At 38.3% G+C, this 57,671-nt stretch carries 56 protein-coding genes, 1 tRNA gene and 1 pseudogene (1 of these 58 running past the window's edge); 30 read left to right on the forward strand and 28 right to left on the reverse strand.

The window, feature by feature from the left end; genetic code table 11:
* Nucleotides 1-862: 862 nt before the first annotated feature.
* From GQR54_RS12320 to GQR54_RS12330, 3 genes are read left to right on the forward strand one after another with little or no spacing between them, the layout of a single operon-like run.
* Entirely contained in the window at nt 863-1,618 is a 756-nt protein-coding gene (locus tag GQR54_RS12320) for a TIGR04255 family protein (RefSeq protein ID WP_166377951.1), read from the forward strand.
* Nucleotides 1,619-1,630: 12 nt separating this feature from the next.
* On the forward strand, nt 1,631-2,281 hold the full coding sequence (locus GQR54_RS12325; RefSeq protein WP_166377954.1) for a hypothetical protein: 651 nt from the start codon (nt 1,631-1,633) through the stop codon (nt 2,279-2,281).
* A 3-nt stretch (nt 2,282-2,284) separates the two neighbouring features.
* Nucleotides 2,285-3,157, forward strand: a complete 873-nt coding sequence (locus GQR54_RS12330) for a hypothetical protein (RefSeq protein ID WP_166377956.1) — start codon at nt 2,285-2,287, stop codon at nt 3,155-3,157.
* 393 nt (nt 3,158-3,550) lie between these two features.
* Here the strand turns inward: GQR54_RS12330 and GQR54_RS12335 are convergent, their stop codons facing one another.
* Nucleotides 3,551-3,697, reverse strand: coding sequence for a hypothetical protein (locus GQR54_RS12335; protein ID WP_166377958.1), 147 nt, complete (start codon nt 3,695-3,697; stop codon nt 3,551-3,553).
* Nucleotides 3,698-3,786: 89 nt separating this feature from the next.
* On the opposite strand from GQR54_RS12335, the gene GQR54_RS12340 reads away from it, so the two are divergent.
* A complete protein-coding gene (locus tag GQR54_RS12340; protein ID WP_166377961.1) occupies nt 3,787-4,761 on the forward strand; it encodes a transposase in 975 nt (324 codons plus the stop codon).
* A 245-nt stretch (nt 4,762-5,006) separates the two neighbouring features.
* Here the strand turns inward: GQR54_RS12340 and GQR54_RS12345 are convergent, their stop codons facing one another.
* The 6 genes from GQR54_RS12345 to GQR54_RS12370 form a co-directional block, all read right to left on the reverse strand.
* The gene (locus GQR54_RS12345; protein WP_166377963.1) at nt 5,007-6,851 is read right to left on the reverse strand and encodes a tetratricopeptide repeat protein; all 1,845 of its coding nucleotides are present in this window, start codon (nt 6,849-6,851) and stop codon (nt 5,007-5,009) included.
* Between the two features lie 292 nt (nt 6,852-7,143).
* Nucleotides 7,144-8,292 carry a hypothetical protein gene (locus tag GQR54_RS12350; RefSeq protein WP_166377965.1) on the reverse strand — a complete coding sequence of 383 codons (1,149 nt, stop codon included), beginning with the start codon at nt 8,290-8,292 and terminating at the stop codon, nt 7,144-7,146.
* A gap of 305 nt (nt 8,293-8,597) precedes the next feature.
* Nucleotides 8,598-8,906 carry a hypothetical protein gene (locus GQR54_RS12355; protein WP_166377967.1) on the reverse strand — a complete coding sequence of 103 codons (309 nt, stop codon included), beginning with the start codon at nt 8,904-8,906 and terminating at the stop codon, nt 8,598-8,600.
* A 14-nt stretch (nt 8,907-8,920) separates the two neighbouring features.
* On the reverse strand, nt 8,921-9,121 hold the full coding sequence (locus tag GQR54_RS12360; RefSeq protein ID WP_166377969.1) for a hypothetical protein: 201 nt from the start codon (nt 9,119-9,121) through the stop codon (nt 8,921-8,923).
* A gap of 173 nt (nt 9,122-9,294) precedes the next feature.
* Nucleotides 9,295-9,540 (reverse strand): DUF4235 domain-containing protein, encoded by a 246-nt coding sequence (locus tag GQR54_RS12365; RefSeq protein WP_024593336.1) that lies wholly within the window; start codon nt 9,538-9,540, stop codon nt 9,295-9,297.
* Between the two features lie 241 nt (nt 9,541-9,781).
* Entirely contained in the window at nt 9,782-10,165 is a 384-nt protein-coding gene (locus GQR54_RS12370; RefSeq protein ID WP_166377971.1) for a hypothetical protein, read from the reverse strand.
* Between the two features lie 409 nt (nt 10,166-10,574).
* On the opposite strand from GQR54_RS12370, the gene GQR54_RS12375 reads away from it, so the two are divergent.
* From GQR54_RS12375 to GQR54_RS12400, 6 genes are all read left to right on the forward strand, one after another.
* Nucleotides 10,575-10,880: a helix-turn-helix domain-containing protein gene (locus GQR54_RS12375; protein WP_166377973.1), complete on the forward strand. Its 306-nt coding sequence runs from the start codon at nt 10,575-10,577 to the stop codon at nt 10,878-10,880.
* Nucleotides 10,870-12,180 carry a HipA domain-containing protein gene (locus GQR54_RS12380; protein ID WP_166377975.1) on the forward strand — a complete coding sequence of 437 codons (1,311 nt, stop codon included), beginning with the start codon at nt 10,870-10,872 and terminating at the stop codon, nt 12,178-12,180. Before GQR54_RS12375 ends, GQR54_RS12380 begins: the two co-directional genes overlap by 11 nt.
* A 254-nt stretch (nt 12,181-12,434) precedes the next feature.
* Nucleotides 12,435-12,929: a hypothetical protein gene (locus tag GQR54_RS12385; RefSeq protein ID WP_166377977.1), complete on the forward strand. Its 495-nt coding sequence runs from the start codon at nt 12,435-12,437 to the stop codon at nt 12,927-12,929.
* 153 nt (nt 12,930-13,082) lie between these two features.
* Nucleotides 13,083-13,697: an acyl carrier protein phosphodiesterase gene (locus GQR54_RS12390; RefSeq protein WP_166377979.1), complete on the forward strand. Its 615-nt coding sequence runs from the start codon at nt 13,083-13,085 to the stop codon at nt 13,695-13,697.
* 85 nt (nt 13,698-13,782) lie between these two features.
* Entirely contained in the window at nt 13,783-14,715 is a 933-nt protein-coding gene (locus GQR54_RS12395; protein ID WP_166377981.1) for a hypothetical protein, read from the forward strand.
* 37 nt (nt 14,716-14,752) lie between these two features.
* Nucleotides 14,753-15,094, forward strand: a complete 342-nt coding sequence (locus GQR54_RS12400; protein WP_166377983.1) for a YajD family HNH nuclease — start codon at nt 14,753-14,755, stop codon at nt 15,092-15,094.
* 110 nt (nt 15,095-15,204) lie between these two features.
* Here the strand turns inward: GQR54_RS12400 and GQR54_RS12405 are convergent, their stop codons facing one another.
* The gene (locus GQR54_RS12405; RefSeq protein ID WP_008165251.1) at nt 15,205-15,675 is read right to left on the reverse strand and encodes a YHS domain-containing (seleno)protein; all 471 of its coding nucleotides are present in this window, start codon (nt 15,673-15,675) and stop codon (nt 15,205-15,207) included.
* A gap of 126 nt (nt 15,676-15,801) precedes the next feature.
* Here GQR54_RS12405 and GQR54_RS12410 point away from each other — a divergent pair, with 126 nt between their 5' ends.
* Nucleotides 15,802-16,623, forward strand: a complete 822-nt coding sequence (locus GQR54_RS12410) for an AraC family transcriptional regulator (RefSeq protein WP_166377985.1) — start codon at nt 15,802-15,804, stop codon at nt 16,621-16,623.
* A 164-nt stretch (nt 16,624-16,787) separates the two neighbouring features.
* On the opposite strand, the gene GQR54_RS12415 is transcribed toward GQR54_RS12410, so the two are convergent.
* Entirely contained in the window at nt 16,788-18,146 is a 1,359-nt protein-coding gene (locus GQR54_RS12415; RefSeq protein WP_166377987.1) for a serine hydrolase domain-containing protein, read from the reverse strand.
* Between the two features lie 182 nt (nt 18,147-18,328).
* Between GQR54_RS12415 and GQR54_RS12420 the strand changes: the two genes are divergently transcribed.
* Nucleotides 18,329-18,637, forward strand: coding sequence for a hypothetical protein (locus GQR54_RS12420; protein ID WP_166377989.1), 309 nt, complete (start codon nt 18,329-18,331; stop codon nt 18,635-18,637).
* A 136-nt stretch (nt 18,638-18,773) separates the two neighbouring features.
* Here GQR54_RS12420 and GQR54_RS12425 read toward each other — a convergent pair whose 3' ends face one another.
* From GQR54_RS12425 to GQR54_RS12440, 4 genes are all read right to left on the reverse strand, one after another.
* On the reverse strand, nt 18,774-19,451 hold the full coding sequence (locus GQR54_RS12425) for a DUF799 domain-containing protein (RefSeq protein WP_166377991.1): 678 nt from the start codon (nt 19,449-19,451) through the stop codon (nt 18,774-18,776).
* A 1-nt stretch (nt 19,452) separates the two neighbouring features.
* Nucleotides 19,453-19,800, reverse strand: coding sequence for a DUF4810 domain-containing protein (locus GQR54_RS12430; protein WP_166377993.1), 348 nt, complete (start codon nt 19,798-19,800; stop codon nt 19,453-19,455).
* Nucleotides 19,800-20,480, reverse strand: a complete 681-nt coding sequence (locus GQR54_RS12435; RefSeq protein ID WP_166377995.1) for a CsgG/HfaB family protein — start codon at nt 20,478-20,480, stop codon at nt 19,800-19,802. The genes GQR54_RS12430 and GQR54_RS12435 overlap by 1 nt, the downstream gene beginning before the upstream one ends.
* Before the next feature lie 306 nt (nt 20,481-20,786).
* A complete protein-coding gene (locus GQR54_RS12440) occupies nt 20,787-21,557 on the reverse strand; it encodes a DUF1223 domain-containing protein (protein ID WP_166377997.1) in 771 nt (256 codons plus the stop codon).
* A gap of 177 nt (nt 21,558-21,734) precedes the next feature.
* On the opposite strand from GQR54_RS12440, the gene GQR54_RS12445 reads away from it, so the two are divergent.
* Nucleotides 21,735-22,412, forward strand: coding sequence for a glutathione S-transferase family protein (locus GQR54_RS12445; RefSeq protein WP_166377999.1), 678 nt, complete (start codon nt 21,735-21,737; stop codon nt 22,410-22,412).
* Between the two features lie 52 nt (nt 22,413-22,464).
* On the opposite strand, the gene GQR54_RS12450 is transcribed toward GQR54_RS12445, so the two are convergent.
* The 6 genes from GQR54_RS12450 to GQR54_RS12475 form a co-directional block, all read right to left on the reverse strand.
* Entirely contained in the window at nt 22,465-24,204 is a 1,740-nt protein-coding gene (locus GQR54_RS12450) for a SulP family inorganic anion transporter (protein WP_166378087.1), read from the reverse strand.
* A 156-nt stretch (nt 24,205-24,360) separates the two neighbouring features.
* Nucleotides 24,361-27,300, reverse strand: coding sequence for a TonB-dependent receptor (locus GQR54_RS12455; protein ID WP_166378001.1), 2,940 nt, complete (start codon nt 27,298-27,300; stop codon nt 24,361-24,363).
* A gap of 624 nt (nt 27,301-27,924) precedes the next feature.
* Nucleotides 27,925-28,449, reverse strand: coding sequence for a DNA starvation/stationary phase protection protein Dps (dps, locus tag GQR54_RS12460; RefSeq protein WP_166378003.1), 525 nt, complete (start codon nt 28,447-28,449; stop codon nt 27,925-27,927).
* Nucleotides 28,450-28,685: 236 nt separating this feature from the next.
* The gene (locus tag GQR54_RS12465) at nt 28,686-29,054 is read right to left on the reverse strand and encodes a DUF2237 domain-containing protein (RefSeq protein WP_166378005.1); all 369 of its coding nucleotides are present in this window, start codon (nt 29,052-29,054) and stop codon (nt 28,686-28,688) included.
* A 136-nt stretch (nt 29,055-29,190) separates the two neighbouring features.
* Entirely contained in the window at nt 29,191-31,059 is a 1,869-nt protein-coding gene (gene gss, locus GQR54_RS12470) for a bifunctional glutathionylspermidine amidase/synthase (protein WP_166378007.1), read from the reverse strand.
* Nucleotides 31,060-31,390: 331 nt separating this feature from the next.
* Nucleotides 31,391-31,777, reverse strand: coding sequence for a hypothetical protein (locus GQR54_RS12475; RefSeq protein WP_007581468.1), 387 nt, complete (start codon nt 31,775-31,777; stop codon nt 31,391-31,393).
* Between the two features lie 370 nt (nt 31,778-32,147).
* On the opposite strand from GQR54_RS12475, the gene GQR54_RS12480 reads away from it, so the two are divergent.
* The 4 genes and pseudogenes from GQR54_RS12480 to GQR54_RS12495 all read left to right on the forward strand — a co-directional run bounded on the left by GQR54_RS12480 (nt 32,148) and on the right by GQR54_RS12495 (nt 36,442).
* Nucleotides 32,148-32,981, forward strand: a complete 834-nt coding sequence (locus GQR54_RS12480; protein ID WP_010553100.1) for a mechanosensitive ion channel domain-containing protein — start codon at nt 32,148-32,150, stop codon at nt 32,979-32,981.
* 242 nt (nt 32,982-33,223) lie between these two features.
* The gene (locus GQR54_RS12485) at nt 33,224-35,296 is read left to right on the forward strand and encodes a catalase (protein ID WP_166378009.1); all 2,073 of its coding nucleotides are present in this window, start codon (nt 33,224-33,226) and stop codon (nt 35,294-35,296) included.
* 102 nt (nt 35,297-35,398) lie between these two features.
* Nucleotides 35,399-35,868: pseudogene (locus GQR54_RS12490) on the forward strand (GFA family protein).
* 100 nt (nt 35,869-35,968) lie between these two features.
* Complete coding sequence (locus tag GQR54_RS12495; protein WP_166378012.1) at nt 35,969-36,442, forward strand: VOC family protein; 474 nt, start codon at nt 35,969-35,971, stop codon at nt 36,440-36,442.
* A gap of 217 nt (nt 36,443-36,659) precedes the next feature.
* Here GQR54_RS12495 and GQR54_RS12500 read toward each other — a convergent pair.
* Nucleotides 36,660-36,744, reverse strand: a tRNA-Leu gene (locus tag GQR54_RS12500).
* Nucleotides 36,745-37,135: 391 nt separating this feature from the next.
* Here GQR54_RS12500 and GQR54_RS12505 point away from each other — a divergent pair.
* From GQR54_RS12505 to GQR54_RS12515, 3 genes are all read left to right on the forward strand, one after another.
* Nucleotides 37,136-38,125: a fatty acid desaturase gene (locus tag GQR54_RS12505; RefSeq protein WP_166378014.1), complete on the forward strand. Its 990-nt coding sequence runs from the start codon at nt 37,136-37,138 to the stop codon at nt 38,123-38,125.
* A 305-nt stretch (nt 38,126-38,430) separates the two neighbouring features.
* Entirely contained in the window at nt 38,431-38,844 is a 414-nt protein-coding gene (locus tag GQR54_RS12510; RefSeq protein WP_166378016.1) for a GFA family protein, read from the forward strand.
* A gap of 111 nt (nt 38,845-38,955) precedes the next feature.
* On the forward strand, nt 38,956-39,177 hold the full coding sequence (locus GQR54_RS12515; RefSeq protein ID WP_007581505.1) for a hypothetical protein: 222 nt from the start codon (nt 38,956-38,958) through the stop codon (nt 39,175-39,177).
* Here GQR54_RS12515 and GQR54_RS12520 read toward each other — a convergent pair.
* Entirely contained in the window at nt 39,166-40,362 is a 1,197-nt protein-coding gene (locus tag GQR54_RS12520) for an MFS transporter (RefSeq protein WP_166378018.1), read from the reverse strand. The genes GQR54_RS12515 and GQR54_RS12520 overlap by 12 nt on opposite strands.
* 106 nt (nt 40,363-40,468) lie before the next feature.
* Between GQR54_RS12520 and GQR54_RS12525 the strand changes: the two genes are divergently transcribed.
* Entirely contained in the window at nt 40,469-41,260 is a 792-nt protein-coding gene (locus GQR54_RS12525) for a helix-turn-helix transcriptional regulator (RefSeq protein ID WP_024605835.1), read from the forward strand.
* A 36-nt stretch (nt 41,261-41,296) separates the two neighbouring features.
* On the opposite strand, the gene GQR54_RS12530 is transcribed toward GQR54_RS12525, so the two are convergent.
* The 3 genes from GQR54_RS12530 to GQR54_RS12540 form a co-directional block, all read right to left on the reverse strand.
* Nucleotides 41,297-43,363: a TonB-dependent receptor gene (locus GQR54_RS12530; RefSeq protein ID WP_166378020.1), complete on the reverse strand. Its 2,067-nt coding sequence runs from the start codon at nt 43,361-43,363 to the stop codon at nt 41,297-41,299.
* Nucleotides 43,364-43,437: 74 nt separating this feature from the next.
* Complete coding sequence (locus GQR54_RS12535) at nt 43,438-44,094, reverse strand: YoaK family protein (protein WP_165727634.1); 657 nt, start codon at nt 44,092-44,094, stop codon at nt 43,438-43,440.
* A gap of 29 nt (nt 44,095-44,123) precedes the next feature.
* Complete coding sequence (locus tag GQR54_RS12540) at nt 44,124-44,813, reverse strand: transporter substrate-binding domain-containing protein (protein WP_165740948.1); 690 nt, start codon at nt 44,811-44,813, stop codon at nt 44,124-44,126.
* A gap of 123 nt (nt 44,814-44,936) precedes the next feature.
* On the opposite strand from GQR54_RS12540, the gene GQR54_RS12545 reads away from it, so the two are divergent.
* From GQR54_RS12545 to GQR54_RS12555, 3 genes are all read left to right on the forward strand, one after another.
* Complete coding sequence (locus GQR54_RS12545) at nt 44,937-45,185, forward strand: TIGR03643 family protein (RefSeq protein ID WP_166378022.1); 249 nt, start codon at nt 44,937-44,939, stop codon at nt 45,183-45,185.
* Nucleotides 45,186-45,261: 76 nt separating this feature from the next.
* A complete protein-coding gene (locus GQR54_RS12550) occupies nt 45,262-45,624 on the forward strand; it encodes a hypothetical protein (protein ID WP_165727633.1) in 363 nt (120 codons plus the stop codon).
* A gap of 23 nt (nt 45,625-45,647) precedes the next feature.
* Nucleotides 45,648-46,727, forward strand: a complete 1,080-nt coding sequence (locus GQR54_RS12555; protein WP_166378024.1) for an endonuclease/exonuclease/phosphatase family protein — start codon at nt 45,648-45,650, stop codon at nt 46,725-46,727.
* Nucleotides 46,728-47,080: 353 nt separating this feature from the next.
* Here the strand turns inward: GQR54_RS12555 and GQR54_RS12560 are convergent, their stop codons facing one another.
* The 3 genes from GQR54_RS12560 to GQR54_RS12570 all read right to left on the reverse strand — a co-directional run bounded on the left by GQR54_RS12560 (nt 47,081) and on the right by GQR54_RS12570 (nt 50,859).
* Complete coding sequence (locus tag GQR54_RS12560; protein WP_166378026.1) at nt 47,081-47,962, reverse strand: hypothetical protein; 882 nt, start codon at nt 47,960-47,962, stop codon at nt 47,081-47,083.
* A gap of 786 nt (nt 47,963-48,748) precedes the next feature.
* Entirely contained in the window at nt 48,749-50,125 is a 1,377-nt protein-coding gene (locus tag GQR54_RS12565) for an NAD-dependent succinate-semialdehyde dehydrogenase (protein ID WP_166378028.1), read from the reverse strand.
* A gap of 218 nt (nt 50,126-50,343) precedes the next feature.
* Nucleotides 50,344-50,859 (reverse strand): NUDIX hydrolase, encoded by a 516-nt coding sequence (locus GQR54_RS12570; protein ID WP_166378029.1) that lies wholly within the window; start codon nt 50,857-50,859, stop codon nt 50,344-50,346.
* Between the two features lie 225 nt (nt 50,860-51,084).
* Between GQR54_RS12570 and GQR54_RS12575 the strand changes: the two genes are divergently transcribed.
* From GQR54_RS12575 to GQR54_RS12600, 6 genes are all read left to right on the forward strand, one after another.
* Complete coding sequence (locus tag GQR54_RS12575; protein ID WP_165727625.1) at nt 51,085-52,425, forward strand: sigma-54 dependent transcriptional regulator; 1,341 nt, start codon at nt 51,085-51,087, stop codon at nt 52,423-52,425.
* Nucleotides 52,426-52,439: 14 nt separating this feature from the next.
* Nucleotides 52,440-52,649: a histidine kinase gene (locus tag GQR54_RS12580; protein ID WP_039485081.1), complete on the forward strand. Its 210-nt coding sequence runs from the start codon at nt 52,440-52,442 to the stop codon at nt 52,647-52,649.
* Nucleotides 52,650-52,684: 35 nt separating this feature from the next.
* Complete coding sequence (locus GQR54_RS12585; protein WP_165739604.1) at nt 52,685-54,169, forward strand: sensor histidine kinase; 1,485 nt, start codon at nt 52,685-52,687, stop codon at nt 54,167-54,169.
* Nucleotides 54,170-54,631 carry a response regulator gene (locus GQR54_RS12590; protein ID WP_165727623.1) on the forward strand — a complete coding sequence of 154 codons (462 nt, stop codon included), beginning with the start codon at nt 54,170-54,172 and terminating at the stop codon, nt 54,629-54,631. It begins immediately after the preceding gene.
* A 10-nt stretch (nt 54,632-54,641) separates the two neighbouring features.
* The gene (locus tag GQR54_RS12595) at nt 54,642-56,609 is read left to right on the forward strand and encodes a hybrid sensor histidine kinase/response regulator (RefSeq protein ID WP_166378031.1); all 1,968 of its coding nucleotides are present in this window, start codon (nt 54,642-54,644) and stop codon (nt 56,607-56,609) included.
* Nucleotides 56,610-56,893: 284 nt separating this feature from the next.
* Nucleotides 56,894-57,514, forward strand: a complete 621-nt coding sequence (locus GQR54_RS12600) for a fumarylacetoacetate hydrolase family protein (RefSeq protein ID WP_166378033.1) — start codon at nt 56,894-56,896, stop codon at nt 57,512-57,514.
* Here the strand turns inward: GQR54_RS12600 and GQR54_RS12605 are convergent.
* Nucleotides 57,465-57,671, reverse strand: partial view of an ABC transporter substrate-binding protein gene (locus tag GQR54_RS12605; RefSeq protein WP_166378035.1) — the 3' portion only. Its footprint extends 741 nt past the window's final position; the window shows 207 of its 948 coding nt (coding positions 742-948); its start codon lies beyond the right edge, outside the window — the gene reads right to left on this strand; the stop codon is at nt 57,465-57,467. The two genes, GQR54_RS12600 and GQR54_RS12605, sit on opposite strands and share 50 nt — an antisense overlap.

Below are 57,671 nucleotides of genomic sequence, written 5' to 3' on the forward strand. Positions count from 1 at the left end.
GAGCTCACTGTCTTCCCGATGTGACAAGTGCTAGCTAAACACTCATCAAGAAGAGATACAAGGTTGGGTAGAGTGAAACGAAACCCAACAAATCACAAATATACATACTCGCTCAAAAGCCAAGAGTATGTGTTATTTGTTGTAGGCGTTTAGCTTGCTGACGCGCGGGCGTCAGCCCGAATAAGTATTTGAATAGGTGTTTGGAATTACTATTACAGATAACGCGAATACGTTTCGCGCTTTTAGAGAAGAAACCTTATTCAAGGTTTTGTCGCGCTGGCTTGGTGAGCCAATGCGGGGCTATAGATTTTCAAACTTAACTCTGCTGCTAGTAATTCATCCTTGAAGCTGGGTTACTGTCGGCATCCATGCCTTCACTTCCTCATACTGCGAAGCTGCGCTTCGGTTATTCGTCACCTCTCAGCGCACCCGAGCATCATGCTTAATCCTTCAATGCACAATTGATGTGAACGTAAACGCCATGAAAGCACATCCATGTGCAAGCATGGCTTTCATTTCATTGCCTACATGGATGTAGGTACTTAGGATTTGTCGGGAACAAAATCCTGCCATGAAATGCATTACTCATCAATTGCTTATTTTCAGGACGTGATGACGGGGGAGGGTGTTAAACGTGAGATTAGTGCTTGGACTTGGCAAGATGCAAGACCTGACATTCTGTATTTCTAAGTAGAGATGAGGGAAACTGCGTTATATAGGAGGTTAGCATTTAGTTTTAAAGGATCTATTTTGTTATTTATATTCAATGCTTACCTGCTAATGAATAAAATCATGGAAAAAAAACACAGAGTGTGTAAAATTAAATTACACACATTGTGTTTTTTAATTTGAGGTTTAAATTATGAGTTCTAATTTGGCATATGCTCTTACAAAAGTACAATTTAGTCGCATTACAGAAAGTACATTTAATAAGAACTCAGACAACTTAATTGAAGAATTAAATGATATATATCCGATTTCTGTGACTAAGCAAATTGAGAGTGTTGAATTTCAGTTTAACCGAGAGACTAATGAACAAAAAACTATTAAAAATAATGTTCCTATAGTTACATTGAAATCCGCAGATAAGAAGTGGGGTGTTAATATGACTCAAGACCATGTGATTCTTCATACAAATGCCTATATATCATTCGAAGATTTTGAAGAAAGATTTTCGTTTATATTATGCAAAATAAAAGAAACAATGTTAATTAAGCATATGGAGTTTGTTGGCCTTCGTTATATAAATAAATTTGATGAAGATAGTTTTTCAAAAAACTTTAAACGTAATGAATTCTTACAACCAAATTTATGTGGCTTTAACATGGCTGGATCAAATTTAGCATCACGCTATGCGGACGGAAAGTTAGGAATAAATATTAACAGTGGTGTTACCGTAAATAATACAAAGCTACCACCAGATATAGCCGAACTAAATAATGATTTAGGAAGTGAAAACCCTATATTAAATGGAGCGTGGGCGCATTTAGATATTGACTGTTACTCAGTCAATCATGAGTTAATACCATACGATTATAACAATATAATTGAAACTTTAAATGAATTACGCGACAGAGCAAAAAGTATCTACTGTGATATTGTTATAAGTGAGCAATAAAAAGGATTTTGTATGCAAAGTAATTATAGTCAAGCAATAAATTTGAATAGTAGAACAGCTATCACTAGTAATTCTACTTATTCTTACGTACCTACTTCGGACACTGTAGCAAGGAAAATATGTAGATATACTACTACTTTAGCTGTTATTGCAGTATCGACATTAGGCACTTTACATGCGGATGCTCGTCACAATAATACACAAGTGCTAACTACTTCAGTAATTCAAAAAAAGCCTACTTATTTGATTGAAAACTCCGTAGCAATAAAAAAAGAAAATAATAAAGAAGACTTATTAACGACAAAAAGTGAGCTTTTACAGAATAATTTTGGTTTCAAGACTGCACAATGGGCGGCTGTTTTAAAAGTAGAAAGGAAAACAATCTACAATTGGGCAAAAAATCCAGAAACAAAAATTCAGGATAAAGTAGTTGCTCGTATAGATATATTCAATAAATTCTATGATGAAATTAATAAAAAACATGCTCAATATTTGCCTTTATTTACCTTTGGTCGATACTCAGACTCAGAGGTAGCAAAAATAATAACGAGTGAAGAGCTCTCTGTTGAGCTATTAGTAGAAAGTTATGAACGACTTTATTCTGAATTTGATGGAGCTTACAAACGCAATGCCTATAAGCGCTCTCAGTACGTACAGGTTTAGTCAATGGTAATTAAAGTGGAGAATCTAAGAAGTAATTGGATTAAGTCTGGATGGAAAAGAGGAGCTTTTGTAGATCTAAAAGATCACTTGGATTTATTGAATAAATTACCGCTAAAATTAAAAAATATAATAAACGAAAAAGATAAAGCTTATTTAATCCCTCTACTTTATGATTGTTCGCTTATTGAGGAGTGTTTCATTAAGGAGCCTTGGGTACAGGTACTTATATGTTGGCCATGTCCCGAAGTTAACGGGAATTTCAAATTTGGCAAAAACCCTAGACAAATACACTTCCCAACCATTAATAATGGCGAAGAAAAATACATGCATGCTGATGCTATAGGCTTTTGTCAATTTGAAAGAGAGGATCTACTTAAAGCAACACCATCAAAAGATTTTTTATGGCCAGAGAAAGGTCTTCCGCAATTATTAAACTGGGTGGCTGAACGTTATAATCAACCAACTTTTCCTGACGAATGGAATACTCGTATGGGGAGGCAAAAAAGAAATTTAGATAAATTATGGAAAAATAAAAATTTTATTAAAAGTTGTTCTGGCCTTTATTTTAATATTCATCCATTTGATGAAATTAAAAATACGGATGAATATTCTTTAAAAGCTTATTTTGTTGTTTCTTCAACCCTTACGGGTAAAGAGCACAGAGACTTTAGTGATAATCATGAAGCCGCTTTAATACAGAAGCTAAAAGGTATTATAAGTACTATCCCTAATATTAATATAGCTTTTATTGATTCTATAAAAGAAGATCAATTCACTAAATCAATGGAGCGAGACTTTCAACGTTGGCAATTAGAACATCTGAGCTATAAAAATTTAGAGGATGCACCTTTACCAGCTGAGTTAGATATAAAGTGATTGAGCTAGATTTTTTGATGACCACTTCCATGAAAAATCTATTTGAGGTTGTTAATTTCTCAATGCTAACATCCAAACTCTCGGAGTTTTCCAAGTTAGTTCTCGCATCAATTTAAATTTTATACCGCCCGTATTTCTTCTTTTTTTTCAGAATTTAAATTTATTTCACTGACCACTGGCTAATCTCGAGATTTTCCTGACTAACGACTTAGATTCTGTAATTTCGCCATTTTAATTACTTGATGACGTTTTGCTTCATCTAACCATAAATGATACTGGTTAAACCAAAGGGGTTACCCATTAGAAAGTTCCGGTCAAGCAAGCAGCTGTGTTTTCCGATCTTTTTATTCAAAAACCAAGAGTTCTTATTATTTAAGCTCAATTTAAATATGACTATGCACCTAGTAATAACGTCGATTGATGAGAATATGTACTAGTCACCCAAATCTTAACTTCATACATCAATGGTCTTTTATTGCTCATTGAGTCAATTACTACGTCTAGACCACGGCGAATAAAGTTTAAGAATGCGTTTATCATGTGATTGACCGCGAACCAATGGGGTCAAATCTTGACTTCATACATCAATGGTCTAGGTTTATAGTTTATTGCTCATTGAGTTTATTATTATGTCTAGACCGCTGCGAATAGAGTATGAGAATGCGTTTTATCATGTGATGAATCGCGGCAGAGGGCGTGAAAATACCTTTTTGAGTGATGACGATTTTAAGCACTTTTTATACAGCATTGAACAAGCAAGCCTTCGCTTTAATATTGAAGTGCATTCGTATTGTTTAATGACCAATCATTACCATCTACTAATAAAAACCCCTGATGCAAATTTAGGCAGAGCCATGAAGCATATTAATGGCCTCTATACGCAATATTTTAATAGAACACATAATACAGATGGTGCATTGTTTAGAGGTCGTTACAAGGCGGTGCTGGTGGATGCTGATAATTACTTACTACATGTTAGCCGTTATATACATCGTAACCCTATAGAAACAAGTACACCGCTAGTAGATGAACTCATTGACTATAAATGGTCTAGTTATTCAGCTTTTATTAAAAGTGGTGCGACACCTAAATGGTTAGTTCGAGACTTTATATTTTCGCTTCAAGGAAAAAAGCGTAAATATGCTGCTTACAAACAGTTTGTTGAATATGAAAATAATAAAGAAATAAATACGTTTTATGGTGCTAAAAAGTTATTTTCGGTGTTGGGCGGCGATGAGTTTATTCAGAATATTAAGGAGTATATTGCGAAATCAGACAACGAAAAAAGCGTTGTTGTTCAGAGGCGTTTAACTGATGATGTTATTGCGTACTTAGCTAAATATTTTTGTATAGATACACATAGTATTGTAACGGTTAAGAAAGGGCGTAAAGAGAAAAATTTACCACGTATGTTTGCCATAAAGTTATGCCAAGATTTAACTGGGCAAAATTTAAAAGCATTAGCCGTTGTTTTTAATGTTCAACATTATTCAGCCATATCCCAAACGGTATGTAGGCTAAATAAGTTAATAATTGAAGATGATAAGATCAACTTACAGTTCGAAAAACTTCGAGATAGCTTGATGTATGAAGTCAAGATTTGACCCCCTGTTGATTCTTGATGTATGAAGTCAAGATTTGACCCCCTGTTGATTATCGCGCATCCATGCGAGACATTACTCATCAATTGCTTATTTTCAGGGCGTGATGACGGGGAAGGGTATTAAACGTGAGATTGCTGTTTGGTCTTGGCAAGAAACAAGACCTGACTCTCTGTATTACCTCCTAAAGCACGTCCTACGTGTAGGTCGTCATTTATGGCGACAAATTAAGATATGAAAATCAAAAACTAACTTTTTAACCCTAACTCAATTCTTAACTTTTCAATATCTTTATGTTGCTCAAAAAAGCTCACAACAGCCTCAATCTGATACAGCTTTTCACCTTCAAAATTAGCTAGGTAATGTTTAATCTCTCTAAAACCACACGTTAATTTCATTTCCGTCGGGATTACTGTTAACGCAGCAAACACCTCTTCAATCGTTTTATCTTCTAGTAAAAAGCGAATAAATTGCATTACAGCTAAGTTCTGTGGATTCTCTGAGTGTTTTTCGGCCTCCGCAACACGGTTAAGAACTTGTTCTGGCGCTTCATAAAGTAAAGCCAGTTCAGCTATATTTGCTTTTGAATCAGCTATTAGTTTTTTAATCTCACCATTTTCTGAGCTGTGAAATGTTTCAAGCAACATTGAATTCGATTTTAGAGCTGTGAAAAAGTCTTTTTTCAAGCCATATGTAGCACTCTGGTTACACATCGCTTTAGCAACCCGTATTTGAATCTCTTCATTCAACGAGTCTTTAAACTGCTCAATCAAACGAGTGTAGCTATTGAGGGCATCTTCAAACTTTTCTTGCTGACCATAAGTAACACCTTGGTTGAGCATTGCTTTAGCAACCAATACTTGAATTTCTTCATTCGACGAGTGTTTAAATTGCTCAATTAAGTGAGTGTAGCTATTGAGTTCATCTTCAGGTTTACTTTGTTGACCATAGGTAATACCTTGGTTAAACATTGCTTTAGCAACCCGTATTTGAATTTCTTCATTCGACGAGTCTTTAAATTGCTCAATCAAACGAGTGTAGCTATTGAACTTTTCTTCAAGCCTGCCTTGCTGACCATAGGTAATACCTTGGTTCAACATAGCCATAGCCACCTCAATTTGAATCTCTTCATTCGACGAATCTTTAAATTGCTCAATCAAAGCTGAGTAACTGTTGAGTTCATCATCAGGTTTTTCTTGCTGACCATAAATAATTCCCTGGTTAAACAATGCTCTACATAACAATTCCGCATGAAGATGCGTGTGCTTCTCACTACTCAAAACATTAATAGCTAAATTTAGATATTTTAGAGCTTCTTTATAGTTCTTTTTCCCATAGCTAACATTTGCTAGGTTTAAATATTCACGCGCAGTTGTATGCTCTTTACTTATTTTATTAGTGCTATTTTCTAATATTCTTAATGACTCAGGGTTTGGCTCTTGTTTCTCTGCGATAGACTTTTGTACATCATCAGCCGCTGCTTCAACTTCTTTTTTCTTCTCTTCGATAATCTCATGAGCTTCATCTATATATTTCTTCAAGTCTTCAACAGATGTATTAGCCTCACTTAATTGCTTTTCCAAAAAAACTTGCGTATTGGCTAAAATTTTATCCGCATTACTGCTAATAAAGCCTTCCATCTGTTGATGCGCTACATTTTCTGCTTCTTTTCTACTTAGCTTATAAATAAGTAAACCGCCCAATGCGAGAAAAATCGTTAATATAGAAAACCACCAATTTATTGAGTCTTTTAAATCACCAATTCGTCCATCAAAACCAGTAAATTTATTAGCTTGTAGATTCTTTTGAGCATCGAGTTGAGATTGGAATCTAGATAGTTGAATTGTTAGCGCTTGCTGCGCCGCTTCTAGGGTTTTAACATCATTACCGAGTGTTTTTTGTTGTTGTATTTTTTCATCCAAACTAGCAAGTTGGCTGTGCATATTAAATAATTGCTGGTATACCAAATCATGGTTATTTTGCGTATTAGGTAACGAAGGAGCTATATTTACAGGAGGTGCGACTTGCGTAGCTGCGACAATATTTACGTTCAGCAAAGTCGATAAAAATAAAAAAAGTAAGATTAAACGCATCCATCATCCCTAAAAAAATAAGCCAGCTTGGCCAATACAAATCGATAACTTATTGTAACCCTATTAATTTAACTGAGTTTAACAATACATACCATCTAAAAAAAATCACCTGAAAAACCAAAGGGGTCAAATTTTGACTTCATACATCAATGGTCTAAAAAATCAGCAGGGTCAGAACTTTCTTTTTGCCTTTTGTGATTAAGAAAAAAGGCAAAACTTGCCTCTAGTAACCCCATTTAAAAAAGGGCAATATTATTGCCCTTTATCATGCGCTTAAACTAGTTGTTATAAACTATAGCGCTACTAAGCTTTGCTCTAGCATTGCCTTTATTTGTTTTACTATTTTAGCTTCTGTTTCAGGTTCGAATTGTTGTATACGTGGGGTGTGAATATGCCCTGTAGGTATACTTGAATTAAGCGCATCGCGCAGGCGAATACTTCGGTACGATATTTCGTTAGATAGGTAACCACCACCGCCGCCATTAACCGCAATATTATTTTTAAGCTCGCCGTAAGAACCTGCTTTATAGGTTTTTTCAAGCGTGGTGACTTCATGATTGTCGATAATTTTATAAGGGCCTTTGGCGTTTTGCATGTAACTTACAGGCAAGCTAAATTTTACAAACTCGTTGCCTGGAAGTGGTCGGCCATTAAGTTTTGGTATCACTGGGCTTGTTTGCGTTCCGCCAAACACAATATTGGCATTATCGGGGGCGGTTACACTGCGACGTTTACCCGGGAAATGCTCTAAATCAAATTCTGTTCTGCCCATACTTACAGTTACTACCATGTCTACATTATTAAGTGCGTAGTAGGGGGCAAGTAGTGACTCTATTATGCCTTGATCGAAGTCTTCGTAGCGCACCGGCACCATAACGGTATTAATTTCTCCGCTCACGCCGTTGTAATTAATAACTTGGCCGTCGAGTAATAACGCCGCAACACCTGAGGGGTTACTTTGGTTTATGTTTCTATCGAGTAAAAATGGGTCAAAGCCCGTAAGTAATATTTTTTTAGTGCTGCCTGATGAAAAAGTGAGGTCGGTACGGCCTCTGCTGCCTTCCTCAAGTAGGGTTAGTAAAGTATTTAGTTGAGCCTGCGTAATTGAAAATTTAGGCGATGTTGTGCGTATTACTTTGCTTGAAAGCAGGCGTGCCCAGTAGAGCTCGCGGTCGTCGTAATTATTGGTTTTTACTATGCGTTGCTTTGCGTTTTCCCACAGTTCAAAGCTAAAGCTTTGTACTAATATTTTTGCACTTTTAAAGTCGTTTAATTCTTTAAATTGTTGCTCAAAACTTGATACTTGTGGGGTAAATGCATTTAAAACATTTGGCATTGTCGATTGGGCTTTGTTGATGCGCTGTTCTTCAACAGTTAAAGGATTACTTAAAGCAGCGAATGAAGAGGCAATTAAGCTGGTCGCTAATAATACTTTGATCATAATATTCCTAATATAAGGCTATTGTTTTATATGTAATTTACTATCCTACTATTGCTAACTTAGGGCAACCAATTAACGTTGAATCGACTGAAATTTGCTTTTGCCGAGCATTCGTTTTGTTTAACAGGCCAATTAGCATTATCGGCTAATAAAAACCCCTGAGTCGAAATTGACCTTTATGGGTTCTACTTTCGGTCCTAATAAAAAGTAAAAAGCCGTTGCAGTAATGCAGCGGCTTTCCGTTGTGGTTTTATGCGCTTCGGTAATACGAGCGTAAGCTAAAATATAGTTTTAAACCTTTCTAATTAATCATCAGGCCCTTTGAGCGTAAATTTTAAATGTTTACGCATATCTTTTAAAATAACGCCTTTTTTAAGCATTGCGCCGCTTAAACGCTTTTGCCATTTTAATAAATCAGGCTCTGCGGCTTTTAATGCTTGCTCGTTTTCAAACTGAAAGCACAGCAGTAGTGTACTTGGAAATAAGTGATATTGAACATCAAACCAGCATTGCAGCATGCCTGGGAGCTCAGCGCGGCCTTGTTCTTCTAATTTTTCAGCAGTATTAAGTACAAGTGCTTGCTGCTTTATTTGCACTGCAGAGAGTTTTTTCATTATTAAAATCCAAGTTAGCGGCTAAAAAATGCAGCCGGAATGCGTGCATTATACGCAAGCTTGTAGGCAGGCAACAACTTTGAAAGGGAGTTAATACTTAATAGAGTGTATCTGCTTAAAATCTGGAGGTGATGTTGGAAGGCGCCTTTGGCTTTTCTAATTTGCGTAGGTCGGATAAGCTGCGCAGCCGTGCCATCCGACATTTCAAACTTCATCACAGGGCCTTAATTTGGACATTAATATTAACGTGTTTTAACTCTATAATTAAATAACCTTGTTTGAGGTTTTTTAAGTTGCTTGCGACAACACAGAAGTAGCTGTCGCAAGCCGCCTTTTGAGCCTCACCGTATTACGTTTAATACTTATAAGAGGTATCAATAGGGACGGATTATTTAGATCGGCGCTTGTCTAGTACATAACGTACGGCCATTCTTGCAGCGCCCGCACCAATGCCCGAAACTACCGCCCATGTAACGGCCTCTTTAAGATCTGTTTCTTCGCTTGGTCTATCTTTTGGGGCTGGTTCGTTGGTAACCTTTTCCCACGATTTTTGTAAAGTTTTCCTTGTTAACATACCTGCAGATGCAGCGGCGAGCCCTATACCTATCGTCGTAATTAACTGTTTATTACTCATAATGTTCTCCTTTTTATAAATAACAGCAGCGTTATTTATGTGCAACTCTTTAAGTAAGAATATTAATAACAGCAATTTACGTACCGATAGATGTTTGGGTAATAAGCACAGTTATAAAAAAACTCACTCAAAGTTTTAAAAATTTAAGCGTAAAACTTTAAACGTAAAAATTTGGGTGAGATTACGGCAAGAGTCAGAGCGTTTAACTGAAAGGGTATTCGACTCACGCTTAGGAAGTTTATTAAGTTTGTGCTTCAGTTCCTAGTAAGGCGTCAATGTAGGCGAGTTCTTCGCTAAAAATACCGTTCAAAAATGCATTTTGCTCAATTATTACAGCGTCATTAGGTTGGGCTTTGTATTCTTGTTGGCATCTTGCAAGTTCGATGGATAACCATTGGCAGGCGTTGCTAGCTGTGTTTATTGCTATTTTTAAAAATGATGACCATTTTATTTTTTGTAAATTAAAGCGGTAAAGCGCGACAGCAATAACACTATAAGCCTGCTGTTCAGGTGTTGGCATGTTGTTAGTATTTATTGAAGAGCTGTTTAAAAGCTTGGTATTGACCATCGCTTGTTGCAGTGCAGCTTGCTGTGATTGACTTAAAAAGTAGTCTTCGTAATCCATGGGTGGCCTATATCTGCTGATTGCAGGGCAATATAAAAAGGAAATTTAGCACAGCGTTTTACGATTCATGCGCACCTAAAAATGAGCAGTAGTGATAACAAAATTAGACTGACTCTTTACTGAATTAATAAAACACAATTGTAACTGGGTAGGGGTTTGAAGAGGGTAAGCGTCTTTGTTTTAACCTTATTTTTAATGTTAGTTTACTTTAGCAGACTTTTTTTACTTAAGTTTGTTATTGTATACTTTAATTGTGGTTTTAATAGCTGCTTTTACATTTGCATACTTTTTTTCACTTAAGTTTACTACAGTGTACTTTTTTGGTTTTCTATTTACTTTGGTGTATTATAATGTACTTATTGTTATTTTAGTTCGCTTTGGCGAACTTATGATTTAAGAGCTGAGTATAATGAGCAACTTATATAATTTGAAACAACAGGTTTTAACACTCTTAAAAGAAATAGAGCGGATAGAGTCCTTACAATCGAGCGATAGTGAAACCTTTCCTTTATCTGAGTTAAAGCAGCGTGTACATCAATATTGCAAAGAGAATGGCATTACTATAGATACTTTTTGCGAGCTTGCCACTATTAGTAAAGCGACGCTTTATAAAGCATATAACAGTCCAAAGTCGGCCAAGCGATCAACTATTGAATCTATTCTTAGTGTATTAGGAGACTATCAGTTACTGGTAGCAAGATGTAATGGAAATTAATCGTAGGGCGACAGTTTTTGCAAACAGTATCAGGGCAGGAGATCTGATTGAATATAGAGATCAGAGCCTATCGGGTAAAGAAGAATATATTTTTATTTACGATAGAAACTACCTCATTAGTGGCGATCCAATAGGGCATCACTTTCCACTAAAAAGTGAACCATTTAGTTTTGATATTTTGCCTCCATTTTTTACAAACTTATTATCTGAAGGCTGGCTGCGTAAACATCATGCAGAAAAATCAAGGCTAGATAAAAATGATGAATTTGGTTTATTGTGCGCTAATGGTAACGAGTTAATAGGAGCCATTTCCGTTGTTGCAGGCAAAGTAGCTACTTTAACAGGCCGTCAACCGGTTGCCGTTCCTATTCCTGCCTCTAAAACGCTGGAACAACAAGGGGTAACTATTATTGGCTCCCCTGATGACTTTAACGAATACGCTATTGATCATGCCAATGGACAGTCTATATCGGGTGTGCAGCGTAAGCTACTCATGAAGTTAGAAGGTAAACAGCTCATTCCTACTGGATCTGGAGGACAATATATTGTTAAACCAGCGCCAGAAGTTGCTCCTCATCTACCTGAAAACGAGTTTTTTATTATGCAATTAGCTAAAAAAGTTGGCTTTGATGTTGCCGATTGCGGACTTATTCCTTTTGAGTCTGGAGAGCTTGCGTATATAACTAAGCGCTTTGATATTATTGATGAACAGCAGCGTTATTTTATTGAAGATGGGGCGTCGCTATGTCAAGTTCATCCGAAAAACAAAGATAGTGATGCATTGAGTTACGAGAACGTACTATTGAAGTTATCTCGTTGTGCAGGTAACAGTAAAGCCGTCACGCTCAAATTGTTTCTACAAGTTGTATTCAGTCACATTGTCGGTAACAACGATTTGCATTTAAAAAACTTTTCTATGCAGAGGAAACTTCATAAAAGTAATCGCATTATGGACTTAGTTGCACCCATGTACGATATGCTGAGCTTAGCACCTTACTCTACATTTGACAGAGCATGTTTTATGTCTTTTGGGGTACTTGCTATAGAGGAGGGTGACGAAGGTGACTTTAGTGATGCTTATAATATATTTGGATTTTATACTAAAGAAGATTTCGTTCAGCTTGGTGTAAATATAGGCTTACCTAAATTAATGGTTGAAAAGCAGATACAAGTACTTAAAAGTAAAGTGCTTAAGGTAATCGAAGATGGCTTTCGTACGCAGATGCCTGAGCATATATATGAAGCTATTGTTAAACGCATTCGCGAGCGTTGTCGTACGTTAGAGTTGAGCTACCCTTAACTATTATTTTTAATTTTTTTGGTAAACATGGTAATAACCATAAACAAGAGGGTGATAAAAATCTCCCTTTATTTCGCAAGGCGTTTTGTTTTTTGTAGATAGGAGTTTTTTACAAAATTTAGCAACTTTTACTCTAACAATGAAAGGGTTAGTTATGGCTTTTGTCTTATCTTATTGATTTAAATTAATAATTTTTTTGGTTTGAGTTTTGCTTAGTAGTAAGTGTATTTTCTTAAATAAATAAAGGAGTTATTATGAGTACCGTTATTACTGGGTTATTCGAAAGTGCATCACAAGCAACACTCGCAATTTATAGATTAGAAGCTTTAGGTATTAATGAAGCAGATATAAGCATTGTAGCCAACGACTCATACGCAAAGGAAGATTTTGCTGTAGACGAAGGTACTAAAGCTTCTGAAGGCGGCCTTATAGGCGCAGCTTCAGGTGGTATTCTTGCTGCAATTATTGGCGGTTTCACTGCCGTAGGGACTGTAGCAACAGGCGGTACTGGCTTATTAGTTGCCGGACCATTAGTCGCTGCATTTGCTGCTGGTGGCGCAGGCGCTGCAGTAGGTGGTACTTTAGGTGCTGCAATTGGTGCGTTTATCCCTGAGCACGAAATTAAGTATTATGAAGATGCCATTGAAAAAGGCTCTATATTAGTTGGTGTTAAGTACGATAGTGATAATAAAAACGCTATTGAAGAAATACTTAACAACGCAGGCGCAAGTAACGTTTCTACGGCGTAATGCTAGCTAATTAGTTTCAAAATTAATATGAAAGGTGAACTTAGTTTCACCTTTTTTATGCTATTTTTTTGATTAGGCATAAAATCTAACTTTAAGTAGCGCTTACAATTAAGTTATTATTTTAACTGTATTAATACCAAGCCAGAGTACACTTTGAATTATTTAGCTCACCTTTATTTAGCACAACCTACAGCCGATTCTCACTTTGGGAACTTATTGGGCGACTTTGGTGGTAAAAGGCACGTAGAGCAATTGCCAAGTACGGTTATAAATGGGCTCGATAACCACTATTTAGTCGATAAATTTACCGACTCCCACCGCGCAGTAAAACACGCTAAACAGTATTTTTCACCCGAGCATAAGCGCTTTGCGGGTGTGGCTATCGATGTGGTGTTTGATCACTTTTTAATTGTGCATTGGCAACGATTTAGCAAGCAACCTTTAAGTGATTTTAAGTACACCAGTTATCAGCTTTTAAATAACCGCCTAAATGTTATGCCCCCGCGAATGCAGCATGTTGTAACAAGCATGACTAAAAACGATTGGTTTAAAGAGTACGAAACCGTTGAGGGAATAGGGTTAGCACTGGATAACATTGCCAAGCGCATTCGCTTTGCTAACACTTTTGCGGGCGCTGCTGATGATATAGCGCGTAACTACGACGAACTAGAGGCTACTTTTTTAGAATTCTTCCCTGAACTGATTAAGCATGTAAGTGAGTTTGCTCTTGAAAGCACCCCAAAAAATGACATAAAGCGCTTTATTTAATATCTTCATTAATTGTTAACCTTTTGTGATTATTTAATGTAAAAAAAGCGCTACTCTAATACAAATTAATTTTTGAGTGTTTTTAATGAATCGCAATTACTTGGTTATTGTGAGCTTTGCTGTTTTAGCGGCATTTCAATCTGGTGCTGTATTGGCTTTTGACTTTGACCTAAAATCAGTACGAACCACTATTTCAAACCCAAATACTAGCCATGCGTTAATATACGATGACTTGGCTGGTAATCAAAAAACACTGTTTTCGTTAGCGCCCATAAACAACCAACGTGTGGGTGTGTTTTTTGATATTAACGACATTGAAATTGGCTATTCAGCCGATATTTTTGAAGATAATGTTGAAACAAAAACACAAGATGTACTGCTTTCATACAGAAAATTTAAAAACTCTAAAATCACTTTTAACTACCAAACCCTTGAAGGGCTGCAAAGCACGGCTAGCAATTTAAGCGGCAATCAAACGGATAAAATTTTCTCGCAAAATACACGTTCAACTAAGTTTGAGCTATCTGGGCAACACAACTTTTATACCTTCAATAATAAAGAGTCTTTGTTTGAGCATTTTTTTCTTAATAGACCAAAGCTAAGCAGCAAATTTGACGTGGCATTAAGTGTTGTTGGCGCGTGGTCTTTCAAGCATGTATCTCTTGAGGATAAAGATAATATAGTGTTTCAGGCTGACTTTTTAAATTCATCTGCACCACAGGTCACTAAGTTAATTTCTAATTCGTACGGGGCGAGTATTGGCTCGCTTTTATCGTTTTCGTTACCGCATAATGTTCACGTATTTGCTGAATACAAAGTAGGTAAGGGAAATATTCGAAATACAGACCCTGGACTGGGGTTAAAAGATTCGGGCGCCGAAAAAGTTGAGGCCTACGGTGGTGGAATTTCTTGGACTTCCGACAATAAAAAACTTATGGTCGTACTACGTGCATGGGGGCAAACAGGCCGGCATATAGATACTTCTTTTGGTGATTTGTCAGTAATTAAGTTTTTTTAGTATTGAGCACCGAAATAACACATTTAACTGGAATATTATGAGTAAGAATAACGATGTACCTCAGGCTTATGTGAAGCAAGAGGAAGGTTACCGAATAAAAGCTTTAAGACTGTACCCTTGGGTGTGTGGGCGTTGTGCTCGTGAGTTTGAGTACTCTAATTTACGTGAATTAACGGTGCACCATGTTGATCATAACCACAGTAATAACCCTGAGGATGGCAGTAACTGGGAGTTATTGTGTATTTATTGCCACGATAATGAGCACAATAAATATCACGAACATATTATGTATGGCGGGTCGACTACAGAGCGCAAAGTAGGGGCTGCAACGCATTCTCCATTTGCCGATTTAAAAGCAATGCTTAATAAATCAAAGTAATATTAGTTAAATTAAGAGCCTAAACCTAATTTTTATTAATTTAAATGGCATTTTGAGGGTGAACGGTTATAAACCGAAGCAACCTCAAAATTAACTTTAAATTGGTTTTATCAAAGCTCTTTTGCTGTTTTGTCTTTTATGTCAAACCAGTTTGAATCGGCTGAAGTAATAAAGCCAGGTACGTCTTTTAGCCATTGTTTTTGAACCGATTTATCAAGATTTAAATAAAGTTTGTTTTCAACAATTTTGAAAGCCTCTGGATCTACGTCAAACTTTTTCTCCATTGATACACCAAACGCACAAAAGCCACCAAATTGTGGTGCGTACTTTTCTGGGTTAGCTCTAAATAAGTCGCGGTGCTTAGCTGAGCTGAACTTATAAATGGCATTTTTATGTGTTGCAGTATATTCAGAGCTGCCTGTTACCGCTTTGTTTTGGGTAAAGTAAGCAACGGTATCGTAGCCACTAATTGCAATGTCGTTAACGTCTGCATTTGCGTCTATATCTGCTGCAAAGCTTAGTGAACTTGCAAGGACTGATGCTGCAAAAAAAGCTGATTTAGTGAGTGTCGAAAATTTCATGTGTATCTCCAAATAATAATTTAATTAGTGTGTTTGTTTAAAACTCAACTGTACTTTATCGTTATTTTTTGGTTAATATGCGTCTATTAGTCTGTATTTTCATACCAATAATCCAAAGAGGCGTTTATGGATGTGCTTTCGAGTGTTCTGAGTCATTTTTCACTTAACGCTAATGTGTTTTTTAGTGGGAACATGTGCGGTACTAGCGATTTTAGTAACGATCAAGGTGTTGGGCATTTACATTTATTGCGTTCAGGTACGTTAAAAGTGCGCAGTAACAGTGGTTTTGAAGTTGTTTTATCAACGCCTTCGGTGATCTTTTTTCCTCACTCTACAGGGCACTGTTTGTTTTCGGATAAGGACGATGGTGCTGATTTAGTGTGCGCGCAAATTAGCTATCAAAGTGGAGGGCATAGTCCTTTATTACAGGCGTTGCCTTTTTGTTTAAATTACGAATTAACAGGTGATGGATTATTAGATCAAAGCGCTTTTTGGATTTTTGAAGAGGCATTTAAAGACGCCAGCGGTAAGGATTTAATTATAGATCGCTTATGCGATGTGTTTTTAATTAGTGTTTTGCGCAAGGTATTAGAAGAGGGCGCAATTAAAACCGGGATGATGGCAGGGCTTGCCCATCCTCAGTTGGCTAAAGTATTAATAAAAATACACCAAACCCCAGAGCAAAACTGGTCGCTTAGTGTTATGGCTGAGGCGTGTGGCATGTCGCGCTCTAAATTTGCTGACACGTTTAAGCGAATTATAGAGCAAACACCAGCTGACTATTTGGCTGATTGGCGTTTGTCAGTTGCTAAAAAGCTTATTTTAAAAAATCAAAATATGGATTTAGTGGCTAATCAGGTTGGGTACGAAAATGGCTCTGCACTTGCTCGTGTATTTAGAAAAAAAACAGGGCAAGCGCCAAAGGAGTGGTTATTGAGCCAGCAGTAAATTTTTAGTTTCTTTGAGTAAGCTGCATTTTCGAATCTGGTGAAGGTTTTCGTAATATCAAATTAATAGGGTCTTAATTTACCTCAGAATCACGATAAAACCAGTCATGCCCGAGGTTACGACTTGAGTGAACTTCGGGCATTGTTATTTGGATAATCTTGAAATTAAATTTTAATCGCCTTAGTAGGAGTTATTGATAACCCACTAAAATGTTTCATCACTAATTGCCCTTGGCTGTTCTTTTCTATTACTAAGTAATTGTTTGAATTAGGATAGTAAAAGCTATTGTCAGACATGGTAATAAGTTTTATTTTATCGCCGCCAGTGCGCTGTGAGTACAAAGTATTATTTTCAAAAATGAGGCTGCGTAAAGTGTTTTTATCAATTCGGTAATCACCTAATACAGGCGCTAGTTGTTGCGCTGTTATATCGGCTTTTTTAAACTCGGGCAGTACGATACCAAGTGCTTTAGCGATGAGTTTTTCGTTCATAAAAATAGGATTTATGTGGTTGGAATTAGCCAGTACAGCTACATATAGCTTTTGCTCTGGAATATAGCGTGCGTGCGCTAAAAAGCCATTTATTCCACCTGTGTGTTTAATTACAGTGTATTCATTCAAAGGCTTAATAATTAATCCATAACCGTAGGATGAAAAGCTGCCGTCATTTAGTTTAAAAGGGCTGATCATTTTTTCATAACTTGGTTTACTAATTAGCTTGCCAGACGATAACGCACTAAACCAAATATTTAAGTCGGTTGGGGTAGATATAAGCGCCCCTGCGGCATAGGGCCAATCCATGTTAATGTAGCTGGTGTTTATTAAACCTTGCTCTGTTTGCTCATACCCTGATGCGCGGTGGGCAACAAGTTCTTGTCCTTCGTAACTGCTTTGAGTCATCCCTAGTTTTTTAAATATATTTTGTTCAATAAAGTCTTTATAAGATTGCCCACTCGCTACTTCAATTATTTTACCAAGCAGTGAATAACCGGTATTTGAATAAGCCATCGCTTCGCCAGGTTTAAATACCATTGGGTGTTTGGCAAATCTCGTGAGTGTATCGTCAACGCTGGTGGGTACTTGTATTTCTTTATCGAATAGGTCGTCGTCATCTGTGTAGTTGGCTATGCCCGATGTATGGGTTAATAAGTTTTCGATTGTGACGAGGTTGCCCTCAGTAGGAAAGCTTGCAACATATTTATGAATATCATCTGAGGTTGATAACTTACCTTGCTCTTGTAGCATCATAATTGCAGCGGCAGTAAATTGTTTTGAAATAGAACCTAAACGTAAAACGCTTTGCTCATTAAGTGCAATGTTATGCTCAAGGTTGGCAAGCCCGCGCGCTCCTTTAAAAAGTACTTTGCCATTTTTACTTATAATTACCGATACCCCAGGCTCGTTTTCAGTAAGGCTCTCGTTAAGAATTTGCTGATATTGCGAGGCCGTCGGGTTTGCTATTACAAGGCTGGGTGTTAATAGCAAGAGGGCTAACAAACAGCTCGTATAAAATGGCTTAATCATATTCATCCTTTTAGTTTTTATACCAAACCTGTAAATAGGTTTAGCAATCCTTGTGTTTAATAGTGATTTAATATTGCACAGCTAAAAAGTAAACACAATTATCGAATTTTATAGGAGCTCAGTAATAGGTATAATCGCTGCGTTTATTGGTTTTATTATTTTCTTACAAGGAAGTTATTTATATGCCCGATATAACGGCACTTTTATATATTGCTATTATGGCTTTTTATTTTTTACACAAAAACGAAGAAGCCAAAATATTAGTGCCAATAATTGGCTTTGCTGCAATCCCTCTTTTTAGCAACGATTACTGGCTATGGTTTAAGGTAAGCGTAGTGTTAGGAATTTATGTGTTGATGGTAGAAAAAACTAAAGCAGGGTATACCGGTGGTGGGGCTGTTTCTGCATTTGCTGCATTTTTTATGGTGGCTTTTTTAGTCAGTATTTTTATAAAGACCATTTTTTCTTTTTTTATTAATTTTAGTTTTTAAACTTCTATTTTAAAATCTGCTCTGAATACTTAAAGGTAATTTAGCTAATTAGCTAAGTAAGCTGTCTGTTATTAAAAAAGCCGAATCCCATTTTATGGTTCGGCCTTTTTAAGTTTTAGATGAATAACAATGAGAGTTATTGTTTCTTTTCGCTTGGTGCTGGTTGCCCGTAGTTAGGTGAGCGAGGGCCATATAGCAGGCCGTTATATGCATCCGACGATAGTAAGCGTGTTGAAGTCATTGCAGCGATTTCAAAGCCTTTATCAGTGACAGTTTCAGCAATTTGATTAATTGCTGCAATAACAAGCATGCCTACAAGGCCACCACCGCCATTACTTTGTTGTTCAGCTGAAGAGGCTCTTGCTTTGCCTTGCCATAATTGCTCGCCAGTGCGTAAATCAACTAATGAAGCTGACACAGTTACAGCTGTTTCGCTAGAAATGACAACATAGCTAGTACCGTATTCTTCAATAGTGATGTAAAGCGCAGAGTCTGCACCAAAAATCTCATATAATTTATTTGCCGGTACTTGGTGCACGTCGCTTGCAACAGTGAGGCCATTACCTTTAAAGGTTTGATCGACTAAAGCAACCGGAAAAACATAAAAGCCGGACTCAGCTATAGGCGCGACCATTTGAGTCATCACACTGTATGGTGCTATTACTTCAGGTGTATTATTTAGCGGTGGTAAAATAATAACTGAGTGAGGGTCTGCCTGTTTAAATGCTGTGTAGTCGTGTGCTGGTGGAGGTGAAACACAGCCAGCGAGTAATGCGACTAAAGCGATCGCTGTGTATGATTTGAAATTAAGCATATTAAGCGCCTTTAGCAGACTTTAGAAGGAAGTCGATGTAATGAACTGACTCTGGGAAAAGTGATTTCTCAGTTTCGAAGTGAGTAGTACCTAATGAAGGATCACCCGTTTCAAAATACAGCATACCTAGGTGAGCATGTAGGCCAGGTGCAACATTTTTACTTTTGTTTGCGGCATCGGCAATAATTTGTTCAAGCATACTAATTTGCTCTTCGGCTGTTACGTCATCTGCTTTTAAATAGGCGTATACGGCAGTGCTATAGTTGCCGTAATAGTAAATAGGTTCTTTCGTTGAGTTACAACCTGTTAGGGCAATACAAACAAATGCTAAGGTAATTAGCTTTTTCATTACTTGTTGCCCCATTGACCAGCTTCAAGACCCGTAACTAACTTGTTAACTACTTCGCGAATAGCTAAGTCGAGTACTTTGCCATTTAATGTGGCATCGTATGAAGCTGTGCTTCCAAAACCAATAACTTCACGTTCTGATAGGCTGTATTCACCAGCACCTTGCACTGAATAAATAACTTCTGATGTAGTAACATCAACAACATTAAGCGTTACTTTAGCATAAGCAATTTGCGATTTACCTTTACCCAATAACCCAAAAAGTTGGCGATCGCCAATAGCTTTACGGCCAAACTCTGTTACATCACCAGTTACAACAAATTTAGCACCGCTAAGAACTTGTTTTGTACCTGTTAACTTTGCTTCTTCTGCAAGGGCTGCCATATTGTCGCGATCAAGCACACTAAAGCGATTTGTTTGTTGTAAGTGGCTCATTAGTGTTGTTTTTGCTTGGCTGCCTAAACGGTCTTGGCCTGAGGAAAATATACCATTTTGAAAGCTCGAACGGTTTACAAACTGACCTACGACTAGTTTGCTTTTTGTACCTGAGTAGGTTGTGTTATAGCTAGCAACAGTTGGTGTTTCTATTACTTTAGATGATGTTGTAGCACACCCAGCTAAAGACGAAGCTGTAATTGCAGCGATTACAATTGTTTTAATGTGGCTTTGGTTAATTTGCATAAATTTTTGTCCATATAGGTAATTGCAGAAGTTTTATTGATAGGCGCTTGATTTTTATACTTATAAGTCAATTACTTATTTCAAGAGTCCATTCAAGTTACTTTATAAACAAAAGTCGATGTAAATACAATGTTATTTATGTTTTATACAGGTACACATATTGAAAAAGAATAAATCCTTTAAAGTAACAATGCTAATTCATTAGTTTTTAAATTACCCAAAGCCTTTTTCTATAGTTGATATTAAAGAACATTTATTGCGCGCTGAGCTGTTAATTAGTAATTTTATGCGAATTAACCTTAACGTTTAAAACCAATCCGCTGCAACTTGTAGTGGGGTAGGGTCGCCTTTTTTTGATACCCAAAATACTAAGGCTTGCTTTGTTGGCGATATTTTTTTAGCGCGAGGCAGGGTTAAGTCAGTTAATGATAATTGCTGCTTAGTTTGCATGTTACTTTGCTCGTAACCAATAACTACAAAGTCGTGTTTTAACTTATGGCCTGCGTTTTCGCCGCTGTGTATTTGTGTTTCTATACCAAAACCTAACAGAGCTACATGAGCTATTAAGTTTTGTTTGGTATCATCTTCGGAATTAACAGTATTGTATTCGAGGTTAATTTTACTGTTGTTTATAGTCGCTTTTAAATTACCTAAGTAATGGGTTTTAGTTATAGGTATAGCTTGTTCATAAAACCAACCTTGCCACCCGCTACCGTTAACCATAAATCCTGGGGTTGCTACAATCCTACTTTTACCGAGTGCCTTATACGTACGTTGTCTTTTACTAAAAACAGCAGAGGCAAACGGGTCTTTCCATCCTAAATAATCCCAATAAGTAACATGAAAATTAATAGGGATTAAATCAGTCCATAGTTTTTCATCATCTGTAAATTTTGAAATCCACTTTTCAGCTGGTGGGCAGCTACTGCAACCTTGCGATGTGTAAAGTTCTAAAAAGGTAGTGGGATTAGCTGTACTAGAAATAGTTACTTGCTCAGCCGCTTGGCTTTGAAAGCAAAAAATTATTAACCCAACAAGTGAGATAAAAAATGGACGGGATAGTGCTTTAAAAGGCATGTTGCTTCTCGCAAAGGCTGATATTGCATTCAGCTTAAATGATATTTACGAATGAAGTATCACGAAATACTCACAATTAAATCACGTTTTAATTGTATATTTTACTTATTAAAAACTTAATTTGAACACCCGCTCAAGTTGTGTTTTAATCGTTGCTCAATTATTGAGGAACTTTACATGATTAAATTTTATTTTCACCATACTCCTAACCCAATGAAGGTTGCACTCTTTTTAGAAGAAACAGGCTTACCGTTTGAACTTGTTCCTCTTGATACTTTAAAAGGTGAGCAACATACACCTGAATTTAAAGCAATTAATCCAAACGCTAAAGCACCAGCAATTGTTGATGGTGAAACGCGTGTGTTCGATTCGAATGCTATTTTAATGTACCTTTCTGAAAAATATGGAAAGCTAGAAGGCAAGAGCGATGACCGCGCTGAAATGCTGTCGTGGTTAATGTTTATCGCATCTGGTTTAGGTCCGTATTCAGGGCAAAGTGTACACTTTAGACATATGGCACCAGAAGGGCTTGATTACGCGGTTAATCGTTATTTACGTGAAGCGCAGCGCCATTACGAAGTGCTTGATACGCACCTTGAGGGTCGTGACTTTATTGTGGGTGATACATACACAATTGCTGATGTATCTGCATGGGGCTGGATTGATAAAGCACCGGTTGTATTAGGTGAAGAGGGCTTAGCACCGTATCCAAATCTTAAGCGTTGGTTTGAAAGCATTGATAGCCGCCCAGCGGTTGCACGTGCACGCGTAACTGGTACTGATGTAGCCTTTAAAAAAGAGTTTGATGAAGACGCTAAAAAAGCATTTTTCCCTTCAAACTACCCAAAAGTATAAAAAGTACTTAATATAAACAGCAGAGCAGTTAGCTGATCTGCTGTTTAGTATTTTATGGCTGTGTTAACGCCTCTTTATTTTCATCTGCCACGAATAAATTAACTTCCTCGGTGTGCTGGCTTACGCTATTTCTTTTTAGGGCGATGTATAGGTCTGAGTGAATGTATATACCCTCTGTTCCTGACTTCATTCCTGCAATATCAAACCATGAGAGCAGCTGGCGTTTTCTGCCTGCAAGTTCAAGCCTTATATCGCGCTTTTTAAATATAACGTCGAGATCGGCAAGCATGGCCATTACACTTAAATCTAAGTGAGTAAAGCAGGGTACAGCGTCAATTATTACACATTGAGTGTCGTCTTTTTGTCTTGCGTATTGCTCAAGTAATCTGCGTTTAAAGTAGCTGGCATTAAAGTAAGTTAAAGGTGAATTAAAGCGATAGATAAACACGCCTTGCACCGATTTTGCTTTATCTGTGGCGTCTAAACTTCTTACTACACCGTTAACATCTACGCCGAGTATATTGTCGGTTGGGCGCATAACAGTGCGAATAAATTGAAATAACCCCAGTAATACAGCAAGTGTGATCCCTGGTATAACGCCAATAAATAACACCGCAAGTAAGGTGGCTGAGGCGAGATAAAATGCCTGTTTATCTTTTCGTTTTAATTGCCAAACCGCTTTTAAATCGAGTAAATGAACAGAGGCAATAATAAGTACAACACCTAGCGCTGCGCTTGGAATAAATTCAAGTGGGGCTGTTAAAAACACGGCTATGAGCGCAATAATGGCCGCTGCTATTATTGATACTAACTGCGTTTTACCACCTGTTGCATCGTTAACAGCGGTGCGTGAGTCGGCGCCACTGACTGCAAACCCTTGCGAAAGAGCCGACGCAATATTGGCAATACCTAACGCTCTAAATTCTTTATCGGCGTTTATGTCGTAGCCATTTTTAGCTGCAAAGCTGCGGGCAGTTAGCATCATACTAACAAAGCTCACGATGGCTAAGTTAAGTGCGGGTACCACTAGCTCACGAATAATCCCTAAATCAAAAACAGGGGTATTAAAAACGGGAAGCCCGCCAGTTATGGTGCCAATAGTTTTTATATCAAGTTGTTTTAATTCAAAAATCCATACCAAAAGCGCACCAAAAGCAATGGCAAACATAGATGCAGGCCACGTGGGTCTTATGCGCTTCATGGCAAAGTAAACCGCCAGTGTAAACAAAGCCATTAGTAAGGTGGGAACATGTGTTTGCGCTAGGTATGTGGGCACACCACCTAAGCGTTCAAGTAGGTAGCGTTCGTCAAAGGTAAAGCCAAATACTTTGGAAAATTGACCCACAATAATAGTAATGGCTACGCCGTTTAGTAATCCCATTAAAATAGGTTTAGATAAAAAGTCGGCTAATACACCTAGCTTAAATTTACTGGCTATAAAGCACCAAAAGCCGGTCATAGCGGTCATGGTGACAACAAGTTGCCAATGTTTAAAACTGTCACCTGCAGCAAGAGGTGTTACTACTGCTGCAATAACGGCGCAGGTAGCAGCATCAGGGCCTACTATTAACTGTTTTGAAGTGCCAAAAAGTGCATATAACATCATTGGTAATATGCAAGAATATAACCCTACGGCAGCATTAACACCGGTTAGCTGTGCGTAAGCAATGGCAACAGGTAAAGCTACGGCAGCTACCGATAGCGCTGCTCTTAAATCATCAGCAAACCATTGTCGCTCATAGTGCAGCAATGTATCTAAACCCGGCATAAAATTATATAAACGCGACAGCACTTCAACTTTTCCTGTTAATAGTAATAACGCTTTGATAGTAAATTTAATATTCAAATAAGTATAGCTAGGAGGGAGTGTTTTTTACGTAATATAAAGCCACTTTTTTATAGACGTAAAAAAGCCTGCATAAAAGCAGGCTTTAGCTTTCAGGGAAAATTAAAATTTAGCGCGAATACCAAAGCTATAACGACGATCCGCTTCAGTGTACTTCCAAGCACCACCTAGTTCAGATAGGTAGATTGAAGGTTCACCCGTTAAGTTAGTCGCATTACCTACTAGCGTAATATTTTCGTTAATATCCCAGCTTGCAGAGAAATCTAACTGGCCTCTGTCGTCACGGTAGTTATTACCGTAAACAGTGCCTTCTGCTGAAATACTGCCATCTGAGTTAATATTTTCTACGCGTTTTTCGTTTTCAGTATCTAAGAAACTGTCACGGTAGTTATAAGCGATACGAGTAGAGAACCCTTCGTATTCCCAAAATACTTGTAAGTTATATGTATTTTTAGAAATATCTAATAGTGGGTTGCCGTTTGGTTGTTCGCTGTCGGCATACGTGTAGTTTGCATTAACACCTAAGCCAGAAAATGCACCAGGTAAACTTGTGAAGAACTGTTGGTAGCCCACTTCAAAACCTTGTACTGAGCCGTTTTCACCATTTACATTTTTAACTGTATCGATACCCGTTAGTCCTGCATCACGCAGACCTGCAACATGGTTAAAGCCATCTGCATCTACTGGGTAGTCAGTCGCATCAGAGTAAACTAGGTTGCCTTGTGAAACACCTGCAACGTCAAGCTGACATACTTGGTTCCATTGAGTTACGTTTTGACCAGTTGAAGTGCTTGAAGAAGCCTGACAGCTGCTTTCGTTACTTAAGAAAGACTCAACATCTTTATAAAATACAGCAAAAGATAGTACGTTACCTTCATCAAAGTAATGCTCTACAGATAAGTCGTATTGTGTTGCGCGGTATGGTTCTAAATCAATAGAGCCTTGCGTTGCGCCTGTAATATCGTTATTAACGTCAAACGCAGGACTTAGCTCGCTAAAGTCAGCGCGACGCATAACTTTTGCAGCAGCAAAGCGGAATAATGTTTCGTCTGAGTAGTTATACGTAACGTTTAAGCTTGGTAAAAAGTCGCTGTAGTCATTGTCGCCAGTTACTTTTTCGCCGTTAAGGAACACGCTTGATTCTAAATCTGTAGTCACATAACGACCACCCACAATCGCAGTGATGTTATCAAAATCTAGGTAAGCCGATACGTACACCGCAGCTGTATCTTCAACCACGTTACGGTATGCACTTTCTTGAAATTCTTGGTTATCTGAAAGGCTACCTGTTGATGCTAGGTTAGTACCTGCAAGTAACTGCTGAAGTTGAGCGTAAGTATTTGCAGGGTTAGATAAACCGTTGTAGCTTAAAAACGTTAGTAGGTCATTTTGTCCCGAATGACCTAATTGGTCAAAAGAGTTGTCGTGGCTAACTGTTGTGAAGCTATTTGAAAAAGCAGCGTTGTAGTCATCAACCCATAAAGTAGCTAATGAACCATCTGAGTCGTTAAATGCATTTTTGTAAATGTCTTTAATTTCTACTTTGTATTGCTCATATTCGTAATCGCGGTTAGTAACACGGACACCTGCTTTTACTTTAGATACCCAGCTTAAGCTGCTGAGAGGTTCAAACATTTCAACATCAAAACGAATAGCTGTTTCGTCATTGTCTGTTCTTCTATCTTCACTTTTAAACGTACGAAGTGCTAAGTTTTGTGGGTCAGTAAATGCATTTGGATCTGAATGAATGATGCTAGGTAATTTATTACCATCTTGAGAAAATGCACCATCATATAAATGATTTACTAGATCAACGCCGCCACTTGCTTCGAATGTTGATTTTTCGATTGGGCGAAGTGTAAATTCAGAATCAGGTCTTACGCTTTCTGATGATGCTACTGCAATTTCACCAGAGATTTTTATGCTATCAGTAAGGTTCCACTCTGCACCAAGTGCGTTTGAAAACGAGTCAGTTTCACGAAAGTCACTGTATGTTTTAGGGATACCAAATTCGTTTGTTAGCGTGTAATTATTTACGCCGTTAGCATCTTGAGTTGTATTTGCATCTGTTGATAGTGAACCTGCAACACCTAATATAGAGTTACCACTTTGCTCACCAGAGCGTTTAGTGCCACTTAAATCTAGATACACCATGCCATTGCCAGATTGCGGTGCCCACTGAAGTGATAAATTTACAGCAGTACGTTTACGTTGTTCTACATATTGCTCAACACTGTGCTCGTCTCGTACGATAGCGTTGCCACTTGGTGTATTACCTTCTTGGCCATTAATATCAATGTCTTGAGGTTTAACACGGCTAGACGTTTCATCTTGACGAATTTCACGATCTTGATACGAAAACATAGCAATGGCACCAAAGGTACCCATTTCGTCAAAGTCCCAGTTGTTACCAAGTGAACCGCTAAAAATAGGCGCTACTTTTTCTGTTTTATCTGCATATTCACCATCTAATGAAACTGCGCCAGTTAGTTTATCTAACTCTAATGGGCGAACTGTTTTTAAGCTAACTGTTCCGCCTAATGCACCTTCAATCATATCGGCAGTAGGAGACTTAACTACTTCTACTGTTTTTAAGAAGCTTGATGGGTAATCTTGTAAGCTAATACCGTCACGAGAGTCACCAATAGTAGAACGACCGTTTAATTCAACACGGTTCTGAGGTAAGCCACGAATCGAAACACTGTCACCCACACCAAAATCGGTATTAATAGATACACCAGTAATACGTTGCAGTGCTTCTGCAATATTATTATCAGGTAACTTACCAATGTCTTCAGCAACAATCGCATCTACAATACGTCCGTCAGTACGTTTAAGCATAGCGGCGGCTTTCATACTACCTAGCATGCCTTTTACTTCAATAACTTCAATATCTGCAGCTGCCGTTTCTGAAGCTGCCGGAGCCTCTTGCGCTGCAATAGTAGAAGAAGCCATTAATAAAAGGGCTGCTGCACTGATTGTTGTAGAGCTACTTCTTTTATGTTTATTAATTAATGTTGAAGTAATTTGATTGAGTTTCATGTATCTCTCCCGTTTGGGTACGACTTACGTCATTGTGTGTGTTGTTACTTGGCTTGGTTAACCAATTTAACTGCTATTTCCCTGTGGTGTGTCATACAGGTGGTATGGTTGAAATTAGTCCAATTCAGCTTTTATTACAACCTTTGTTTACCAAAAATTCACAAAGTGTATTACAAAACATTCTTTTATTTTGCTTATACTTAATAAATTTAATGGCTTATGATGTGTTTTTATTTTTAATATTTTGAATGAATTTTATTAAAGTATGCTTACCAAAGGCGCTTTTTTATATTTTTTGTACTATTTAACCTAGATTTAGATGCTATTTTGAGCTTTTGTGATGTGATTTTATACGTGTTTAGTTTGCTTTTTAAGTGATGTTAAAATAATGAGGTATTCATTAAAGGTTGGGTATGGCTTATAAATTTGCGAAATAGTGAGGAGTGTAAAATCATTCAATTTTATTTTGGTTATTTGTTTTGGTAATACCAATTTTCTATTGTTTTTATATGAATTTTGTATTAGAGCTTACTGATACATATCTATATATTATTATAAATAGAGTGATTTTTACGCAAAAAAAAGCCCAGCATATTAATGCTGGGCTTTCTTAAATTAAATATATTAGCTTTTTAACTCGCCTGTAGATGATTCTAAATGGGCTCGAATAAACCACTGAAATTGCTCTAGATCAGCCAGTTGGCTGGTGATCATATCTTCAGACACTGGATCTAGTTCAGAAAGAGTCTCAATTGCTTTGCGGTGATCGCCATTAACGCCGTTGTATACTTTATCAAGTGCGGCTAAATGCTCGGTTACTAACCCTTTACCTACTGAGTATTCGCTCCAAGTACGACGATCTACAATTGATTTAGGCGTACCAACGGGTACTCCACCAAGAGTCGCAATTCGCTCTGCAATTGTATCTGTCATTTCGCGCACAATGTCTACCTGTGGGTCTATCATTTCGTGTACGCCAATAAAGTTAGGTCCCACTACATTCCAGTGAATATGCTTTAAAGTAAGCTGTAAATCTATCAATGCAACCATGCGGTTATCTAGCGTAGCTATTGTTTTTTGAGCTGATTCGTCACTCATACCTGGCGCGGTAAATTTAGTTGTTTTGTTTGATTCGTTATTGTTACTCATAATTTCTCCTACATTAAGTAATGTGTTGCTCATATAATATGTTGCGTTATGAGCATGACTTAAACTTAATGAAGCAACTGTTATGCCGTAAGTTGATTGTTTTTAAAAGCTGTTTAAAAACATGGGGTTATGTTTTTATTTGAGATTTTAGAGGCTGGAGGGGTGATTGAATTTTTGAAAAGCCTGCATACATTTGTAAAATCTGCAGACTTTAATTTAATAACGCTTAAGTGTATTTAAACTTTGGCTATATATTCGTGCGCTTTTAAAACATCGAGCGGCACTATTTCTAATGATTTTTTATTTGTAGCTTCAAGTACCACCGGTGGCGCAACGTTTGCTGAAATAGCATGAAGCCATCTTACTGCACACAAGCACCATTTATCACCGGCTTTTAAACCTTGAAAATCGTAAAGGGGGTTTGGGCTTATTAAATCGTTACCTTGCGATTTTGAAAATTGTAAAAACTCTTCAGTCATAATTGCACATACACTGTGATTGCCAAGATCTGATTCTGGTACATAACAAAACCCTTCACGTGTGTAGCCACCATTACCGCAACATAGTTTTAAGCGTGTGCCGAGTACATTAAATTGATTCGCCATGAAATACCCTAATTTGTGGTGTTTAATAAATTTACTCTATCAGGAGTAACTCGCATGAGATAGCTATAAAATTTAAAAGAGGGAAGGGCTACACAAACTTAAGCCCGCAGCAAAATTGCGGGCTTAGTATTGTTTATTATTTAATACGCAACGCCATACAATCGCTATGGCCGTTTATGATCATGCTTTTATCAACACGCACGCCACCACCAGAGTATTTACCGGCGGCTGTAAAACTACATATTTGTACAAAGTAATCATCTACTTTAGGCAGTGTAAATAGCTGTTGGTATATTTGGTCTTGCTCTGCAAAGTGCCCCATTGTTTTTTCTATAACTTGCTGCTGTTCATCAACAAGTTGAATATTAGCGCCACAGCGTCCTACTATTGGTTTAACTACATAACCGGTTTGTAATAACTCGTCGTTAAGCTCAAACGCGGTATTAAGTAAATATTCATGATTAGGGAACAAGCTCCACAGTATTGGTAAAATGGCCTTGTTACTTGGGATCAATGTCCACAGCGGTTCAAACACCATGATATTTTTACGTAGTAATACATCGACTAAGCGTGGCGTTTCACCAGCTTGAAATTGTGGTTCAAAGTTATCAGTTAGTGATTGGTCGGCTTCACACTCTTCACGAATTTGATCAAGTGCGGTTTCCCACGACCACGTTTTCCACACGTAACTCAGTTGTGCGCCGTCTTCATCTACTATGTTGCCTGATTCATTCCAGCGAAGTGTGCTTAAGCCAATTACTAACTTACACTCAAAGCCCGCGGCTTCAATAGCTTCTTTCATAAATAATGCGTGGTAATGCTCTTCTGGTTCATCATCTTGCAGAATATGAACAAGACCTTTTACTTCACTTTTACGCCATGCTTTTACGAGATCTTTAAATAAATTTTGGCCTGCATCTACACCTGTTTTAACACCAAAGTGTTTTGCCCATTTACCCTGAACTTTGCCGCTCTCCATATAACACGATGCCGAATCGCAATTGTATTCGTAAACTTTTAAACCTGCTGCTGTTAAAGCAAAGTCAAACCGACTGGTAATTAATTGGTTTAAGCGGTTATCCCACGATTGGCGAATTTTATTAATCACAACATCGGGTAAATTAAACTTTTTTAATAACTCAGGGTGCTGCAGTACATAGTCGGTTGCATGCATAAATAAGCCATGCAGCTCATTTGTTGCATGCTCAATGCTTTGCTGCGCCGTTTGAGATATCGCAAAGTAATTATGTTGATCCGCAGCTACTGATGTAAGTTTATGGCCTTGCATCATTTCTACGTAGGCAGCTTCATCGTCATTCGCAATATTTAACCATGACTTGTTTGCTTGGCCTGTATCTACTGCTTTATGGGCTTCTATAATAAATAAATCAGTGTTTAGCTCAGACGTTGGCTCAGCATATTCTGTTTCATCAGTTTGTGTCATCCAGCCTAAAATAGTGGCGTCGCTGTAAGAGCACTCAATCCAATAGTCGCCATCTTTAGTTACTTTTGCTTTTAGTTCACGGCACCAGCTTTGATCTTTTGGCCATATTTGATGTCCTACATTTTGCTCAGCAAGGCGTATTTTATCTTCGTGCACTTCAACAACGACAGCAACATGGCCTGTTTCTTCAAACTCGCCGCCTTCTTCCCATATAAGTAAGCTACCTACTTGAGGATGATGTTTTGCACCATTTTTAAACGCGTTTAGTGGCAATCTGTTTTGGCTATTTACATCGCGCACTGAACGCAGCTCAAAAATATCGTAAGCCATAGCAATATCATCAAAAATATAGCTATGGTTGAGATACATCCATCGACGTGCAAACTCAACGCATTGCCATTTATAGCCCATGTAAATGCCATCAAGGTAACTACGATAGGCGCTACGATTAGGATAAATGCTTTCGTCAGCCGTATCATAATCAGATGAGTACACAGCAACATTACCAGGTGCATAACCTAATAAGGTACCAAAATCACTAGCAGGAGCAGAAGATTTCATAAACAAAGATGTTCAAAATAAAGGTGTGATAATTTGCTGACTATATGAGCGAAACTGCGTTATAGCAAGATATAAAATATGTTTTTACGAAGGGGGATAAGTAAAAAATCACTCATTCATTAAAGAGTGAAAATACGGGAGAGTACTTTTACTAATAGTGTTAGGTTTGGTGCTTTTTTGGCTTGTAACTGGTTGAAATTTATTAATATTTTTGGCGTGATTATTACTGTTTAAATCTCAATTAAAAAATGGAGAAGCTATAGGTAACTTCTCCACTTTTATTATTCATATTTAGTGATTTTTATAATATGTAAAGCAGGTTAACGCGCTGCTAAATCATTTCAGCATCTATATGGCGTATTAGGTTTGATACCCAATTAACATATTGGCGGTGAATTTTTTTGCCGTTGTAGTTTAAGTTAATAGAGTCTTTATAGTTGATTGAGTATGCCGTTTTGTCATACGCAATATCGACAGTTAATTGGTGTGTGCGAATATCCAGTACACCTTTTATTTTACCTTCACTCATAGGCGTACACTTCCAACCAAGCTGAATACATGCCTTTAGAATACCTTTTTCTACGTCAGCTTCACTGTTGGTAATTGTTGATGTTTGTGGAATAGGGTTTTGTTCAAAGTCTCTTACTGCAACAGATGTTGAACAACCAGCAAGTACAGTAAGTGCTGCCGCTGTAAGTAAAATTGAGTACTTTTTCATAATAATCCTTTGTTTTAATTTCATCCAATTGTGTTGTCTCGCCAATATATGCGCGCTTAGGTGAGATTATCGGTAAATTTATAGATGAGTGCCAGTAGTAATTAGAAAATTAAGAGAGCTAACCGAGATTTATATCGGGCATTAACTTTATTTATGAACTAGTTAAAGTTTAATTATTTAAGCTATAAACCAAGGGTTAAAGCAAAATTATGCGTTGAAAGATTTACGTGAGCGATGACATGTTTTGAGGGAACGCTCTTTCTTTATGTTTTAAATTACTCCTATAGTCGTACTTTAGTTAATTTTTTGTTAAACTATTGCGCTTAGTATGGATTGAAGTCAGTTAAAAGTTTTTAAAACAGGAAAAACAATGGAAGACATAATAAACAACATTGATATAAATCAATATTTACCCGCTGCAATTACGTGGGCAACCAACATATTACTAGCGATTGCAATCTTACTTGCGGGCTTATGGCTGGCAGGCAAAGTACGCAATTTAATTATTGGCTTATGCCATAAATACACTCATCTTGATGATACGCTTTTTCGCTTTTTAGGCAGTATGGCTCGCTACATCATATTAGCGTTCGTTATTATTGCTGTGTTAAATCGCTTTGGTGTACAAACGGCCTCTATTATTGCTTTGCTAGGTGCTGCGGGACTTGCTATAGGCTTGGCGTTACAAGGTGCAATGTCGAACCTTGCCGCAGGCGTTATGCTACTTGTTTTCAGACCTTATAAAGTGAATGACTTTATTGAGGCCGCAGGGCGTTTTGGTAAAGTAACAGAAGTAGATATGTTTACTACTATTTTACAAACGTTCGATAACCAACAGGTTATTATTCCAAATAGTCAAATTTGGGGCGCGCAAATTATAAACCATTCACATCATCCAATTCGTGGTGTGGATATGCATTTTGGTGTTGCTTACGGTGAAGATACAACGGCTGTACGTAAAGTTATAGATGCCGTACTTGCAGCGCACCCACACATACTAAAAGATCCAGCTCCTTTTGTTGAAGTAGAAACTCTTAACAACAGCTCAGTAGACTTTTTAGTAAGACCTTTTTGTAAGGGCGAGCATTACTTCGATATTCTTTACACGGTGCCAGAGTTAATTAAAAAAGCACTGGATGAAAACAACATCGAAATACCTTTCCCACATCGTAAAGTTATTTTAGTTAACGAAAGCAAAGATTAACTAAATTTAAAACGATTTAAACCTAAGGGCACTTTTAAGTGCTCTTTTTTTGTGTGAAAAAGTTACATACCTGTGTAACCTTTTCTTTTATAAACCACTTCAAATACTACATTGTTATCTGTACAGCCCTTTTTTACTAGGTTGGATGGCTGGTCTTTATTTTGCATTTGCATAGTCGCTTTTAGCTTTAAAGCTCATAAAAACTATTGACCCATTAAATCAAACTGTATGAAGGACTAAACATGGCTGAATCATTTAAATACTCAGGTAATAAAGGGCATGGCGGTGAATTGCATCAAAAAGCGTCGGATGAACACCCTACCATGACCACCGCGCAGGGCTGCCCTGTAAGTGACGATCAAAACTCATTACGTGCAGGAAAGCGTGGCCCAGGATTATTAGAAGATCACATAATGCGCGAGAAGATCTTTCACTTTGATCACGAACGCATTCCTGAGCGAGTAGTGCATGCACGAGGTTACGGGGCACATGGGTACTTTGAAAATTACGACACGCTTGAAGATTTAACCTGTGCAGATATTTTTCAGCGAAAAGGTGAAAAAACCCCAGTATTTACTCGTTTCTCTACAGTTGCAGGTAATAAAGGGTCTCCAGATTTAGCACGTGATGTACGTGGTTTTGCGGTAAAATTTTATACCCAAGAAGGAAACTGGGATTTAGTGGGAAACAATATACCGGTTTTCTTTATTCAAGATGCGATGAAGTTTCCAGACTTAGTTCATTCAGCTAAAGCCGAGCCCGACCGAGGTTTTCCGCAAGCGCAAACAGCACATGATAACTTTTGGGATTTTGTGAGCTTATCGCCTGAGTCAATGCACATGGTTATGTGGGCAATGTCTGATAGAGCTATTCCGCGCTCTTTACGCTTTATGGAAGGTTTTGGTGTTCATACCTTTAAATTTATTAATGCCAAAGGTGAAGAGAAATTTGTTAAATTTCATTGGAAACCAAAAGGCGGCATGCAATCTGTAGTATGGAACGAAGCACTTAAGCTAAATGGCGCAGACCCTGATTTTCATCGCAGAGATATGTGGGAATCTATTGGTAATGGCGACTTCCCTGAGTGGGAGCTAGGTGTACAGGTGTTTGATCAGCAATTTGCTGATGAATTTGAATTTGATGTATTCGATGCCACTAAGCTTATACCTGAAGAGCAAGTACCAGTGCAAATTGTTGGCCGTATGGTGCTTGACCGTGTTGTAGACAACTTTTTTGCAGAAACAGAGCAAGTAGCATTTTGTACTCAAAACATTGTACCGGGGCTCGACTTTACACCCGACCCGCTACTGCAAGGTCGTAACTTTTCATACTTAGATACTCAAACTAAGCGTTTAGGTGGTCCTAACTTTACGCATATTCCGGTCAATGCGCCTAAATGTCCAATGCGTCATTTTCAGCAAGATGGCCACATGGCAATGCACAATCCAAAAGGGCGTGTTAATTATGAGCCAAACTCATGGAGCGGCGACGAAAACAACCCGCGCGAATGCCCAGTACATGGCTTTAAAAGCTCAAAGGAACCTGAAGTAAGCGGCGGTGATAAACTGCGTTATCGCTCAGAAACATTCAGCGATCATTACAGTCAAGCTCGTCAGTTTTACTTAAGCCAAACAGAAGTAGAGCAGGCGCATATACAATCTGCGTACGTGTTTGAGCTTTCTAAAGTCGAGCATGTACCAATACGAGAGCGTTTGGTATCGCATTTATTAAATATTGACGAAACCCTCGCAAACAAAGTTGCCAAAGGACTTGGCTTGCAAGAAATGCCAGACCCAGCTGAAGCTGCTATGCCAACACGTAAAGACTTACCTGTATCTGATGCGTTAAGTATTTTGAAAAATGCGCCCAACACCTTCAAAGGCCGTAAATTAGGTATTTTAGTAAGTGATGGCTTTAATGCAGACATCTTTGAATCGGTTACCAATGCACTTAAAAGTGAAGGCGCAAACTCTGAAATTATTGCCCCACAAGTTGGCGGTGCTAAATGCAGTAAAGGTAAGCACTTTAAAGCTGATCAGGTTATTAATGGTGGTCCATCGGTTTTATACGATGCAGTACTTGTACTCACCACTGAAGAGGGAGGCGAAAAACTAGCTGCTATTGCAGAAGCTAAAGACTTTGTAAGTGATGCGTATGCACATATGAAATACATAGGTTTTACAAGTGAGGCTAAGCCATTATTTAAAGCCGCAGGGCTCGATGATAAAGCAGATGATGGCTGGATTGATTTAGAGGCACACTCTGCCGATAAATTTATAAATACATTACGTAATTTAAGATATTGGAAACGTTAGTAAGCTCAATAATTAAAAAACCACAGCATGTAATTGTTGTGGTTTTTTTAAGCTCACCTAGTTAAGGAATTAGTTCAAGCCAACAATAAAATTGGATATATTATGAAGCTTAATGGCGCTTGTCACTGTGGCAAAGTGGTATTTACGGTCAACTCAAAACACCCTTTCCTTATAATTTATGCTATTGCTCTGTATGTCGTAAAACCGCAGGGAGCGGCGGGTTTGTTATTAATTTGAACGCACAATACAGCACGCTTGAGGTTACAGGGCGTGAACACATAACTATTTATCATGCAAAAATAGGCGATAAAATCAGCCCTGCAGAGCGTCATTTTTGTAAGCATTGTAGTGCTAACTTGTGGTTATACGATGCACGTTGGCCTGAGCAAGTTCACCCCTTTGCAGGTGCAATAGATAGTGAGTTACCCATACCGCCAGAGCGCACTCATTTAATGCTTGGTAGTAAAGCAAATTGGGTAAATGCACCCATTAATGAAGGTGACAAGCAATTTGAAGAATATCCTGATGAAAGTATCGCTGCTTGGCATAAGCGTTTAAGCCTCGAAAAGTAACGCAATTTTTTGTATGAGCTAAGCTTAAATTTAGGGGCAATTAAACGCATATTTAGTTAATTAAATATTAAAAATCACCGCGTAAGTAAAGGAGAATATTATGGCAGTCTCAGCAATACCAAAAGGGTTTCATTCAGTTACACCATATTTAATTATGAATGACGCACAAAAAGCGATAGATTTTTATTGTGATGCATTTAGTGCTGAACACGTAATGCAAATGCCTTTACCTGATGGTGGAATAGCCCATGCAGAAATAATAATTGGTGATTCACATATTATGCTTTCAGATAATGGTTCTGAAGAGCATTTAAAAAGCCCAAAAGAACTCGGTGGTACAGCGCTAAGCCTTATGCTTTATGTTGAAGATGTTGATACCGTATTTAAAAAAGCAATTGAGCTTGGTGCAACACTAATAAGACCCTTACATGATCAGTTTTATGGTGATAGGACCGGCACACTACAAGACCCATTTGGTCATATATGGATCATTGGTACACACAAAGAAGATGTTAGTGACGAAGAGTTAAATAATCGTATTGGGAATATAACAAATCAAGAGCAAGACGCATAACTAGCATGCTAATTAGATTTATGTACCTTCCTAATTACGTTGACGGCTTTAATGAAAGGCTTGTAGCTTTTGCTTCAACTCATCTAGGTTTTATCTTGTTATCGAAACCGTTTTCTGCCTAAACGTAGCTCACTTAGTAAAGCGAATTAGTATAAATTACTAGTTAAATTTTAGGCATAAAAAAACCTCAGCCAATAATTAGCTGAGGTTCAAAAAGTGGTACCAGCGGCCGGACTCGAACCGGCACTCCTTTCGGAAGGGGATTTTGAATCCCCCATGTCTACCAATTTCATCACGCTGGCATAATTTTTCTTTAATCTTTTAAGCATAAAAAGATAAAGAAAAACCACTTAAAATAAAAAGGATACTTATATACCTCTTATTCTGTATCCGCATTATACAAACAAAAGAGGGGGCGGCAAGCCTTTTCTTTTATTTGCATAAACAACTGGTTGATAATTAATCGTTTATAGCAAGGAGACTCCACCGGTAAATTTTTTAAGTCTTTTTGGGCTGATATATAAAGCGAATATTTTGGGTTATGAGTGCTATTAAATTGTTATGCGATTGAATAAATAAGCAATTGAACTATTGATAATAGTTAATCGTATTACAATAATTATTCCTGCTTTATTCCGATGTTGCGCTTAATTCAGGTATTATTTGCGCAACAAGGTTTTTAAGACATTATATATGACCCAATTAAGTGCCAAACAGAACATTCAATCGATTGTTAAAGCAATTAAGGCAGAGGAAGCATCACTTCGTCAAAAGCACCCGTTACTTGCACATCAAAATACCTTAGGGTTAATTATTTTATTGCTATCGCTTAGCGCATTAATTGGTGTTGGTGTTTTATATTATTTAGCCATCATACCTGCTTGGGTATGCATAGTACTTGCGGCTATTGCTGCATCTATTTCCCATGAGTTAGAACACGACCTCATACATAAACAATACTTTAGTAATCAGCCGTTCATGCATAATTTTATGATGCTAACAGTATGGTTAATGCGGCCAAATACTATTAGCCCATGGTACCGACGTAAAATGCATTTACACCATCACAAAACCTCAGGCACACAACAAGACCTAGAAGAACGCTTGGTGGGTAACGGTATTAAAAATCCATTTTTACGTGCGCTAGTTATTGTAGATGGGTTATTAGGGTTAGTTATTTCTACTAAACGTTTTAGAAAAGAAATTAATGGCTTTAGTTTTTCGAGTGTTTTTAATGCGGGGTTTCCGATAGCGACTGCGTATTTCGCTATTTTATATAGCGTTATTTTATTTCATATTGTTGATTTATTTATACCACTTTCGCTAAATTCGCCTAGCTGGGTACTAAGTATAATGAACGTGTTTGAATTTTTAATGGTCGTGCTCATTGTTCCTAATATTATTCGCTCAAGCTCGCTTAATTTTGTTACCTCAAGCATGCATTACTATGGCGGCGTTAATAATATGCTTGAACAAACACATGTACTAACGAGCCGTTTATTTATGCCGTTTCACTTGTTTTGTTTTAACTTTGGTAAAACGCATACTATCCATCATTTTGTGCCAAATCAGCCGTTTTATTTACGTCAAATGCTAAGTGAAAAAATACTTAAAGTAATGGCGCAACACAACGTGCGCTTTAACGATTTTGACAGTATTAAAAATGCGAATGCTTTTAAATAATTACCCCCAACATAAGGGGAGGTTCTACATTGCTATTCTTATTTTATGATATAAACACATATAAAAAATAATTTGAACGCACCACGTTACGCTATTAGCTTAACGTGGTATTGCTGTTTTATTTAAAACATCGCATCATGTTTGTAGCACTTGCTCAACTTTGAAAAAATCACTCTAAAGAATTAAACATCTAGCCGAGCATACAAATGAACCGGTGAGCAATTTTTTATATTTTAAAAATAATGAATCGATACTGCCGGTCTTATATCTCGATTCAATCTTCATAAGCATTAAGGATTTAAATAATGGAAATTACTGGAAGCTGTTACTGTGGTGAACTTAAATACCAAGCAAAGTCTCAAAATAATAATGCACTTGTTTGCCATTGTAGCGATTGCCAACGTATGTCGAGCGGCCCATTTAGAGCCGTTATAATTGCAGAGCCAAATTCGGTAGTATTTACCCAAGGTGAGCCAAAAGAGTTTGTTAAAACAGCGCAAAGTGGTAACAAGCGTGCGCAAGGTTTTTGCGGCACATGTGGTACAACACTTTATGCAACTAACGAAGCTAAAGCTGACCGTGTATATGGTTTGCGTATTGGTGCGGTTGATCAGCGTGATCAATTTACGCCAACAGCACAAATTTGGGCTAAATCAACATTGAGCTGGTTGAGCGGCTTACACGAAGTACCTGCGTTTGATACAACCCCACAAAACTAGTTAGTTGGGGCTATTAGTAATACGGATAAAAAACCACTTTTTTAGTAAGCGGTTTGAAATTTATTTAACCAAATGACTGTCTACTTATAAGTCAGTCATTTGGAGAATAATATGTGTAGTTCACCTAAAAGCAGCCGAGCAGTTAAAAAAACAGCCATTAGTTTTAATGATGAGCTTACTCAAGAACAGCGCCTACGTTTTGCTGCAAAAGCTAATTTAGCGCAAGAGCGCCGTGAACAGCGTGAAGCAACTAATAAACGCTATGAGCAAAAACACACGAGCAACAAAACTTCGTCTGGTTTATTTTCGTGGTTACAGCAACTAGTTAGCTGATTTAGCTAAAGTAGTGTTTTTACCACTGCCTAAACCACATAATGCACACAGTACTCCGGCAATAGCGCACAGCCATAATGGCGCACTCCAACTTCCCGTAGTCGTGTGTAATGCACCAGCTAGCATAGGACCAATAGCCGCGAGTAAATAACCTACGCTTTGCGACATACCTGAAAGCGACGCTGCTTGTTGCGAATCATCGGTTCGTAAACTAATAAACGACAGCCCAAGTATAAAACATGCTCCAGAGCAAAAACCCAGCATTAAGGTCCAAACAAAGGCAAAGTTAGGCATGTAAAGCAGCCCCAATGCACTAAGTGCACTCAACATGGCTAAAATAAAGCTAAGCGCGCTTTGATCTTTTAATTTGGCAAGTAACGGAATCAATATTAAACCCGGTAATGCAGTCGCTATTTGAAAAGCACCATGATAAGCACCTGCTTGCGTGGCACTTTGGCCTGTTTCGATTAATATGCTAGGTAACCACGTGATGATTATATAATTTAAAAACGAGTTTAAGCCCAGCAGTAGGGTAATTTGCCATGCTAGTAAATAGCGCCATACACTTTTTGACGTGTCAGCGTGTTGAGCAATACTCGCGGGTTTTGTGTGCTTACTTAATTGCGACATCCATACAATAATACTCGCCAGAGTAATAATAGCTGATGAGCCCAGCGCAAGTTGCCATCCTAATCCGTTTAACTGACTAAGCGGAAATACTAAAGTAGAAAAACCACCCGATACCACGCCCATAGTAAGCACGTAGGCTGAGGTCATTAACGCAACCTTTGCAGGAAAGTCGCGCTTAATTAAACTTGGTAATAATACGTTTGCTATAGCAATACCTACACCAATAATAGCGGTGCCTACAAAAAGCATGGCTGAGGTATTTATTACCCGCGCTGCAACCCCTGCAAGTATAAATAACAAAGCCACAAACAAGGTGCGCTCTAACCCTTGCTTTTTAGCAAGAGTTGCGGCCATTGGCGATACAACCGCAAAGGCAATGAGTGGCAATGTTGTTAAAAACCCAGCTTGCGATGCGCTAAGCCCAAAGTGATTAATAATTTGTTCAAGCACAGGTGCAATACCTGTAAATGTGGCGCGTAAATTTGCGGCAATAAGTAATATGCCAAGCACAAGTAATATGCCAGCAAAGCGTGATTTAGGTGTGTTATTTAACAAAAGGGAAGACCATTAAAGCTAATACTTAATGGGCGCTAGTATAAAGGCTTAGCAAAAACTATAATTTAGAGATAATGACATTAAATAACTAAAAACAGACAAAACTATGTTTGATGCAATTGGTTGGGACGACATTAAAAATTTTGAAACTATGGCGCAGCCTATAATAGCCAAAATAGAGCACGCGCATGCAAGTCACGAAATACCACTGCACACTCATCCAAAAGGGCAGTTAATTTTAGCGCTGCATGGTTATGTAACATGTGAAGTGTCAGCCAAAATGTGGATGGTGCCCACGCACAGTGCAATTTGGATCCCAGCACAAAAGGTGCATAGTAATAGGGCGTCTGATAACGCGCAGCTTTGTCATTTATTTATTGATAGTAGTAAAAACGGTATGCCGCTAAATACCTGTACGTTAGCTATTACGCCGTTAGTTAAAGAGCTAATGTGCGAGTTGGCTGCGCATAATCAGCACTATACTTTAAATAGTAAAACAGCACGTTTAGCGCAGGTGTTATTTGATCAACTTATTGAAATGCCAGTACAACCACTCGATTTTGTATTATCTAAAAATGAGGTAATTCAAACTATGAGCGATCAGCTTATAAACAAGCCAAACAATCGAAAAACACTACCACAATGGGCTAAGCAGTTTGCATTAACTGAGCGCACATTAGCGCGGTTAATTAAAAAAGAAACAGGTATGACATTTGGAAAGTGGCGTACGCAATTGCATATAATTACAGCCTTAAAAGCGCTATCAGATAAGCAAAGTGTGCAGCAGGTGTCGGAGTTATTAGGGTATGAGTCGGTGAGTGCATTTATTACTATGTTTAAAAAAGTGATGAAAAAGTCGCCCATGAAATACATGAGCGACTTAAATCAATTAAATTAGCTTAGCCTTTAAATCAGTTTAGCTCTTAAATAAGCATTACCACGTATAAGTTGCCGAAAGCATCGCGTTACGAGGTCTACCCGGGAAGTATCTGTCGCCGGTAAAACTGGTGTAATCGGCGCGCTCTGCATAAGCCTCATTAGTTAAATTAATAATGCGGGCAAGCACTTCAAGGTTATTAGTAACTTGCCACTGAGCGCGCAGGCTTAAAACATCATGCCCTTGGTATTTATTTAAGTTTTCTGGGTCGGTGTAGTAGTTACCAACGCGATGCCACTGCAAAGCAAATTGCGCGTTGTTTAATGCCTGCCATGTTAAATCGAGATTAGCAATATTACGCGGCGCGGTATCTATGTCGTTGCCGTTTATATTTAAACCGTTAAGTATTTGGTTGTTAGTATAAGTATGCTTTGCGTGAGTGCCTGCAAAGTTAAGCGCAAGCGACTGCGTTAGCTGGTAGTCAAGTTCAAGCTCAATACCACGATGGCGAGAGCTGCCATTATTTACCGTAAAAAAGTCACTATCGCGGTAAATCGTATTGTGTTTACTCATAGCGTAAAGTGACACGCCATAACGTAGTTTTTCGTAAATCCCTTTAATACCCAGCTCTGCGTTATTGGCTATTTCGGCGCTTAAATTTGCAGTGGTTTGCTCGCGTTGTAATTGGTAGAGCTCAGCCGCTTGTGGCGCTCTGTAACCGCGAGAAAAGTTAGCATAAAGCGTGTTATTTGTATTGTACTGATAACTAACCCCAAGCTTTGGCGATAGATTACTAAAACTATTTTTTCCACTTTCAGGGCGGCTGTATCGGCAGCCACCAAAGCCGCATTCTGTTCCATCGTCTTTTGTTCTGCCTGCTAGCATATTATTGGTGTAGTCGTACTGCATATGCTCGTAGCGCACACCTGCGGTAAGTAACCACTTATTTAATTGCCAATCAATAGATGCAAAAGGGGCATAAAGCGTGGCGTTTACATCGTAATCGTAATCGTAATGCTTACCTTGTGGCACTGTAGCAACTAAAAATGCAGAACCTTGAGTGGGCTCATTTTGGCTTTGAGTAAAGTCGGCTTGCGTGTATTCGCCATCAAGCCCTAGGTTTACTTTTACATTACTTTGTAAATTATGTTGATAAAGCGATTGCACACCAAAGCCGGTTTGACTGTTTTTTTCAAGCGGTGTGCCGGGTAAAAAGTGCTTAAAAAAGTCCATGCTTTGGTCGCGAAAATATAACGTAGTAGAGAGCACATCATCGTTATTTAATTGCCATGTTGCATTGCTCCATGCTCTAAATGCGCGTGCTTTTCTAAATGCGTCTGGGTCAAAGTTTTTTTGCGAGAGGTCTTCGTTTTTATAGCTTTCAAAGCCTGTAATAAATCCAGCCGTTTGCTGATCAAGATTTGTGTAAGTAAGGCCTGAGGTAAGTAATAAATTATTATTTGAATAGCGATGGCGAATATTTACTTTTTGTTGTTCTACGCTTTCGTCGTCGCGGTAACCGCTATTGTCGGTAACACTTGCGTTAATGCCTATACCGCTGTTGCCGTAATCTTGTCCTGCACGTAATTTGTAGCGAGTATAACCGTACGAGCCATAATCAATGCCAACTAAGCCACCGCCTTGAGTAGTGTCGGGCGTTATTACATTAATAACACCATGCACAGCGTTTGAGCCATAAAGTGCAGAGCCAGGGCCTTTTAGCACTTCAATGCGCTGCGCCATTTCGCTGTGCGCTTCAAATAGCTCGTTTATGTTACAAAACCCAGCAGCTCTCAGTGGTATGCCATCCTCCAAAGTCAATATGCCACCACAAGCGCCTGCGCCCGAAAGCACTTGTGAGCGAAGGGCGGGTAAATATTCTTGGCCGTTTCCGCGTTGAATATTAGCGCCTGCTACTCGTTGTAGTGCTTCTTCAATATGGGTAGGCGCTATGCTTTTTAGCTGCGCTTCACTTAGTGTACTTATTGAAAGAGGCAGTGGGGTAGATAGCGCTTCAACGCGCGATGCAGTGGTTGTTATGGTTTCTATTGAATCGTTATTTTGATTATTGGCAAGCGCAGTGTAGCTAAGTGGTAATAGCAGCGGTAAAAAATAAGGTTTCATACATTCCTTTATAGTAAATAGCAGTGCATTGCTTTTATGGTATGTGGTTTTTATATGTTTTTAAAGTTGTTGCGTTAAAGCGTACGTAACCTATAAACCCGATACGTAATTGATAAAACAAAACAAGCCACAGCAGGAAACACCAAAGCCAGCACTAAGTAATGCTCAAATAAAACAAAACCGGTTATACCACCTAATAAAAAGCCCGCAATAATAAGTAAAAACATAACGCCTTTACGCGTATCAAATTGCTCACCTTTAAGTGCTTTTCCCATCATTAAACCAAGGTCAGTAAAAATACCCGTTAGGTGTGTAGTACGAACAACTGCGCCACTGTAATTAGTCGCTAACGCGTTTTGTAAACCACATGCTGCTGATGCGAGCGTAATTGCATAAACATAAGATTGATCAAGTAGGTAGGCACTTGCTAACAGTAAAGCGCCTTCAATAAATAAGAGCGTGTCGTAATGCCGGCCAAGTTTTAATGAACGCCCTGCAAGTAAAAAACCAGAAAGCGCAGAGCCCAGCATAAAGCTTATTAGTATGCTCAATAACAGTAAAGCGGCTGAAGTACTGCTCATTAGTTTAATACCCAACAAAGTGACAGAGCCTGATAAGTGCGAAATAGCCTGATGTTCAAATCCTAATAAGCCAACAGCGTTAACTATGCCCGCTATAAATGCCAGTGTAAACGCGCCATATTCAACCCACTTTGGTAGTTTTGTAAACATTGGTTATCTCTTAATATGTGCAGAGTTAATTATTGAGCTTGTGCTTTAAAACGCTTTATTTGTTCATCAACTAATTTTGTATCAATTACGCCACGCTTAAAAGCAATATAAGTAGGAAATGTAAACTCATTTAATTGCCGAGCATAAATGTTTTTATATTCTTTTGAGTACCATAAACCCGCTTGATAGTTAGTTATTGCGTATTCAACACGTTTTTTTTCAAGTAGCTCAAAAGTGTCTTTAGTTGAAAGTGAACGAAGCAGATTATTCTCATCAAGGCTGTACTTTTTAGCGATAATTTTGGGAAGAATAACACCGCGTAACATAGCTATAGCGGCTTTTGATAAATCATCAATAAGCAGATTATCTTCATTTAACGTGAATAAACCAAACTTAGTGGTATGCAAAGGCTCGCTAGTAAAGTCTAAATATTCTGTACGCTCTTTATAGTTGGCCAATGAGAAATAGCAGTCGTAATAGCCCAGCTCCATCTCTTTTTTAACACGCGCCCAAGGTAAATGAACAACGTCAATTTTGAGGTTTAAGTTTTTTTCAATAAACTTAATGTAATCAATATCTAAACCTGTAAATGTATCGGCTTTTTCATCGTAAATAGTAAAAGGCGGGTAGTGGGTTGTTACGCAGCGCAGGGTTTTACTTGGCGCTGCAAGTAATAACGAAGGTAAAGTTAAAGCTAAAAACAGGAATATTGCGCGCATAAATATAAATTCGATATCTTTTAAAGTACATAAATTGAACGCCAATTATACAGTTACTGAGCTTAATTGCATTGATCTAAGTATTTTTACCTAGCGTATAAGTTAAATTTTGTGAGAAACATCATGTTTAACCCAGAGCAACAGTCACGCATTATTGAAATGGCGTGGGAAGATAGAACCCCTTATGAGGCAATAGAGCAGCTATACGGATTAAAGTATCCGCAGCTGGTGGTATTTATGCGCGAACATATTTCAAAAGGCAGTTTTAAAGTGTGGCGTAAACGCCATGCAGGGCGTAAAACAAAACACTTAAAATTACGCGATCCCGCTATTATGCGCAGCCATTGTAAAACTCAATATAAACAACGTTAAACGAGGGGTGGGTGTTTCATACGATGTTCATCCATGTTTGTTAATCTTTAGCTATTAACTACGCTAGAGATTATTTATGAGAGCAGTAATATACACAGCACTAATAGCATTGGGTTTATGTTCAATAAGCGCAGACGCAAAACCGCATAAAGATAAACATGGTCATAAACACGGCCATAAAAAGCATCATTCGCATAAACATAACGACAATGACTACCTTTCTAAAAAAGAGGCAAAGCAGTTAATTCGCGCAGGTTGGACGCCACCAGGGCTAAGTAAAAGCTACCACCGAGGCGACTTTTTAGAGCGCGATTTATATAAACGAGGTAGAGTTATTGAACGCTCTAGAGATAATGGTACAGTAAGCATTGAGATAGACCGTACAGTTATTCACATGGTGCACGACACCCGAGAAATACTTTCAATTTTAAGTCGCTAAATTAACTTTATAAGGATATTAAAATGCTCATTGCGCTGGCTATAATTATTGGCTTTTTTTTACTGGTTACCCTATTACCTATGTCGTACAGTCAGCATTACTTAGTGCGTAGCTGCGACTTTGTGCGCTTACAGGTATTTTATATTGCCAGTTTTGTCGCTGTTACTTCGCTGTTTTTATTATGGCAAAGTAGCGCAATAGGTTACGTGTTTATAGCCTTAACCTCATTACTTATAATGATTTTACAAGGTAAGTGGATTTACCCGTATACGTGGCTTGCTAAAAAAGAGGTGCAAAGTGCACCTAAGCATATTGATCATAGCATACGAATTATGTCGGCAAATGTACTTATGTCGAATCATAAAAGTGAGCAGTTAATTAGCTTGGTTAACGAGCACCAACCCGACTTACTTATCACGCTTGAAAGCGACAGCTGGTGGGAAAATAAATTATCAGTTATTAAAAAACACTATCCGTATTTTATAGAATGCCCTAAAGACAACCGCTACGGCATGCACCTGTACAGCAAATTTAAAATACTCGACGCGCAAATATGTGAGCTTATAGAAGAAGATATTCCCTCAATTCATATTTTGTTTGAAAACGATGAAGGCCTTAAAATGCAAGGGCACTTTATTCACCCAGCACCACCAAGCCCGACAGAGGAAGACTCATCACGTCCGCGCGACTCAGAGCTAATAATGGTGGCTAAAGCACTTAAAAACCCTTCACGACCTACCATAGTTGCCGGTGATTTAAACGACGTAGCATGGTCGCGTAGCACCCGTTTATTTATGCAAATAAGTGGCTTTTTAGATCCACGAAAAGGTCGAGGATTTTATAACACCTTTCACGCAAGCTACTTTTTTATGCGTTGGCCGCTTGATCATTTATTTCATAGCTCTGGCTTTAAAGTTAAAAGTATTAAACGCCTCGCTAAATATGGCTCTGATCACTTTGCGCTACTCACTGAGCTTTCTTATGAAAACGCTAATCAGGAATCACTAGAAACTAAATCAGCAGAGCACAAGCAAGAAGAAATTCAAGAACTCGCTATGAGCAAGGCTGATAAGCGAAAAGTGCCGAGGTTTGAGGAGAAGTGATAGCTATCAGTTTCTAGCCAGTGTAGGTCGGATAAGCGAAGCGCCATCCGACACAGTAAAATACCTTGCCAATTATAATCAATATTTTATGTTGTCGAGTGGCTGGAGAGTGCCAATTTCGGAGCTTCAAGGCGTAAATCTGAAACTCTGTTGGGTGGCGCCTTCGGCTTAACCAACCTACCTTTTGACGTAGGTCGGATAAGTGGCGAAGCCACGCCACCCGAAAAAATAATGAATTGGCTAGCAACAACACGACTACCGCGTTTATGTTGTCGAGTGGCTAGAAAGTGCCATGAGCGGAAGTTAGATACGCCCAATTTTTTGTCCTTATTTAATTTCTTATTAGCAGTCAATTACGACTTTCTAGAAATTATCGTTCTTATAAATGCAGCTGACATATGTAACGCTAATTCTGCATCCATCTCGCCAACGCCTGACATTTTATTACTACCATGCCTTACCGCTGGTTCAGCATTTGTATATGCATAAAACTTCTCAAAAACTGTTACAAGCATAGGAGAAATAAGTTGCTCCCTTTTCATTGCCTTTAGTGCGTCACCTAGCGTAGCGCATTTGGGATAGATAGTTTTACAAACACTCTCAACTGCACTTACGGACTCTTTAATTGAATTCTCAGGATCCTTACTTGGGCTCAATATATAAGATCGAGCTTTGGAATAATGGACTCTTGCGGGTTCAAATTTATCCTGCAAAGTAGAGTCTATAGCTGATACTCTTGTTTCAAGATCTTTGGGAAGTGAGGTCTCTAATTTACCAGCATCATTTAATTTCCACTGAACTTTATGCTGTGAAAATAAATCATTTACCTTTTGCCTATATGACGGAAACATAAATGATTGGAATCGCGAGTTTTCCCATGCTGAACTGTACTCTATTTCCTGTTCTTTAATCTTTATCGCTGTAATTTCAACAAAGTCATAAAATTGATACCATTCGAGATTCATAAGTCTGCATTTCAATGCATCCAAACATGTCCATGAGTCAAAATCTTCGGAGTCAGTTTCGTGCCCATTTTCTACACATAACCTTTCAATTAAGTCTTTAACTCCCAGCGGTTTTGATTCTTCATTCTTTTGACGGCTATCACCATCAATATAAAGGAGAGGCTCCAAAACATTAATAAAGAAAAGGCTTTTCAACCAATTTGGGGCTTCTTCGCTAATTGGTTTATTTTTATACTCTGGGTCAAAACCAAATCTATGGGAAAACTTCATACCTTTCCTTAACTACTAACATTTTAGTATTTATACGATACGCAATTTGTGTTGCATAATCGCTTGTTGGGCTGAATCGCTACCTGTTCGATGTGACAAGATATGTGTTGTTTAAGTTATGGGAGTTTGCTTTTAGAGGTTTTAGCTAAATAAGCTTACTTATTTCCCTACATTGCTCAGCGTTAACTATGTATCCATTACACCTAAATTCTGCTCAATAAGCAATTACATTTAGCCAATCTCAATGACCGGTTATCGCTCATTTTTGTCTGTCAGGTTTTAGGTATTAGCTTCTACATATCAATAGTTAGCTTTGGGTTTAATCGTACTTGGTTTAGCTCTGTTTAAGCATCATATTGTGGTGTTTTCTGTAAGAACCCTCACTATGTATATGCCTTTAAATACATTGCTTAACTGGTTTGTAAGCGCAATTTAAAGTAACGATAAAGCAGCGTGCTTACGTTTTTATTAAATAAGCTAAATTGTGAAGTGAGTTTTAAATTATTAAAATTTAATGAAGTAGCAATGGTTTGCCTGTAACTTTTTATTTTGAAGGATATTTAATTTTTAAAAGCACGATGTATATCCAAAGCTCGGTACTATCTCTTACTGAAAACTAAATACTGTCTTTTACTAAAAACTAAGTATTGTCTCCTGAGAATTACTTTCTAAAGGTCATAAAAAAGCCTAAAAGTGGTTACCCACTTTTAGGCTTAGTAATTTTTGTATTTTAAACACCTATTAAAAATATCTATTTAAAACACTTATTTCATTTATACAGCTAAATTAGTTGGCGATCATAATGCTTTTAACATTAACAAATTCGCGCATACCAAAACCGCCGTGTTCTCGGCCATAGCCACTGCCTTTAACACCACCAAACGGTAAGTTAGGCTGTGCTAAACCGTAACCATTAATGTTGATCATGCCGGTGTCGAAGTACTTTTTAGCAAGCTCAATAGCTTTTTTCTCATCTTTAGAGAAAATACCACCGCCTAAACCGTAGCGAGAGTCGTTGGCGATGCGCATTGCATCGTCGTTGTCTTTCGCTTTTATTAGCGAAGCGACAGGGCCAAATAGTTCGTCATCGTATGCAGGCATGCCAGGTGATAAATTATCTAGTAGCGTTGGTGGGTAGTAGTAACCCGTTTGCGATGGAATTTCGCCACCTGTTACTATGTTTGCACCGGCTTCAACTGATTGCATAACTTGGTCATGAATGCCGTCACGTAAATCTTCACGTGCCATTGGACCTAAGTCTGTATCATCTGCCATTGGGTCGCCCATTTTCATGGCTTCAAATTGCTCTTTTATTTGCGCTTTAAAGTCATCGTAAAGTGACTCAACAACAACATAACGTTTAGCTGAAACACACGTTTCGCCGTTGTTAATCATACGGCCTGTTACGCAGGTTTTAACTGCTAGCTCTAAGTCTGCGTCATCAAGTACTAAGTAGGCATCGTTACTACCTAGTTCTAATACCGTTTTTTTAGCGTGTTTACCCGCTTCTGCAGCTACTTTTTTACCTGTGCCATCACTACCCGTAAAGGTTACGCCGCTAATTGCTTTGTGCGCAATGAGTGAGCTGGCGGTTTTACCGTCGATGAGTAAGTTGCTGAAACAGTACTCTGGAAAGCCGGCTTGTTTAAATAGCTCTTCAATTTTTTCAGCCATACCAAATACGTTACCTGCATGTTTTAATACGGTTGTGTTACCCGCCATTATGTTGGCAGCACTGTAGCGAATTACCTGATAAAGCGGGAAGTTCCACGGTTGAATACCTAACAGTACACCTGTTGGTTGGTAGCTGATAATTGCACGGCCGCCGTCCATATCACGTTCTTCGTCAGCAAGTACTTGTGGGCCTTGTTCGGCTGTGTAACGACAAATTCCTGCACACAGCTCAACTTCTTGAAAGCCTTGCTCGTATACTTTACCCATTTCTTCGGTCATGAGTTTTGCGATAGATTCTTTTTGCTCTTCGAAAAGTGAGGCTAACTTATTAAGATATCTCGCACGTTCAGTGAACGACGTTAAGCGCCATTTTAAATATGTTTCGTGAGATTTTTCGATTACCTGTTCTGCTTCTTTTTGAGAAAGTAGCGTATAGGTTTCAATGGTTTGCTCAGTTGCCGGATTAATCGTTTTAACTGTGTTACTCATTTCTATCTCCTTACAAATTAATTATCTATAAGGGTGCAAAACGAAAGCCAATATCAAAAAAACAGTATTAATTAATCTCAAGCTATTGAAATGTAGTATCTATTTTGGGTTTTTTATTCTGCTAATAACTTTTTACTACTATGAATATATTATCCAAAGCAGTAAAAAGTTCTGATTGATGCAAAATTTACAAGATTGACTGCTCATGCTTATTCAACTTATAGAAGTTCTTTAGCAATGCGCTTTAATAGGTAGGTTTCTCGTAAAATGGAGAGTCCTTGTTTTTCACTGTTAGCAAGTGTGCGCTCGTTATGAGCAATTGCATCGTTGATATCAACCCATTTAGCAGTCATGCCATTTTGCTGCTCATAATGCTCTAACTGTGCTTTGCCAAGTTCGTCGGCAATGTTACATACGTAGCAATACGATTTTATATGGATAATGTCAAAATCGTCTTTATACCAAGGGCGATACTCTTCGTAGAGTCCAAAGGCTTTTACTACACTTATTTGCTGTGCACCTGTTTCCTCATTTAGTTCGCGTATTAAGCCTTGCTCAATGCTTTCGCCTTCATCCACGCCACCACCAGGCAAGCTGTAATCTTCATAGCGGTTTGTGTACATTAAAAGTATTTTACTATTTTTAATTACAATGGCACGCCCTGTTATGCGAGTAAATTGAGTGCCTTGGTCGATATTAATACCTGCATGAATCAGGGTTTTTAATTGCTGCATTTCATCTCCTTTGTGGGATGTTTATATTATCAGTTGCTATCATTGTGTGAATAGGAACGATTTAAATTATTTTTTTGTGATCGATTTTTTTAAGCATACGTAAATATTAAGTTGGTAACATAAATAGTATTGAATCACTTAATTATTTAAGTCATTAGATTTTAAGCGCGCCTTTAAATTAGTATTTATGATGCGTAGAATAAGAAAAAAGCATAGGGATTTATCATGTTAAACATACTTTTAGTAGACGATGACGTCGAATTTAGTGACGTTGTATGTCACATAGTCGAATTCCTCGGCCACAATATAAGCACCGCAACCAGTTTAAAAGAAGCGCATCAATGGTTTGAAAATAATACCTTTGATCATGTGCTGTTAGATTTTATGTTGCCAGATGGCAGCGGTCTGCATTTACTCGATCATTTAAAAATGATTGGGCAATCTCCAAAAATTACACTTATTTCGGGCCATCCTTCAGTGAAGGGTATTTTAGCTGAAATGTGTGAGCCAAATGTAGGGCATTTATTAAAGCCATTACAACGCGAAGATTTAGAACTGGTTTTAAATGGCCCTAAAAAAGCAGTTAAAAAAGCAAAGTCGAGCGGTATAACGCGTCACTTTGGTGGCTTAATTGGCGAATCAGAGGTCATGCACAAGCTTTACAATATGATTGAACGCGTTGCTAAAACAAATGCTAACGTGATGTTGATGGGTGAAAGTGGTGCAGGTAAAGAAGTAGTTGCTCAAGCTATCCATAACGCTAGCCAGTGTGAAGGCCCGTTAGTGGCGAGTAACTGTGGTGCGCTTTCAAAAGAGTTAATTGGTAGTGAGTTATTTGGTCATGAAAAAGGCGCCTTTACCGGTGCTATAGCGCGTAAAGAAGGGGTATTTGAGCAATCAAATAACGGTACTTTATTTTTAGATGAAGTAACCGAAATGCCAATTGATATGCAGCCAAATTTACTGCGAGTGCTTGAAACTAAAAAAGTAACGCGCGTCGGTGGTAACAGAGAAATACCAACAAATTGCCGTGTTATTTCAGCCACTAACCGCTCGCTTACCGATTTAGCACAAAATAATATTATTCGTGAAGATATTTACTTTAGGCTAGCGGTTTTTCCTATTGATATACCGCCACTACGCGATAGAAAAGAAGATATTCCTTTATTAGCTAAAGCCTTTTTAGATCAACTTAATGACGAAAATGGCACAGCATTTAGCTGGACGCCAGCGCAGCTTAAAGAGTTGCAAAGCTATGAATGGCCGGGTAACGTGCGCGAAATTCGCCATGCGATACACCGTGCATTTATTATGAGTGATCCGCAAACTAGCGATATTATTTTGCCTGACAATTTAGAATCGCCGTTTTCGCGTGTTAATAATCAAACTGCAGAAAAGCCAGTATCGGCAGGGCAAACAATTGAAGAAGTTGAAAAAGAACTTATTCATGCAACGCTTGATAAAGTGCAAGGTAATAAAACACTTGCTGCGCAAATGTTAGGTATTAGTACAAAAACACTTTATAACCGCCTTAATGCGTATGGCGGTATTGGCGAATATAAATAGATCTGAGGAAGGGCATGACATCCGATAACCAAACAGAGCAGCTTAATAAGTTAGTACACGATGCAAGAGGGCCGCTAAATCGTATTTCGATGAATGCCGAGCTTATTAAATTGGTACTTGAAAACGATATGCCAAAAGAAAAAGCGTTAGATGCACTTGATAAAATTATTAATAATTGCCAACAGTGCAGCGAAAGTTTACAAAAAATATCAGACTCTCAATAAATACAGTGTTGTTTAAACACTAACTCGGGAAGCTAATGAACAAGCAAAAACATCAAAGTAAAGCGAATATTACTTGGGCAGCTTTTATAGTTGTTGTGTTGAGTATTATTGTAGGTAACGCATTTTTAGCATTGAACACTATTCAAGGTTTAACACAAACCCAAAAGAGTTTAGACAACACAAGTATGCTGACAACGGCAATTGAGCAATTGCATTTATCTATAGTGCAGGCTGAGTCGGGTCAACGTGGTTATTTATTAACTGAAGAGGCTGATTATTTAACGCCTTACTATGATGCGATTGGGCAAATACAGGCACAAACGGATCATGTTAAATCGCTCCACTCTGAAATTGATGGCCAAGCAGATCGTATTGCTCAGTTACTAGTGCTTGTAGATAGTAAAATTAACGAGCTTAAAAAAACCGTTAACCTTGCACTTGATGATAGAGAAAGACGTGCATTGTATGTGCTAAATACACATAAAGGACGAGATCTTTATAGGCAAATCCGTGAACACGTAAATGAAATACAAGACCGCGAATTACTTTTCAAAGTGAGTCATTTTTCTAAGTTAGCAAAGATAAAAAATGAGGCTAAAATTACGTTTGCTATAACGGCAATAACAAGTGCACTACTTATTATTGGTATGTTTATTATGACGCGCCTTAATTTAAGAAATTCAGCACAGTATCGTTTTGAGCTTGAAAAACAAAACGAAACACTAGCAACGAAAGTGTCTGAACGTACGCAAGAGTTAACGTTGTATTCTGACGAGTTGAGCCGAAGTAACCGAGAGCTTGAAGAGTTTGCTTTTGTGGCGAGCCATGATTTACAAGAACCACTTAGAAAAATTCAAGCCTTTAGCGATCGCCTTGAAACAATGTTTAAAGATGAACTTGGTGAAAAAGGGATTGATTACATTGGCCGTATGAAAAATGCAGCTCAACGTATGTCTAACTTAATAAACGATTTATTAGAGTTTTCGCGTATAGCAACGCGTGGTAAAGACTTTGACGATACAAATTTAAACGAAGTGCTAACTGATATATTAAGTGATTTAGAAATTGCGATAGATGAGTCTAATACACAAGTAGATGTAGAAGACTTACCGGTTATTCAGGCTGATAAAAGCCAAATGCAGCAATTGTTTTTAAATTTGTTGTCGAATGCGGTGAAATTTAGACGCCCAGATGTAAGTCCACATATTAAAATTAGTTACCAGCATGAAAATATCTTTAGTGCTGATCATAATACCGAATTAAGTTTTCAAGTTATTACAATAGAAGACAATGGCATTGGTTTTTCACAAGACTACGCCGATAAAATATTTGTACCGTTTCAGCGTTTACATGGCCGCTCAGAGTATAAAGGCACGGGTATTGGCCTTTCTGTATGTAGGCGTATTGTGGAGCGGCATGGCGGAACAATTACAGCCCAAAGTAAAGACGGTGAAGGTGCAACTTTCACCATAAAACTACCTGTGGAAGCTGCGCTTTTCACATTGCAAGGAGAGGCTTAAATGCCCTATACAAAAGTAAAACCGATTACTATTTTAATGGCAGACGATGATGAAGATGATCGTTTATTAACACAAGATGCCCTTGCCGAAAGCCGTGTACTTAACGAACTTCACTTTGTTGAAGATGGTGTTGAGTTACTTGAATACTTAGAGCGTAAAGGTAAGTTTGAAGACAAGACAACATCGCCTCGCCCAGGGCTTATATTGCTTGATTTAAATATGCCTAGAATGGATGGCCGTGAAGCGCTTGAAGCAATTAAAGCAAACCCTAACTTAAAGGGTATTCCGGTTGTAATTTTAACTACGTCTAAGCAAGAAGAAGACATGGTTAAAGGGTATAACCTAGGCGCTGCATCTTACATTACAAAACCTGTAACGTTTGATGGCCTAGTTGATTTAATGAAAACACTTGGAAAATACTGGGTAGAATTTGTAGAGCTACCGACAACATTTAACGATTAAAGGAGATTGTATGTTAGATAAAGTGACTCAGTTGCTGCTTGTAGAAGATGATGAAGATGATTACATACTCACCTGCGACTATCTGGACCAATTGGATTCACACACGTTTAACATTCAATGGATAAGCTCCCCAGAGCAGGCAATTGAAACGCTTAGCAAAAATGAGCATGACATTTGCCTGCTTGATTACCGCTTGGGTGCATCTAATGGTTTAGATGTATTAAAAGAGGCCATTGCGAATGGTTTTAGCGGCCCTATTATTATGCTTACCGGGCAGTCAAACGACGAACTAGATTCGGCGGCACTTGATGCTGGCGCGGTAGATTATTTAATAAAAACAGAAATGAGCTCTAGCCGCTTTGCGCGTGCTATTCGCTATGCTTTGGCGCGTAAAGATGTTGAAGGTGAGCGAGTAGAGCGTTTAAAAGCCGAAGCAGAAAACCGTTCTAAAGACCGATTTTTAGCGCATTTAAGCCACGAATTACGAACTCCTCTATCGTCTATTTTAGGTTATACCGAGCTATTAATGCAGAGCGACTTTAGTCAGCAAGCAGAAAATGAGTTAGGTGTAATTTATCGAAACGGTAAACACTTATTGAGCCTATTAAACGATGTGCTCGACTTGTCTAAAATAGCAGCCGATAAGTTAGAGCTAACCTTAAGTGAAGTTAACCTTGATAGCATGCTTGCCGATGTATACACGTTAATGCGCGTATCGGTGCTTGATAAGGGGCTTACGCTGCGCTTTGAATCTCATCAGCCATTACCTTTAGTTGCACGACTTGATGCAACAAGAGTTCGCCAAATTTTAATAAATTTAATAAATAATGCGGTTAAGTTTACCGATAAAGGCGAAATTGTTGTTAATGCGTGGACGCAATGGGTTAATGACACTGAAATGCTATTTTTTAGCATTAAAGACTCAGGCATGGGCATAGCCCCTGAAAAACAAGAACTGATATTTAAACCGTTTGAGCAAATAGCTGATGTAGAATCGCGCTCTGTAGGTGGTGCAGGTCTTGGCTTAGCAATATGTGCTGAATTGTTAGCGCGTATGCACGGTGATATTAGTTTGCACTCTGAAGTTGGTAAAGGCTCTACGTTTACTATTTCGGTTTACCCCGGTGATATTAGTGAAGAAGAGCGCCAAGTACTTAACTTTAGCAGTGCTCCGCAACTACAAAGTAAACTGGCTCCTTGTAAAGTGCATGGGCGAGTATTAGTAGTTGATGATTTACGTGATTTACGCATGCTAGTTGGTCATATGATCAGTACCTGTGGTGCGCGCGTCGATTATGCCGAACATGGCCAACAAGCGCTTGAAAAAGTGCGTATTGCAGATGCGTATAAAGCGCCTTACGACATTATTTTTATTGATATTCATATGCCTGTAATGGGCGGCAAGGAAGCTACCATAGAGCTTAGAAAAATGGGTTACAAAGGCCCAATAATCGCGCTCACTGCCGCTACTATGAAAGGCATACATGAGGAGCTTGCTGCACTTGGCTTTAACGATGTAATACCAAAACCTGTTGATAGCGCGGCTTTATATCAATGTTTGCAAGATTATTTGGTAGCGCCAGAGCATGCACCGCAAGCTAAAGATATAAATTGTAGTAAGGGCTTAACCGAGAAAAAGCAGCGCTTTTTACTTGTTGAAGACGATCACGATGCAGCGCAAATTACGCAGCTACTTTTAGAAAGTCTAGGCGTTGAAACCGTCATTGCGTCTAGCTGCGCACAATGTTTGCAAATACTTAATCACGACCAGCAATTTAATAAGGTATTGTTAGACATGCATTTACCCGATGGGCGTGGCATTGATTTAGGCCAGCAAGTTAATGAGCGATATCCAGAGCTACGCTTGGTGATTGTAAGTGGCGCAGAGCCAGACCCTAGAGAAATAAAAGATTTAAATATTGACCGAGTTTTACTTAAACCTATTAATTTGAGCTTACTTGAAACGCTTATTAGCTAGGGCCTGTTTATCTTTCGAGGTTAAATTTGCAGCAGTATGTTTGGTATTTAGGCAAGGCAGAGCCTGTGTAGTGTGGTTATTCCCCATAAATAGGCGATAACGTAGCACAAATGCCAAACATGCGCTGCCCGAAGGGTTCTGCCCAGGGGCTATTTACTCTTTGTTGCTCGGTTTTTACTTAGCCCACTAGGTTACAAACCTCGCGCCGCGATTAAATAGCCCCTAGATTGAACAAATTTTAATCCTGAAAGGTCAACAGGTCCAATAACTGAGACATTATTTATATGTATTCAATAAAGTTAGTATCTGAAGAATTAACACCATCAAAAGTAGTGTGTGTTGGCCGTAACTATACCGCACACATTGCAGAGCTAAACAACGAAACGCCAGACCAAATGGTGTTATTTAACAAACCAAATAGCGCAATTACTAATACGTTATTTGCAGCTCACAACGGCGATACGCTGCATTATGAAACCGAGTTGTGTTTTGTAGTTAAAAATAAAAAATTTGTAGGTGTTGGACTCGGCCTTGATTTAACTAAGCGCACGGTACAAAGTAAATTAAAAAATAAAGGACTTCCATGGGAGCGCGCTAAAGCGTTCGACGGCTCTGTAATTTTAACTGATTTTGTAGCGCTAACTGATGCAATGAAGCACTTTACCTTTGAACTTAAAATTAATAATAAAGTAGTTCAGCAAGGCGATACTCATTTTATGCTGCATAATCCGGACTCAATTTTACAAGAAATTAGTGAATTTATGAGCTTAGAAGATGGTGATGTAGTAATGACTGGGACACCTTCGGGCGTAGGCGAGGTAACACCTAAAAGTATTTTTGCTGTGGCACTTTATACTAACGATCAGTGCTTGCTTGAGCATCAGTGGCAAGTAAGTAAAAATTAATAACTTGCTGTTGGTAGTGTTGATCAAAGTCGGCAAAGGTAGTTTTAAGCCAATTATGCTGACTTTGTTGATACTCAGGCGATTGTAGTACATTATTTTTTAGCGCGCGGTTGATTTTTTTAAGCGCTTGCTGTGCAAAATTATTAGGTGCGTTAGC

The sequence above is a fragment of the Pseudoalteromonas sp. Z9A4 genome (assembly GCF_011378845.1).
Lineage (GTDB): Bacteria > Pseudomonadota > Gammaproteobacteria > Enterobacterales > Alteromonadaceae > Pseudoalteromonas > Pseudoalteromonas arctica.

Bases quoted from the DNA above. Each gene is read 5' to 3' on its own strand.
- GQR54_RS12320 (WP_166377951.1), top strand. From the start codon at position 863: ATGAGTTCTAATTTGGCATATGCTCTTACAAAAGTACAATTTAGTCGC.
- GQR54_RS12325 (WP_166377954.1), top strand. From the start codon at position 1,631: ATGCAAAGTAATTATAGTCAAGCAATAAATTTGAATAGTAGAACAGCT.
- GQR54_RS12330 (WP_166377956.1), top strand. From the start codon at position 2,285: ATGGTAATTAAAGTGGAGAATCTAAGAAGTAATTGGATTAAGTCTGGA.
- GQR54_RS12335 (WP_166377958.1), bottom strand. From the start codon at position 3,697: ATGATAAACGCATTCTTAAACTTTATTCGCCGTGGTCTAGACGTAGTA.
- GQR54_RS12340 (WP_166377961.1), top strand. From the start codon at position 3,787: ATGTCTAGACCGCTGCGAATAGAGTATGAGAATGCGTTTTATCATGTG.
- GQR54_RS12345 (WP_166377963.1), bottom strand. From the start codon at position 6,851: ATGCGTTTAATCTTACTTTTTTTATTTTTATCGACTTTGCTGAACGTA.
- GQR54_RS12350 (WP_166377965.1), bottom strand. From the start codon at position 8,292: ATGATCAAAGTATTATTAGCGACCAGCTTAATTGCCTCTTCATTCGCT.
- GQR54_RS12355 (WP_166377967.1), bottom strand. From the start codon at position 8,906: ATGAAAAAACTCTCTGCAGTGCAAATAAAGCAGCAAGCACTTGTACTT.
- GQR54_RS12360 (WP_166377969.1), bottom strand. From the start codon at position 9,121: ATGAAGTTTGAAATGTCGGATGGCACGGCTGCGCAGCTTATCCGACCT.
- GQR54_RS12365 (WP_024593336.1), bottom strand. From the start codon at position 9,540: ATGAGTAATAAACAGTTAATTACGACGATAGGTATAGGGCTCGCCGCT.
- GQR54_RS12370 (WP_166377971.1), bottom strand. From the start codon at position 10,165: ATGGATTACGAAGACTACTTTTTAAGTCAATCACAGCAAGCTGCACTG.
- GQR54_RS12375 (WP_166377973.1), top strand. From the start codon at position 10,575: ATGAGCAACTTATATAATTTGAAACAACAGGTTTTAACACTCTTAAAA.
- GQR54_RS12380 (WP_166377975.1), top strand. From the start codon at position 10,870: ATGGAAATTAATCGTAGGGCGACAGTTTTTGCAAACAGTATCAGGGCA.
- GQR54_RS12385 (WP_166377977.1), top strand. From the start codon at position 12,435: ATGAGTACCGTTATTACTGGGTTATTCGAAAGTGCATCACAAGCAACA.
- GQR54_RS12395 (WP_166377981.1), top strand. From the start codon at position 13,783: ATGAATCGCAATTACTTGGTTATTGTGAGCTTTGCTGTTTTAGCGGCA.
- GQR54_RS12400 (WP_166377983.1), top strand. From the start codon at position 14,753: ATGAGTAAGAATAACGATGTACCTCAGGCTTATGTGAAGCAAGAGGAA.
- GQR54_RS12405 (WP_008165251.1), bottom strand. From the start codon at position 15,675: ATGAAATTTTCGACACTCACTAAATCAGCTTTTTTTGCAGCATCAGTC.
- GQR54_RS12410 (WP_166377985.1), top strand. From the start codon at position 15,802: ATGGATGTGCTTTCGAGTGTTCTGAGTCATTTTTCACTTAACGCTAAT.
- GQR54_RS12415 (WP_166377987.1), bottom strand. From the start codon at position 18,146: ATGATTAAGCCATTTTATACGAGCTGTTTGTTAGCCCTCTTGCTATTA.
- GQR54_RS12420 (WP_166377989.1), top strand. From the start codon at position 18,329: ATGCCCGATATAACGGCACTTTTATATATTGCTATTATGGCTTTTTAT.
- GQR54_RS12425 (WP_166377991.1), bottom strand. From the start codon at position 19,451: ATGCTTAATTTCAAATCATACACAGCGATCGCTTTAGTCGCATTACTC.
- GQR54_RS12430 (WP_166377993.1), bottom strand. From the start codon at position 19,800: ATGAAAAAGCTAATTACCTTAGCATTTGTTTGTATTGCCCTAACAGGT.
- GQR54_RS12435 (WP_166377995.1), bottom strand. From the start codon at position 20,480: ATGCAAATTAACCAAAGCCACATTAAAACAATTGTAATCGCTGCAATT.
- GQR54_RS12440 (WP_166377997.1), bottom strand. From the start codon at position 21,557: ATGCCTTTTAAAGCACTATCCCGTCCATTTTTTATCTCACTTGTTGGG.
- GQR54_RS12445 (WP_166377999.1), top strand. From the start codon at position 21,735: ATGATTAAATTTTATTTTCACCATACTCCTAACCCAATGAAGGTTGCA.
- GQR54_RS12455 (WP_166378001.1), bottom strand. From the start codon at position 27,300: ATGAAACTCAATCAAATTACTTCAACATTAATTAATAAACATAAAAGA.
- dps (WP_166378003.1), bottom strand. From the start codon at position 28,449: ATGAGTAACAATAACGAATCAAACAAAACAACTAAATTTACCGCGCCA.
- GQR54_RS12465 (WP_166378005.1), bottom strand. From the start codon at position 29,054: ATGGCGAATCAATTTAATGTACTCGGCACACGCTTAAAACTATGTTGC.
- gss (WP_166378007.1), bottom strand. From the start codon at position 31,059: ATGAAATCTTCTGCTCCTGCTAGTGATTTTGGTACCTTATTAGGTTAT.
- GQR54_RS12475 (WP_007581468.1), bottom strand. From the start codon at position 31,777: ATGAAAAAGTACTCAATTTTACTTACAGCGGCAGCACTTACTGTACTT.
- GQR54_RS12480 (WP_010553100.1), top strand. From the start codon at position 32,148: ATGGAAGACATAATAAACAACATTGATATAAATCAATATTTACCCGCT.
- GQR54_RS12485 (WP_166378009.1), top strand. From the start codon at position 33,224: ATGGCTGAATCATTTAAATACTCAGGTAATAAAGGGCATGGCGGTGAA.
- GQR54_RS12495 (WP_166378012.1), top strand. From the start codon at position 35,969: ATGGCAGTCTCAGCAATACCAAAAGGGTTTCATTCAGTTACACCATAT.
- GQR54_RS12505 (WP_166378014.1), top strand. From the start codon at position 37,136: ATGACCCAATTAAGTGCCAAACAGAACATTCAATCGATTGTTAAAGCA.
- GQR54_RS12510 (WP_166378016.1), top strand. From the start codon at position 38,431: ATGGAAATTACTGGAAGCTGTTACTGTGGTGAACTTAAATACCAAGCA.
- GQR54_RS12515 (WP_007581505.1), top strand. From the start codon at position 38,956: ATGTGTAGTTCACCTAAAAGCAGCCGAGCAGTTAAAAAAACAGCCATT.
- GQR54_RS12525 (WP_024605835.1), top strand. From the start codon at position 40,469: ATGTTTGATGCAATTGGTTGGGACGACATTAAAAATTTTGAAACTATG.
- GQR54_RS12530 (WP_166378020.1), bottom strand. From the start codon at position 43,363: ATGAAACCTTATTTTTTACCGCTGCTATTACCACTTAGCTACACTGCG.
- GQR54_RS12535 (WP_165727634.1), bottom strand. From the start codon at position 44,094: ATGTTTACAAAACTACCAAAGTGGGTTGAATATGGCGCGTTTACACTG.
- GQR54_RS12540 (WP_165740948.1), bottom strand. From the start codon at position 44,813: ATGCGCGCAATATTCCTGTTTTTAGCTTTAACTTTACCTTCGTTATTA.
- GQR54_RS12545 (WP_166378022.1), top strand. From the start codon at position 44,937: ATGTTTAACCCAGAGCAACAGTCACGCATTATTGAAATGGCGTGGGAA.
- GQR54_RS12550 (WP_165727633.1), top strand. From the start codon at position 45,262: ATGAGAGCAGTAATATACACAGCACTAATAGCATTGGGTTTATGTTCA.
- GQR54_RS12555 (WP_166378024.1), top strand. From the start codon at position 45,648: ATGCTCATTGCGCTGGCTATAATTATTGGCTTTTTTTTACTGGTTACC.
- GQR54_RS12560 (WP_166378026.1), bottom strand. From the start codon at position 47,962: ATGAAGTTTTCCCATAGATTTGGTTTTGACCCAGAGTATAAAAATAAA.
- GQR54_RS12565 (WP_166378028.1), bottom strand. From the start codon at position 50,125: ATGAGTAACACAGTTAAAACGATTAATCCGGCAACTGAGCAAACCATT.
- GQR54_RS12570 (WP_166378029.1), bottom strand. From the start codon at position 50,859: ATGCAGCAATTAAAAACCCTGATTCATGCAGGTATTAATATCGACCAA.
- GQR54_RS12575 (WP_165727625.1), top strand. From the start codon at position 51,085: ATGTTAAACATACTTTTAGTAGACGATGACGTCGAATTTAGTGACGTT.
- GQR54_RS12580 (WP_039485081.1), top strand. From the start codon at position 52,440: ATGACATCCGATAACCAAACAGAGCAGCTTAATAAGTTAGTACACGAT.
- GQR54_RS12585 (WP_165739604.1), top strand. From the start codon at position 52,685: ATGAACAAGCAAAAACATCAAAGTAAAGCGAATATTACTTGGGCAGCT.
- GQR54_RS12590 (WP_165727623.1), top strand. From the start codon at position 54,170: ATGCCCTATACAAAAGTAAAACCGATTACTATTTTAATGGCAGACGAT.
- GQR54_RS12595 (WP_166378031.1), top strand. From the start codon at position 54,642: ATGTTAGATAAAGTGACTCAGTTGCTGCTTGTAGAAGATGATGAAGAT.
- GQR54_RS12600 (WP_166378033.1), top strand. From the start codon at position 56,894: ATGTATTCAATAAAGTTAGTATCTGAAGAATTAACACCATCAAAAGTA.